38 protein-coding genes and 9 pseudogenes (1 of these 47 running past the window's edge) are annotated in these 57,671 nt (G+C 71.1%); 29 read left to right on the top strand and 18 right to left on the bottom strand.

The features are described from left to right. The 3 genes from ACWH4W_RS21755 to ACWH4W_RS21765 form a co-directional block, all read right to left on the bottom strand. Positions 1-3,357 (bottom strand): SDR family NAD(P)-dependent oxidoreductase (locus ACWH4W_RS21755; protein WP_473079226.1); only part of this gene is annotated, 3,357 nt, incomplete at its 3' end. After that, a complete protein-coding gene (locus tag ACWH4W_RS21760; protein WP_473077568.1) occupies positions 3,252-12,431 on the bottom strand; it encodes an SDR family NAD(P)-dependent oxidoreductase in 9,180 nt (3,059 codons plus the stop codon). The genes ACWH4W_RS21760 and ACWH4W_RS21755, both read right to left, overlap by 106 nt. Positions 12,432-12,455: 24 nt before the next feature. Then, positions 12,456-18,353: a beta-ketoacyl synthase N-terminal-like domain-containing protein gene (locus ACWH4W_RS21765; protein ID WP_473077569.1), complete on the bottom strand. Its 5,898-nt coding sequence runs from the start codon at positions 18,351-18,353 to the stop codon at positions 12,456-12,458. Positions 18,354-18,746: 393 nt separating this feature from the next. Here ACWH4W_RS21765 and ACWH4W_RS21770 point away from each other — a divergent pair, with 393 nt between their 5' ends. Further along, positions 18,747-19,415, top strand: coding sequence for a 4'-phosphopantetheinyl transferase family protein (locus ACWH4W_RS21770; RefSeq protein ID WP_030587758.1), 669 nt, complete (start codon positions 18,747-18,749; stop codon positions 19,413-19,415). An 85-nt stretch (positions 19,416-19,500) separates the two neighbouring features. Here ACWH4W_RS21770 and ACWH4W_RS21775 read toward each other — a convergent pair. After that, positions 19,501-19,989, bottom strand: a pseudogene (locus tag ACWH4W_RS21775) (transposase); the annotation flags it as partial. Between the two features lie 264 nt (positions 19,990-20,253). On the opposite strand from ACWH4W_RS21775, the gene ACWH4W_RS21780 reads away from it, so the two are divergent. Then, the gene (locus tag ACWH4W_RS21780) at positions 20,254-21,045 is read left to right on the top strand and encodes an IS5 family transposase (RefSeq protein ID WP_473074984.1); all 792 of its coding nucleotides are present in this window, start codon (positions 20,254-20,256) and stop codon (positions 21,043-21,045) included. Here the strand turns inward: ACWH4W_RS21780 and ACWH4W_RS21785 are convergent. After that, positions 21,002-21,547 (bottom strand): hypothetical protein, encoded by a 546-nt coding sequence (locus ACWH4W_RS21785; RefSeq protein ID WP_473074983.1) that lies wholly within the window; start codon positions 21,545-21,547, stop codon positions 21,002-21,004. The genes ACWH4W_RS21780 and ACWH4W_RS21785 overlap by 44 nt on opposite strands. A 303-nt stretch (positions 21,548-21,850) precedes the next feature. Here ACWH4W_RS21785 and ACWH4W_RS21790 point away from each other — a divergent pair. The 3 genes and pseudogenes from ACWH4W_RS21790 (at position 21,851) to trxA (ending at position 25,286) form a co-directional block, all read left to right on the top strand. After that, positions 21,851-22,634: pseudogene (locus ACWH4W_RS21790) on the top strand (transposase). Between the two features lie 44 nt (positions 22,635-22,678). Then, positions 22,679-24,244, top strand: a pseudogene (locus tag ACWH4W_RS21795) (ISL3 family transposase). 667 nt (positions 24,245-24,911) lie between these two features. Further along, a complete protein-coding gene (gene trxA / locus ACWH4W_RS21800) occupies positions 24,912-25,286 on the top strand; it encodes a thioredoxin (RefSeq protein ID WP_365423527.1) in 375 nt (124 codons plus the stop codon). 89 nt (positions 25,287-25,375) lie between these two features. Here trxA and ACWH4W_RS21805 read toward each other — a convergent pair whose 3' ends face one another. Then, positions 25,376-26,020, bottom strand: coding sequence for a LuxR C-terminal-related transcriptional regulator (locus tag ACWH4W_RS21805; protein WP_290010296.1), 645 nt, complete (start codon positions 26,018-26,020; stop codon positions 25,376-25,378). A gap of 382 nt (positions 26,021-26,402) precedes the next feature. On the opposite strand from ACWH4W_RS21805, the gene ACWH4W_RS21810 reads away from it, so the two are divergent. The 10 genes and pseudogenes from ACWH4W_RS21810 to ACWH4W_RS21855 form a co-directional block, all read left to right on the top strand. After that, positions 26,403-27,626 (top strand): IS701 family transposase, encoded by a 1,224-nt coding sequence (locus tag ACWH4W_RS21810; protein ID WP_387760327.1) that lies wholly within the window; start codon positions 26,403-26,405, stop codon positions 27,624-27,626. 256 nt (positions 27,627-27,882) lie between these two features. Next, the gene (locus ACWH4W_RS21815; RefSeq protein ID WP_359751172.1) at positions 27,883-28,140 is read left to right on the top strand and encodes an acyl carrier protein; all 258 of its coding nucleotides are present in this window, start codon (positions 27,883-27,885) and stop codon (positions 28,138-28,140) included. After that, a complete protein-coding gene (locus tag ACWH4W_RS21820; protein ID WP_473077570.1) occupies positions 28,137-29,306 on the top strand; it encodes an acyl-CoA dehydrogenase family protein in 1,170 nt (389 codons plus the stop codon). The genes ACWH4W_RS21815 and ACWH4W_RS21820 overlap by 4 nt, the downstream gene beginning before the upstream one ends. Then, positions 29,299-30,249: a 4'-phosphopantetheinyl transferase family protein gene (locus ACWH4W_RS21825; protein ID WP_473077571.1), complete on the top strand. Its 951-nt coding sequence runs from the start codon at positions 29,299-29,301 to the stop codon at positions 30,247-30,249. Before ACWH4W_RS21820 ends, ACWH4W_RS21825 begins: the two co-directional genes overlap by 8 nt. After that, positions 30,239-31,252: a hypothetical protein gene (locus ACWH4W_RS21830; protein WP_473077572.1), complete on the top strand. Its 1,014-nt coding sequence runs from the start codon at positions 30,239-30,241 to the stop codon at positions 31,250-31,252. The genes ACWH4W_RS21825 and ACWH4W_RS21830 overlap by 11 nt, the downstream gene beginning before the upstream one ends. 5 nt (positions 31,253-31,257) lie before the next feature. Continuing rightward, on the top strand, positions 31,258-32,880 hold the full coding sequence (locus ACWH4W_RS21835) for an amino acid adenylation domain-containing protein (protein ID WP_473077573.1): 1,623 nt from the start codon (positions 31,258-31,260) through the stop codon (positions 32,878-32,880). A gap of 1 nt (position 32,881) precedes the next feature. Continuing rightward, positions 32,882-33,385, top strand: coding sequence for a flavin reductase family protein (locus tag ACWH4W_RS21840; protein WP_473077574.1), 504 nt, complete (start codon positions 32,882-32,884; stop codon positions 33,383-33,385). A gap of 106 nt (positions 33,386-33,491) precedes the next feature. Further along, a complete protein-coding gene (locus ACWH4W_RS21845; protein WP_473077575.1) occupies positions 33,492-34,751 on the top strand; it encodes an aspartate aminotransferase family protein in 1,260 nt (419 codons plus the stop codon). Between the two features lie 77 nt (positions 34,752-34,828). Then, on the top strand, positions 34,829-35,503 hold the full coding sequence (locus tag ACWH4W_RS21850; RefSeq protein WP_473077576.1) for a LysE family translocator: 675 nt from the start codon (positions 34,829-34,831) through the stop codon (positions 35,501-35,503). 69 nt (positions 35,504-35,572) lie between these two features. Beyond that, positions 35,573-35,995 (top strand): annotated as a pseudogene (locus tag ACWH4W_RS21855) (ISAzo13-like element transposase-related protein); the annotation flags it as partial. 98 nt (positions 35,996-36,093) lie between these two features. Here ACWH4W_RS21855 and ACWH4W_RS21860 read toward each other — a convergent pair. Then, positions 36,094-36,321: pseudogene (locus ACWH4W_RS21860) on the bottom strand (DUF6207 family protein). A 96-nt stretch (positions 36,322-36,417) separates the two neighbouring features. After that, positions 36,418-36,564 carry a hypothetical protein gene (locus ACWH4W_RS21865; RefSeq protein ID WP_473077577.1) on the bottom strand — a complete coding sequence of 49 codons (147 nt, stop codon included), beginning with the start codon at positions 36,562-36,564 and terminating at the stop codon, positions 36,418-36,420. Between the two features lie 343 nt (positions 36,565-36,907). Here ACWH4W_RS21865 and ACWH4W_RS21870 point away from each other — a divergent pair, with 343 nt between their 5' ends. Together ACWH4W_RS21870 and ACWH4W_RS21875 are read left to right on the top strand one after the other, a co-directional pair. Further along, positions 36,908-37,288 (top strand): recombinase family protein, encoded by a 381-nt coding sequence (locus tag ACWH4W_RS21870; protein ID WP_473077578.1) that lies wholly within the window; start codon positions 36,908-36,910, stop codon positions 37,286-37,288. A 659-nt stretch (positions 37,289-37,947) separates the two neighbouring features. After that, positions 37,948-39,222, top strand: coding sequence for a ricin-type beta-trefoil lectin domain protein (locus tag ACWH4W_RS21875; protein ID WP_473077579.1), 1,275 nt, complete (start codon positions 37,948-37,950; stop codon positions 39,220-39,222). A gap of 302 nt (positions 39,223-39,524) precedes the next feature. On the opposite strand, the pseudogene ACWH4W_RS21880 reads toward ACWH4W_RS21875, so the two are convergent. Further along, positions 39,525-40,776 (bottom strand): annotated as a pseudogene (locus ACWH4W_RS21880) (IS3 family transposase). Positions 40,777-40,865: 89 nt separating this feature from the next. Between ACWH4W_RS21880 and ACWH4W_RS21885 the strand changes: the two are divergent. Together ACWH4W_RS21885 and ACWH4W_RS21890 are read left to right on the top strand one after the other, a co-directional pair. After that, complete coding sequence (locus ACWH4W_RS21885; RefSeq protein WP_473077580.1) at positions 40,866-41,204, top strand: NucA/NucB deoxyribonuclease domain-containing protein; 339 nt, start codon at positions 40,866-40,868, stop codon at positions 41,202-41,204. 61 nt (positions 41,205-41,265) lie between these two features. Beyond that, on the top strand, positions 41,266-41,820 hold the full coding sequence (locus ACWH4W_RS21890) for a hypothetical protein (RefSeq protein WP_473077581.1): 555 nt from the start codon (positions 41,266-41,268) through the stop codon (positions 41,818-41,820). A 357-nt stretch (positions 41,821-42,177) separates the two neighbouring features. Here ACWH4W_RS21890 and ACWH4W_RS21895 read toward each other — a convergent pair whose 3' ends face one another. Together ACWH4W_RS21895 and ACWH4W_RS21900 are read right to left on the bottom strand one after the other, a co-directional pair. Beyond that, the gene (locus ACWH4W_RS21895) at positions 42,178-42,318 is read right to left on the bottom strand and encodes a hypothetical protein (protein ID WP_473077582.1); all 141 of its coding nucleotides are present in this window, start codon (positions 42,316-42,318) and stop codon (positions 42,178-42,180) included. Between the two features lie 594 nt (positions 42,319-42,912). Then, positions 42,913-43,836, bottom strand: a complete 924-nt coding sequence (locus tag ACWH4W_RS21900) for a transposase (RefSeq protein WP_473077583.1) — start codon at positions 43,834-43,836, stop codon at positions 42,913-42,915. 224 nt (positions 43,837-44,060) lie between these two features. Here ACWH4W_RS21900 and ACWH4W_RS21905 point away from each other — a divergent pair, with 224 nt between their 5' ends. The 3 genes from ACWH4W_RS21905 (at position 44,061) to ACWH4W_RS21915 (ending at position 45,255) form a co-directional block, all read left to right on the top strand. Next, positions 44,061-44,363: a transposase gene (locus ACWH4W_RS21905; protein ID WP_473077584.1), complete on the top strand. Its 303-nt coding sequence runs from the start codon at positions 44,061-44,063 to the stop codon at positions 44,361-44,363. After that, positions 44,360-44,965 carry an IS3 family transposase gene (locus ACWH4W_RS21910; protein WP_473077585.1) on the top strand — a complete coding sequence of 202 codons (606 nt, stop codon included), beginning with the start codon at positions 44,360-44,362 and terminating at the stop codon, positions 44,963-44,965. The genes ACWH4W_RS21905 and ACWH4W_RS21910 overlap by 4 nt, the downstream gene beginning before the upstream one ends. Before the next feature lie 92 nt (positions 44,966-45,057). After that, entirely contained in the window at positions 45,058-45,255 is a 198-nt protein-coding gene (locus ACWH4W_RS21915) for an IS3 family transposase (RefSeq protein WP_473079227.1), read from the top strand. On the opposite strand, the gene ACWH4W_RS21920 is transcribed toward ACWH4W_RS21915, so the two are convergent. Then, positions 45,164-46,798: an IS1182 family transposase gene (locus ACWH4W_RS21920; protein WP_473077586.1), complete on the bottom strand. Its 1,635-nt coding sequence runs from the start codon at positions 46,796-46,798 to the stop codon at positions 45,164-45,166. The two genes, ACWH4W_RS21915 and ACWH4W_RS21920, sit on opposite strands and share 92 nt — an antisense overlap. 157 nt (positions 46,799-46,955) lie before the next feature. On the opposite strand from ACWH4W_RS21920, the gene ACWH4W_RS21925 reads away from it, so the two are divergent. Beyond that, positions 46,956-47,114, top strand: coding sequence for a hypothetical protein (locus tag ACWH4W_RS21925; RefSeq protein WP_473077587.1), 159 nt, complete (start codon positions 46,956-46,958; stop codon positions 47,112-47,114). 112 nt (positions 47,115-47,226) lie between these two features. Then, positions 47,227-47,412, top strand: a pseudogene (locus tag ACWH4W_RS21930) (DUF6207 family protein); the annotation flags it as partial. Between the two features lie 106 nt (positions 47,413-47,518). Here the strand turns inward: ACWH4W_RS21930 and ACWH4W_RS21935 are convergent. Together ACWH4W_RS21935 and ACWH4W_RS21940 are read right to left on the bottom strand one after the other, a co-directional pair. Beyond that, positions 47,519-48,064 (bottom strand): annotated as a pseudogene (locus ACWH4W_RS21935) (transposase family protein); the annotation flags it as partial. Further along, a complete protein-coding gene (locus ACWH4W_RS21940; RefSeq protein ID WP_473077588.1) occupies positions 48,027-48,215 on the bottom strand; it encodes a hypothetical protein in 189 nt (62 codons plus the stop codon). The gene ACWH4W_RS21940 and the pseudogene ACWH4W_RS21935, both read right to left, overlap by 38 nt. A 748-nt stretch (positions 48,216-48,963) precedes the next feature. Here ACWH4W_RS21940 and ACWH4W_RS21945 point away from each other — a divergent pair. The 3 genes and pseudogenes from ACWH4W_RS21945 to ACWH4W_RS21955 all read left to right on the top strand — a co-directional run bounded on the left by ACWH4W_RS21945 (position 48,964) and on the right by ACWH4W_RS21955 (position 53,265). Continuing rightward, a complete protein-coding gene (locus tag ACWH4W_RS21945; RefSeq protein WP_473077589.1) occupies positions 48,964-52,188 on the top strand; it encodes an RHS repeat-associated core domain-containing protein in 3,225 nt (1,074 codons plus the stop codon). A gap of 388 nt (positions 52,189-52,576) precedes the next feature. Next, positions 52,577-52,663, top strand: a pseudogene (locus tag ACWH4W_RS21950) (IS5/IS1182 family transposase); the annotation flags it as partial. A 350-nt stretch (positions 52,664-53,013) separates the two neighbouring features. Continuing rightward, entirely contained in the window at positions 53,014-53,265 is a 252-nt protein-coding gene (locus ACWH4W_RS21955; protein WP_473077590.1) for a hypothetical protein, read from the top strand. A gap of 257 nt (positions 53,266-53,522) precedes the next feature. Here ACWH4W_RS21955 and ACWH4W_RS21960 read toward each other — a convergent pair whose 3' ends face one another. After that, the gene (locus ACWH4W_RS21960; protein ID WP_473077591.1) at positions 53,523-54,770 is read right to left on the bottom strand and encodes a hypothetical protein; all 1,248 of its coding nucleotides are present in this window, start codon (positions 54,768-54,770) and stop codon (positions 53,523-53,525) included. Positions 54,771-54,783: 13 nt separating this feature from the next. After that, on the bottom strand, positions 54,784-55,542 hold the full coding sequence (locus ACWH4W_RS21965) for an alpha/beta fold hydrolase (protein WP_473077592.1): 759 nt from the start codon (positions 55,540-55,542) through the stop codon (positions 54,784-54,786). A 486-nt stretch (positions 55,543-56,028) separates the two neighbouring features. Here ACWH4W_RS21965 and ACWH4W_RS21970 point away from each other — a divergent pair, with 486 nt between their 5' ends. Together ACWH4W_RS21970 and ACWH4W_RS21975 are read left to right on the top strand one after the other, a co-directional pair. Then, positions 56,029-56,451, top strand: a complete 423-nt coding sequence (locus tag ACWH4W_RS21970) for a hypothetical protein (protein ID WP_473077593.1) — start codon at positions 56,029-56,031, stop codon at positions 56,449-56,451. 214 nt (positions 56,452-56,665) lie between these two features. Then, complete coding sequence (locus ACWH4W_RS21975; RefSeq protein WP_473077594.1) at positions 56,666-56,932, top strand: acyl carrier protein; 267 nt, start codon at positions 56,666-56,668, stop codon at positions 56,930-56,932. A 388-nt stretch (positions 56,933-57,320) separates the two neighbouring features. On the opposite strand, the gene ACWH4W_RS21980 is transcribed toward ACWH4W_RS21975, so the two are convergent. After that, entirely contained in the window at positions 57,321-57,458 is a 138-nt protein-coding gene (locus ACWH4W_RS21980; RefSeq protein WP_473077595.1) for a hypothetical protein, read from the bottom strand. Positions 57,459-57,581: 123 nt separating this feature from the next. Continuing rightward, a protein-coding gene (locus tag ACWH4W_RS21985; RefSeq protein WP_473077596.1) for a hypothetical protein crosses the window boundary here: on the bottom strand, positions 57,582-57,671 show its end. 312 nt of this gene lie beyond the right edge of the window; only the last 90 of its 402 coding nucleotides appear in the window; its start codon lies off the right edge, out of view — the gene reads right to left on this strand; its stop codon occupies positions 57,582-57,584.

Below are 57,671 nucleotides of genomic sequence, written 5' to 3' on the forward strand. Positions count from 1 at the left end.
CCACAGCTCGGCCCAGTCGATCGCGACGCCGTCCACCCACAGCCGGGCGATCTTGTCGAGCTTGCCGGCCGCCACCACGGTGCGCAGGTACTGGCGTCCCTCGGGGCCGTCCAGCAGCAGCGCCGTGCCGGTCCCTTGCCCGTCGCCCGCGCTGACGCCGTCGGCGGTCACACCGGCCAGCCACTCCTCCAGGCGTTTCACCAGCCCGGCGAGGTCGTCCGCGACCACGGCGAGCCGCTCGGTGAAGACCTCCCGGCCGGTCTGCAGCGTGTAGGCCAGGGCGGCCGGGTCCACCTCGTCGGTGTCCCGCGCCCAGCGGACCAGGTTCTCGGCGTTGCCACGCAGCCGTTCGGCGTCGCGGGCGGACAGCACGAACAGGTACGGCCCGGTACGACCGGCGCTCGGCCGGGTGCGGAACTCCTCCAGCACAAGGTGCGCGTTGACACCGCCGAGACCGAACGAGCTCAGCCCGGCGCGCAGGGGCGCCTCGGTGCCGTCCGGGCCGGTGACGCGCCGCCACGGCTCACGGTCGCGCAGCACGTGCAGCGGGCTGCCGTCGAGACGCAGGTACGGGTTGAGCGTCTCCAGGTGGGGATTGCCGGGCAGCTCGTGGTGCCGCATGGCGAGCAGCACCTTGATCAGCCCGGTCACGCCGGCGGCCGCCTCCAGGTGGCCGGTGTTGCTCTTCACCGCGCCGAGCGCGACCCGGTGCCCGGTGCCGTCGGTGCCGTGATCGGCGTACAGCCGCCGGAAGGCGGTCTTGAGGCCTTCGATCTCGACCGGATCGCCCAACTCGGTGCCGGTCCCGTGGGTCTCCACGTAGGTCACCGTGCGCGGGTCGGTCCCGGCGCGGTGGTGCGCCGCCACGATGCAGGCGGCCTGGGCGGCCGGGTTCGGCGCGGTGAGCGAGTTGCTGCGCCCACCGTGGTTGATCGCGCTGCCGCGCAGCACGCCGTGGATGACGTCTCCGTCCGCGAGGGCCGCGCTGAGCCGCTTGAGCACCACGACACCCACTCCCTCGGCGCGGGCGATGCCGTTGGCGCGGGCGTCGAAGGCGCGGCAGCGGCCGTCCGGGCTGAGCATGTCGGCCTGGCTCATGTCGACGAACAGCGTCGGCGACGCGATCACGTTGACGCCGCCGGCCAGCGCGACCGTGCACTCCCCCCGCTGGATCGCCTCCGCCGCGTGGTGCACGGCGACCAGCGACGACGAGCAGGCGGTGTCGATCGTCTCGGACGGGCCGTGGAGGTCCAGCAGGTACGACACCCGGTTGGACAGGATGGCGTGCGCCCGGCCGACGGTGTTGTACCCGTCGAGCGGCACCCCCAGCGCGTGCTGGAGCTCGAAGTAGTCGTAGGTGCTGCTGCCGACGAAGACGCCGGTGTCGGTGCCGGCCAGGTCGGAGGGCCGGATACCGGCGTCCTCGATGGCCGTCCAGGTCGCTTCGAGCACCAGCCGGTGTTGCGGGTCCATCGCGACCGCCTCGGTGGGCGAGATGCCGAAGAAGTCCGCGTCGAACAGGTCCACTCGGCGCAAGAACCCGCCCCAGCGGGCGGTGGTGCGGAATTCCCCCGGCTCGGGGTCGCCGTGGATGCGCCGCCAGTCCCAGCGGTCCGCGGGGATCTCGGTGACCAGGTCGTCGCCGGCGGCCAGGTGGGCCCAGAACTCGTCCAGGTCGTCCGAGCCGGGCAGCAGACCGGCCATGCCGACGATGGCGACGCCGTCCGCACCGGCGGGCTCCGCCACCCCGGCGGCTCCGGTGTCCGCGACCGGCCCGGAAGACGGGACGGGCCGGGAGGCAGGGAGAAGCCCGGAAGACGGGACGGGCGCGGAAGACGGGAGGAGCCCGGAAGAAGAAGAGACGGCCCCGGGTGGCACAGCCGAAGCCGGAGCGGCGGCCGGAGTGGTGGGTGCCGCAGGAAGGTAGTGGCGGGCCAGCTCTTCCCCGTACTCCTCGATGATCTTCGCCACCAGCTCGCCTGCGGTGGCCACCCCGAAGAACGCCGCCGGGGTCGCGTCCAGGTCCCAGCGCACGTTCACCTGGTGGCTGAGCTTGGTGTACATGATGGAGTCGAAGCCGAACCGGCTGAGCTGGTCGTTCTCGGTCAGCTCGGCAGCGCTCAGCCCGGCCACGCCGCACACCAGAGCCAGCAGGTCGGCGGCCACCGCCGTACGCCACGGTTCGGCGCCCGGCGAAACGGGCTGCGGAACGGCCGACGTAACTGCCGGCGGAGCCGGCTCCGGGTCGGGCGTCCGCACGCCGATTCCGGCCAGCGCCTTCTCGGTACCCGACACGACCACCACCTGAACCTCCTGTCGGCCGAGCACGCCGGCCAGTGCCTCGATGCCCGTGCGGGGCGGGAGCGGATGAAGACCGGCTGCGGCCAGGCGGTCCCGGTGGCGCTCGGTGAGCGCCGAGCCCGACCACGGCCCCCAGTTCAGGACGCGGACGGGGAACGGCAGCCGGGCGGCGAGTGTCTGCCCGATCGCGTCCTGGGCCGTGCAGGCGGCGGCGTACGCGGCCTGGCCCGGATTGCCCAGGAACGACTGCAGCGAGGAAAAGATCGCGTAGAAGTCCAGGTCGCGGCCGTCGATCGCCTCGGCGACCGCCAGCGTGGTGCGGGTCTTGGCGTTCAGCCCCTCGGCGAACCAGTCCTCGTCCAGCGCCGCCAGTGACCGGTCCCGCGCCACCGTTGCCGCGTTCACCACGCCGTGGATCACGCCGACCCGGTCGAACACCGCCCGCATCCGTTCCGCGTCGCGAGCGTCCGCCTGGTGGAACTCCACGGACGTGCCGGTCGGGTCGAACGCGGCGATCCGGGCGGCCCGGGCGCCCTCCGGGCGGGTCCGGCCGATCAGCATCACCCTCGCGCGGTGTTCCCGGACCAGGTGCTCGGCCAGGTCCAGGCCGACGTCCCCGGCGCCGCCGACCAGCGCGTAAGTCCCGCCGTCGCGGAACACCGGCCGGGCGCCGGTGTCGTCGAGCGGCCGGAGCACCCGCTGGTACCAGCGACCCGAGCGCAGCGCGTAGTCGCCCGGCGTGGCGGCGGCGACGGTTGTGGCGTCGCCGGGGCCGACGTCGATCGCGCTGATCCGCCACCTCTCGCACTCCCGGCGGGCCGACTTCACCAGTCCGTGCGCGGCCGCCGCGACCGGGTCGGTGATCGGCCCGTCCACCGCCGCGGCGGCGCGGGTGACCACGGTCAGCGTGAGCTCGCCCGCGCCGGCCGGCCGGGTCTGCAGATGCCGGATCACCCGGAACAGCTCCCGGACCGCGGGCTCGCCGCCGGTGACGACCGCGTGCACGACGGCGGGCGTGGGCAGCGACTCCAGCGATGTGGAGGTGACCCGGTGCACGTCGCTCGCCGGGTAGTCGTCGCCGCCGAGCAGCCAGACCGGTCCGTCGGCCGGCGGGCGGGTGCCCACGTCCGCGATGCGCTGCCAGCGCGGCGCGTAGGCGCCCACGGGCTCGCCGGGGCGCCAGGCTCCTCCGGCCGCGCGCCGATCCAGCACCGGCGTCGCTCGAACGGGTAGGTGGGCAGCGGGATCAGCGTGCCGCCGGTGTCCGGCCAGACGGCCTCGGCTCCGGCCACCCACCGGTCGGCCGGTGTGACGCCATCGGGGCGGGCCAGCGCGGGGTGGCCGGTGCCGTCGATCGCCGCACCGAGGGCGGCGACGAGCGTCAGCCGGTCGGCGGCGGTCACCGCCAGCCGCTCGGTCATCGCGTCCCGGCCATGCTGCAACGTGTGGGCTACGTCCACCAGTTCGACGTCCGAGTCCAGGGCGGCGCGCAGCGCGGTCGCGTAGCGGCGCAAAGCCTCGGGGGTCCGGGCCGAGAGCGGGAACACCAGCGGACCGGCCGGCGCCGCCGGGACCGCCGGATCGGCCGGCTCCTCCACCACGACGTGGGCGTTCACCCCGCCGTAGCCGAAGGAGCTGACCCCGGCGCGGCGCCTGCCACCACCCGGCGGGCGGTGCCAGGGTGTCGCCTGCCGGATCAGATGGAACGGGCTGCCCTCGAGCCGCAGGTGCGGGTTCGGCTCCCCGAGCCCGGCCACCGGCGGCAGGATGCCGTGGCGCATCGCCAGCAGGACCTTGAGCAGCCCGGCGATGCCCGCGGCGGACTCCAGGTGCCCGATGTTCGCCTTGACCGCGCCCAGCCCGCAGAACGGCTCGCCGGGCAGCCCGCCGTGACGGCGCGCCAGCTCGTCGAAGGCCAGCCGCAACCCGTTGATCTCGACCGGGTCGCCCAGCTCGGTGCCCGTGCCGTGGGTCTCCAGGTATCCCACGGTGGCCGGGTCGACGCCGGCCGCCGTGTAGGCGCGCACGATCATCGCGGCCTGCCCGGCGGGGTTGGGCGCGGTCAGCGACCGGGCCCGGCCGCCGTGGTTGACCGCGGAGCCGCGCAGCAGCCCCCGAACCCGGTGCCGACCCGCCGCGCCGGCCCGGGTCAGTACGACCAGGCCCAGTCCTTCTCCCCGGACGAATCCGTCCGCGCGGGCGTCGAACGCCTGGCACCGCCCGGACGGGCTGAGCATGCCGGTGCGGCTGAGCAGCAGGTGGTTGTGCGGCGACAGGATCAGGTTGATGCCTCCGGCGACCGCGACGTCGCACTCCCCGGAGCGGATCGCGGCGGCGGCGCGGTGGATCGCGACCAGGGAGCTGGAGCAGCCGGTGTTGACCGGCTCGCTCGGCCCGCGCAGATCCAGCAGGTAGGACACCCGGTTGACCAGGATGGAGTGCGCGGTCGCGGTGGCCGCGTGCGCATCGACGGGCACGTCCGAGCGGCGCCGGATCTCGTCGTAGTCGCTGGACCCCGCGCCGACGAACAGCCCGACCGGCCGGCCGGCGAGCGTGCCGGGCGGCAGGCCGGCGTCCTCCAGCGCGGTCCACACGCCCTCCAGCAGCAGCCGCTGCTGGGGGTCCATGCCGGCGGCTTCCTGCGGCGAGATCCCGAAGAACAGCGGATCGAACATGTCGGCGTCGCTGATGAAGCCGCCGCGCCGGGCGGGTACGTCGGGGGGCAGGGATCGCCAGTCCCACCGGTCCGCGGGCACGTCGGTGACCAGGTCGTCCCCGGCGACCAGATGGTTCCAGAAGTCGTCCAGGTCGCGGCTGCCGGGCAGCCGCGCGGCCATCCCGATCACCGCGATCAGGTCGTCGGTTCCGGTCCGCGGCGCGGGGCGCAGCGGCGCCTCGGCTTCCGTCGTCTCCGGTACGACCTGCGCATACCGTTCCCGCAGGGTGGCGCCGTAGTCCCGGTCGAGCCGGGCGACCAGTGCGCGCAGGGTGGCGGTCTCGTAGAACAGGGTGGGCGTCACGTCGAAACCGAAGGTGTCGTTGAGCCGCCCGGCGAGCAGGCTGTAGCTGACCGAGTCGAACCCGTAGTCGCCGATCTCGGTGTCCAGGTCGAGATCCTCGACGGGGATGCCGGAGGCCTCCGAGGTCAGTGCCAGCAGCTCGGCGGTGAACGAGGCGCCGTCGTGTGCCAGGGCCTGCTGCGCCGTGACCCGCCCGGGTGCCGGCGCCGGTGCCGGTTCGGTGGCTCGTGCCGCGGCGGCGGCCACGACGACGTGCTGGAAGTTGCGGCTGGTCTCGCCGTCCGTGGGCAGGGCCCGGAACCCGTCGTAGCCGGCGCCGGTCAGCACCGCGTTCCAGCCGGCCACGTCCAGCAGCGGTGATCCGGGCAGCCGCAGGTGTGTGTCGGTGTGTGCCCACCAGCCGTCGAACAGTCCGTACGTGACGGTGGCAGCCAGGGTGACCGTGGTCAGCTCGTTGAGCAGCAGTTGCCCGCCGGTGCGCAGCACGGTGCGCAGGTGCCGCACGGCGCGGCTCACGTCCGAGGTGGCGTGCAGGACGTTCGCGCCGACAGCGAGGTCGAAGGCGTCCGCGGGGAAGCCCTGGGTGACCGGGTCGGTGTCGAGGTCCAGGCGCTTGAACCGCACGAAGGGGTACCGCGCGCCGAACTCTCGGCGGCCGTGGGCCAGGAACGCCGCCGACAGGTCGGTGTACCAGTACTCCAGGTGCTCGCCGTGGGGAGCCAGGGCGCGCAGCAGACCGGCGGTGGTGCCGCCGGTGCCCGAGCCGACCTCGACGATCCGGATCCGCTCGCCGGGGCGCAGCTGCTCCCGGCGGCGGCCGACGTGCTCCAGCAGCCTCGCGGTGAGCACGTCGTTGTACAGGTCGCTGATCGGGTTGTCCCGGTAGATCCGCTCCATCGCGGAGGTGCCCGAGGCGGGGAACAGCAGGTCGGTGGCGAGCAACTCGCCGCGGAGCAGCATCGGGTAGCGGTCGAGGCAGCGGCGCAGCAGCTCGACGAAGACCGCGGACGCCGGATTGGCCGCGGCCAGTTCGCCGAGGCGCTCGGCGTGCCCACCGGCGAGGGCCTCGGTCAGCGCGCCCCGATCCGGCCGGAACCGGTTCTGGTGGACGGTGAGCACGCCGTCGTCGGCGAGCATGGTCAGCAGGGTGTGCAGCAGGCGGTCGTAGCGGGGGGTGACACCCACCCGGCGGGCGACCTCAGCCGCGTCCGGGTCGGGTCCGTCCCAGGCGCCCATCTCGTGCAGCACGGCCAGCAGTGCACCGCGGGCGAGGGCGGTCATTTTCTCGTCGACGGCGTGGAAGTCGTCGACGACCCGCAGGTCGGCGCTGGTCAACAGCCCGTCGGCAGGTGTCACGGCCGGTGTCGTCCCTTCGCTGGGGGTCATCCGCTCCCGCAGTGCGGCGGTGCCGGGCACCACCAGGAGCTGCGGAGCCGGCCGGCGCAGCGCCTCGGCCAGCGCGGTGAAGCCGGTGTCGGGGGTGATGGAGTGGAATCCGGCGGCGGTCAGTTCGGCGCGGTGCTTCTCGGTGGCGACTGAGCCGACCGTGCCCCAGAAGCCCCAGTCGACGGTCCGGACCGGGTACGGCAGGCGTTCGTCGAGGGTGTGCGCGTAGGCGTCCAGGAAGGTTGATCCGGCCGCGTAGTTGCCCAGGCCGGGCTCGCCGAGGAAGGACTGGGCGGAGGAGAAGAAGAGCAGGAAGTCGAGTTCCGATGCGCCGATCGTGTCCACCAGAGCGGCGGCGACACCGGACTTGGCCGCCAGGCTCTCGGTGAGGTCGTCGTCGGAGAGGTCGCGGACCAGACGGGAGCGCTGCGCCATCGCCGCATGCATGATCCCGTGCACCTGGCCAGCCTGCTGCAGTACCGCGGCGAGCTGCCCGGCGTCGGAGGCGTCGGCGCGGAGGTAGCGGATCCGGTGCTCGGCCGCGAGGTCAGGACGCTCCCGGCGGCCGACCAGCACCACCTCCGCGTCCCACTCCACGACCAGCTTGCGGGCCAGGGCCAGGCCGATACCGCCGCCGCCACCGACGATCAGGTAGCGGCCGCCTTGGCGCAGCAGCTCGGGGCCGTGCGGGGCGGGGGCCTCGCCCAGCACCTGCCGGTGCGCGGTCGTCCCGGTGTAGGCGATCCGGGTTCCGCGCCGCGCCGGGGCCGGCAGGTCCGCGGTCAGGTGGGCCGGGTCGAGGTCGACGACGGCGACGGACCACCTGCGGTGTTCGTTCTCCAGGACCCGGGCGAAGCCGTGGACCCCGGCCGCGTACGGGTCGGTGAGCCGCCGTCCGGGCGGGGCGGCCGCCCCTGCGGTGACCACGATCCAGTCGATCTCGGGCAGCCGGGCCCAGCGGCGGGCGTACGCGGCCAGCGCCCGGACGCCGGCCGCTTCCCCGCCGGCGACCCGCGCGGCTTCGGATCCGGCCGTGAGCGCCGGGCCGGTGAGCAGGTAGACCACCCGCGGGTCCGCGGTCACCGGGCCGCCGATCTCGACGAGCTGCGCGCCGGGATGCCGGGCGGCCAGTTCGGCGGCCAGTCTCGTCCGTTCCGGTGCGTAGAGCACCACGACCGGGCCGTCCGGCGTCACCGGCTCGGGGGCGGGACAGGGCTCCCACCGCGGAACGTCGGCGCCCAGCGACACCGGCTCCGGGTGCGGCGCCGCCGCGCCGGGCGCATCAGCGGTGCCCTGGCCGGTGGCGCCGGTTCCGTCAGTGCCCGTCCCGACCCAGCAGCGCACCCGCTCGAACGGGTAGCCGGGCAGGGAGATCTTGCGGGCCCGCCGCTCGCGGTGCAGCACGCCCCAGTCCGGGGCGGCGCCCTTCACCCAGGCCGCGGCCAGCGTGTCCGGGTCGGCCGACGCGGGCGTGTCGACCGGCTCCGTGGCGCGTCCCCGGTGGACGCGCGACTCGTCACCGTTCAGGAAGCCCCGCAGCGCCGCGCGGAGTTCCTCGACGTCGGCGGCCACCACGGCCAGCCGCTCGGTCATCGCGTCGCGCCCGACCTGCGTGGTGTGGGCGATGTCCGCCAGCGAGACGCCGCCGCCCAGTGCCGCGGCCAGGGCGGACAGGCTCGACTGGGCGTCCACCCGGGGCGGCTGTCCTTCGCTTCGGGCGGCCACGGCCTGCATCAGCCGGCGCAGATCGTCCGCGTCCAGGCCCAGCTCCTCGAAGGAGGCGTCCCGGTCGGCGCCGGCGAGCCCGGCCGCGTCGGCCAGGTCCGCCAGTTGGTCCCCGGCGGGCAGCTCGGCGTAGCGCTCGGCGAGCAGGCGCAGGGCCCGCGGGGTGCGCGCGGACAGCAGCACCACCTGCGGGCCGTCTCCGGTGCCCGGTGCCGGTGTCGGGTACTCCTCGACGACGAGGTGGGCGTTGCTGCCCCCGGCGCCGAACGCGCTGATGCCGGCGCGCCGGGGCACGTCGCCGGTGGTGTGCCACGGGCCGACGTCCTGCTGGACGCTGAGCGGGGAGTGCTCCCAGTCGATCGCCTCGTTCGCCGGTCGCGCGTGCAGCGAGGGCACCAGGGTGCGGTGCCTCAGTTGCAGCAGCACCTTGGTCAGCCCGGCGATGCCGGCCGCGGACTCCAGGTGCCCGATGCCAGACTTCACCGAGCCGAGCTGAGTGCCGCCGGTTCCGAAGACCTGGCTGAGCGCGGAGATCTCCACCGGATCACCGAGGGCGGTGCCGGTGCCGTGCGCCTCCAGGTAGCTCACCGTGGCCGGGTCCACGCCGGCGCGGTGCAGCGCCTGCCGGATCACGTCCGCCTGCGCCGTCGGGTTCGGGACGTAGAAGCCGCTGGCGCGCCCGCCGTGGTTGACCGCGCTGCCTTTGATCACCGCGAGCACGCGGTCGCCGTCCGCCACGGCGGCTGCCAGGGGTTTGAGGACGACGACACCGACGCCCTCACCGGGAACGTACCCGTCGCCGCCGGCGCCGAAGGCCCGGCACCGCCCGTCCGTCGAGACGAACCCGACCTGGCTCAGGTGCAGATATTTGTACGGGTGGACGATCAGGTTCACGCCGCCGGCCAGCGCCAGTTCGCTCTCTCCGGAGCGCAGGCTCTCGCAGGCCAGGTGCAGCGCTGTCAGCGACGACGAGCACATGGTGTCCAGCGCGAGGCTGGGACCGCGCGCGTCGAGGAAGTAGGAGACCCGGTTCGCGACCGCCGAGGTGAACGACGTCGGCAGCACCGGCAGCCGGTCCTCGGCGCCGAGGCCGAGCATCTGGTACTGGGTGAACATGACGCCGGCGAACACGCCCACGGGCCGGCCGGCGACCGCGGCGCGGGGGATGCTGGCGTCCTCCAACGCGTGCCACGCGGTCTGGAGGAATAACCGTTCCTGCGGGTCCATGCCCTCGGCCTCGCGCGGGGTGATCCGGAAGAACGCGGGGTCGAACTCGTCGATCCCTTCCAGGAAGGCGCCCCATTTGCTGTACGAGCGCCCGGCGGCCCGCTCCGATTCGAAGAAGCCGGCCAGCCGCCAGCGCTGTTCCGGGATCTCGGTGACGCAGTCGCGTCCGTCGAGCAGGTTCGCCCAGAACCGGTCCAGGTCGGGAGCCATCGGATAGCGGCCCGCCACGCCGATCACGGCGATGTCCCGGCCGGACGGCTGCGGATCGCCCGCGGTTGCCGCGAGGCGTTCCCGAACGGTCGTCGCGGAGGCGTCGCGAATTGCGGCCACGGATGGTTCTGGGATCGTGGCCACGGAACTGGTCTCCGGCTCGCGCAGCTCCAGAGCCCGGCGGGCGTGGTCGGGTCGTCCGTGCAGTACGACGACCTCGCTGCCCCGGTGGTCCCGGATCGCGTCGAGGATCGCAAGGCCCTCGTCGGTGGGCAGCGGTACCTGGCCCTGCCGCCGGAACACCGCCTCGGTCGCCGCGTCGGTGCGCATGCCCCCGTCCGCCCACAGCGGCCAGGCGACCGAGGTGAATCCGTACTCACGTGCGCAGGCGTCGACGAAGGCGTTCGCCGCGGCGTAGTCCGCCTGCCCGACGTTGCCCGCGACACCGGTCACCGACGAGAAGGCGACGAAGAAGTCCAGGCCGAGATGGCGGGTCGCGTCGTGCAGCAGCAAGGTGCCGCGCACCTTGGGCGCCAGCACCGCCGACAGGTCGTCCGGTGACTTCCCGGCCAGCAGGCCGTCCCTGAGGACCCCGGCGGCGTGCACCACCCCGTCGAGGCGGCCGTGCCGGGCGACGATCCCGTCGACCAGGGCCCGCACGTCGGCGGCCACGGTGACGTCGGCGCGTACGAACTCGGCGTTCGGCACCTCCCTCGGCGGGGTGCGCCCGGCGAGTACCACCGTGGCGCCCTGTGCGGTGAAGGACGCGGCGAGCGCCCGGCCCAGGCCGCCCGCGCCACCGGTGATCAGGTAGACACCACCGGGCCGGAGCGGCCGCGTGCCGCCGGGCGCCGCGTCGCGGTAGCGACGCACGAGCCGGCCGCCGTCGTGCCGGACCCAGGTCTCGCCGTGGCCGGACAGTTCGGCGAGAACGGCCCGGGGATCGGGGTCGCCGGCGCATTCCACCGCGGTCACGGCCAGGCGCGGCTGCTCCAGACGGATGGTGCGGGCCATTCCGGCCACCGCCGCGGCGACCAGCGGCTGGGCGACGTGCACCACCGGCACCGGGGCGTCCAGCAGCACCTGGGCGAGCGCCAGCATCTCCCGGCAGGCGGTCTCCACCCCCTCCGGCAGGTCGTCGCCGGCCCGCGGGCCGAGGTGCACGACCGAGTCCGGGGCGCCGGGCAGGTCGGCCAGCAGGGCTCGCAGGTCGTCCGGCGCGCCGGGGCGCAGCTCGTACTCTCGCTCCCCCAGCCGCCGGAAAGCCGGGCCGCGCCGGGCGGTGATCTGATCCGGCCGCAGCCGGGCGTCGCCGATGACCAGCAGGGACCCGGTCGACGGCGGGTCCGGCCAGGCCGCCGACTGCCATGTGCCGGTCAGGCAGGCGGTGGTCGCCGGGGTGTTGTCGGGCGGCCGTGCCTCGGTGCGCGGCCGGTCCGGGATCAGGCCGGCCAGGTGGTCCGTGACCGCGTCGACGGTGGGGTACTCGAACAGCAGCGTCGGGTAGAGCGTGATGTTCCACCGCTCCTCGAAGGAGCGCACCAGGGCGAGCAGGTCCGTCGACTCCAGACCGAGGTCGTAGAAGCCGCGGTCACCCTCCACCTCCAGCAGGTCCGGGTCGGCCGCGACCTGCCGGACCAGCTCGACGATCTCGGCGCGCAGCGAGGCGCCCGCCGCGGGCGTGGGAGCGGCCGCGGGCGCGGGTGCCGCGGTCGCCGAGGCGGTGAGCCGGGTGATCGCCTCGGTGGAGCGGACCCGCTTGAGGACCAGGCCGGTGAATCGGGCGGCCGGGGCGCCCGAGGCGTCGTACAGGTCGATGTCGGCCTTGACGATGTCGGCGGCCGGGCCCGCCGAAGTGAGCCGCATCTCCACCGTGCAGGTGTCGCCGAGCGGCCGCACCGCGCGGAACTCTCCGATGTGCAGGGGAATCAGCGGCCGCTCGTCGGCTCCGGCCCCGGCGAACGCCAGCGCGTACGCCTGCATGGTCGACCCGTCGAGCAGGGCCGGGTGCAGCATGAAGTCGTCCGCCGTGGCCCGCGCCTCGGCGCCGAGCGCGAGCTGCGCCCGTACCGCGCCGGTCTCGACCCGCATCGTGCCGTGACAGCGCATGAAGTCACGGTGTTCGATCCCGACCGACCTGCCGATCGTGTAGACCTCGCCGATGTCGCGCGGCGGTGCGGCTCCCGCCGGACTCGGCGCTCCGGTCAGGGCCGGCAGGCCGACGCGGAGGATGGCCCGTAAGTGCGTGGTCTGCCCGTCGTCGGCCGGAGCGCCGTCGTGAACGCGCCGGCTGGTCGCCGTGACACGTGTTACGTCGCCGTCCGGTTCGAGCAGGACCGTGACCTCCCGGTCGAAGTCCTCGGTGGTGGTGAGCGGCTCGACGAAGAGAACGTCGCTGAGCCCGGCGCCGCCCGGCTCGATACCGCGCTCGCCGAGCAGGCGGTACACGATGTCGAGGAAGGTCACCCCGGGCAGCGTGCGCACCCCGTGCACGCGGTGATCGTCGACGATCGGGTTGTCCCCGGTCAGCCGAAGAAGGCAGCGAACAGCCAGACGGTCCACGTGTTCTCTCCCCGTGGTCGCAGCTCAGCGGTGGGAACGGTCGAGCGCGGGGGCCGCGACCGGCGTGACGGTGAGATCGAGGCGCGCCGACCGGACCGGTCTCGCGGCGGGGCGGACGGGACTCGTACGGATCTCGGCACGGCGAGGCCAGTACCGGCGACGCCGGTACCCCGGTGGCGGGAGCGGAGCCCGGCCGGTCCCCTCGGGCGCGCCGGGGCCGAGTACGACGTGGGCGTTGGTGCCGCCGAATCCGAAGGCGCTGACCGCGACGCGGCTGCCGGCGGGCAGTTCGGTCGTGGTGCGCGCGGGGAAGAACGGTGACTCGGCGAACGCGAACCGCGGATTGGGCCGCTCGCAGTGCAGGGTCGGGACGATCAGCCCGTGCCGGAGCGTCTGCACGGCCTTGATGAATCCGGCGATCCCGGCCGCGCTGAGTAGGTGGCCCATCGAGCTCTTGACGCTGCCGATCCCGCAGTACTCCCGGTCGCCGGTGTGCTGCCGGTAGACGGCGGTCAGCGCCTGCAACTCGATCGGGTCGCCGATCATCGTGCCGGTGCCGTGCGCCTCGACATATCCGATGGTGCGCGCGTCGATGCCGCCGCGGGCGAGCACATCGGTGATCAGCGCCCGCTGGGCGTGCCCGTTCGGGGTGGTGTGGCCCATCGTGCGGCCGTCGTTGTTGACACCGGACGCTTCGATGACCGCGAGGATGCGGTCGCCGTCGCGTTCGGCGTCGTCGAGACGCTTCAGCATCACCAGCCCGGCGCCCTCTCCCGGGACGAAGCCGTCGGCGGACTCGTCGAAGGTGCGGCAGCGTCCGGTGGGTGACAGCGCCTTGCCGGCGCTGAGCATCAGATACGGCTCCTCGTCCAGGAGCAGGTCCACGCCGCCGGCCAGCGCCATCTCGGACTCGCCCAGCATCAGGCTCTGCGCCGCCAGGTGCACGCTGACCAGCGCCGACGAGCACGCGCTGTCGACCACGAGGTTCGGCCCGGCGAGGTCGAGGAAGTGCGACACGTGCGCCGCGATGTAGTTCTGGTTGATCCCGACGATGGACTCGCGGGTCAGCGGCCGCAGGTATTCGCGGTGGTTGCCGGTCCGGCCGCCGACGAAGACGCCGACCCGGCGGCCGCGCAACTCCTCGTCGGTGTACCCGGCGTCGTGGACGCATTCGACGGCGACCTCCAGCGTCTTGCGCACCAGGGGGTCGAGCTGCCGTGCCGTCTCGTCGTCGAAGCCGAAGTAGCCCGGGTCGAACAGGGCGGCGTCGTCGAGGAAGCCGCCCCACCGGCTCTGGCTGAACCCGGGGCCGCCGTCCGGCCGGTAGAGCGCCGTGGTGTCCCACCGGTCCGCCGGCACGTCGCCGACCATGTCCCGCCCGGCGAGCAGTGCCTGCCACAGCTGTCCCGGGTCGGCGGCGCCGGGTAGCCGGCAGCCCATCCCGATGACCGCGATCCGCATCGGCACGCCGTCCGCGGCGGGCGTCCGCGCCGGCGCCGCGGACGCCACCGGGCCGGTGGCCGGGGCGCGCACTCCTCCGTCGGTGAGCGCGGCGGCGAGCCGGGCCAGTGTCGGATGCTCCTGGAGCAGGCTGGGATCCACAACGTCGCCGAGCGCCGCCTCGAGATCGCGGACCAGCTCTGCCATCAGCAACGAGTCCACGCCGAGGTCGACGAGGTTGGTGTCGGGCCGCAGCAGGGACCGATCGGTGCGAGTGGTCCGAGCCACCACGTCGGCCAGCCAGTCGATGGTGTCCGGCTCCGGCCCGTCCGCCGGAGCGGTGACCGGCGCCGGGGCCGCCTCGGGGGCACGCCGGGGCGCCCGGAACAGGTCGTCGGCCGGCGCCGTCGTCCGGCGAGTCAGGCAGGGAAGCAGAACCGGCTCGCCCGGCACCCGCAGCGCCAGGTCGAGCAGTCGCAGCGCGTCGGTCTCCGCCAGGTCGGGGATGCCCAGCTCGGTCCCGGCGCTGGTACGCCGCTCGCCCATCCCGACGTCCCGCCAGAGCGGCCACCGCAGCGACCGGACCACGCACCCGGGCTCTTCCGCGTGCGCCTCGGCGAAGTCGTCGAGGACGTTGTTGGCCGCGGCGTAGTCCAGATAGCCCCCGGCCAGCCGCGGCGACCCGGCCGCGATCGAGGAGAACAACACCATGAGCCGCGGCAAACGGCTGCCGAACGCCGCCCACAGTGTCTCGACGGCGAGTTTGGGCCGCAGCACGTCACCGATCTCGCTGGCCGTCTTGGCCAGGAATGACCGGGGCTGGTGCATGACCCCCGCGCAGTGGAAGACCGCCGCGATCCCGCCGGCGCGGCTTCGATGTCGGTTGATCAGTCGGCGCAGCGTGCCCACGTCGTTCAGCGCATGTGTGTGGACGGAAAGCTTCACGTCCCGGTCGGCGAGGGCCAGCAGAGCGGTGAGGCGCGCGCGCAGCAGCGGGTCGGTCGACGGCTCGGCGACCAGGGACGCCCAACGGTTGCGGGCGGGCAGCGCGGAGCGGCCGATCAGGACGAGGTGCCGCGCACCCCGGTCGACCAGGTGCTCGGCGAGGCGCAGGCCGATTCCGCCGACGCCCCCGGTGATCAGAACGGCGCCCCGGTCCAGACCGGTCAGCGGGTCGAAGTCGCCGGGCTGGGCGGACCCGACCACGCGGCGCCGCCGCCGGGAGCCGGCGTACCCGATCTCGGTCTCCTGGTCGTCGGCCGTGCTCTCGGCCGCGACCGCGGCGGCCAGGTCCGCAAAGTCACCGTCGACCCGGACGGTGCGGGAGACCACCGTGGGCAGTTCTCCGGAGACGGCGCGGTAGAAGCCAGCCAGCGCCGAGCGGCGGGCGCCGCTGACGTGCAGGCAGCGCAGGCCGGTACGCGGATGCCGGCCGAGCACTTCGCGCAGCACCTCGATCCGCTCGGTGACCAGCGCGCCCGGTTCGCTCCAGTCGACCAGATCGGCGACGCCGACCAGGCCCGGCACGGCGGGCAGCGGATCGCCGGGGCGATGCGCGAGGGCGTCGTCGCCGAACAGCGTCGGCGCCAGGTTCGGGTCCGTCGTGAGGACCAGGAAGCGGCCGCGCTGAGCCGGCGCGGGTGGCGGCGCGTCCTGCCAGGCCGCGGTGAGGAACTGAGGGGCGGCAGTGGGCGCCGCCCAGTGCTGGTCCCGGCGGAACGGGTAGGTCGGCAGCGACACAATGGGGGCGGCTGGCACCGGGCCCTCGATCCCGGCGTCGCCGGTGAGCGGCTCGGCGTCGACGGCGGCGGCCAGCGCGTCCGCGAGCTCGCCGAGGTCGGCCGCCGTGACGGTGACGCGGCAGGCCAGCGTGGCCCGGCCGGTGCTCATCGTCCGAGCGATCGAGGCGAGCGGGGGCGCTTGCGGTGACCGCACCACGTTCAGCAGCGCGACGAGCGCGTCCCGCAGGGCCTGCGGGGTGCGGGCCGACACCGGCACCGCCACCCGGCCGGCCGGCAGCGCCTCGGCGGCGGGCGGTGCCTCCTCCAGGACCGCGTGCGCGTTCGTGCCGCCCATGCCGAACGAGCTGACCCCGGCCCGGCGGGGGCCGCCGCCGGGCGGCGGCTCCCATGCGGCCTGTTCCAGCTGGAGCCGCAACGGCGACCCGGACAGGTTGATCATGCGGTTCGTCCGGCGCACGTTGCGGGTGGCCGGCAGGGTCCGGTGGCGCATCGCGAGAATGACTTTCATCATTCCGGCGATACCGGCGGCGGCCTCCAGATGACCGATGTTGGTCTTGATGGATCCGATGCCGCAGTGCGGCGCGTCCGGCATCGGGTGCTGACTGCGGGCGTACAGCCGGCGGAACGCCACCACCATGGCCGACACCTCGATCGGGTCGCCCAGCCGGGTACCGGTGCCGTGCGCCTCGATGTAGCCGATGGTGGTGGGGTCGACGCCCGCCGTGGTGTATGCGCTGACCAACAGGTCGGCCTGGGCCTCCGGGTTGGGCGCGGTGAACGACTGCGCCTGCCCGCCGTGGTTGACCGCCACCTCGCGGATCACCGCGTGCACCCGATCGCCGTCGGCGAGCGCCCGGTCGAGGGGTTTGAGCAGCAACGCGCACGCCCCCTCGCCGCGGACGTAGCCGTCGGCGCCGTCGTCGAACGTGTGGCAGCGTCCGCGTGGGCTCAGCACACCTGCCCGCTGGTACGCCGCGTGCTGTCCCGGGTCGCACAGCACGTTCACGCCGCCCGCGATGGCCTGGTCGCATTCGCCGGCCCGCAGCGCCGCGATGGCCTGGGCGACCGCGACCAGCGACGACGAGCAGAGGGTGTCCACGGTGACGCTCGGGCCGCGCAGGCCCAGGGCGTACGAGACCCGGTTGGCCACCAGCGACGGGGAGACCGCGACGCTCAAGTGCGGTTCGTCGCGACCGGCGTGCTCGGCCAGAACGGTGGCGTAGTCGGAGTGGCACACCCCGGTGTAGACGCCGGTCCGGCTGCCCGCCAGCGTGGTGGGATCCTGTCCGGCGTCCTCGGCCGTCGCCCACGCCACCTCGAGCATGAGTCGCTGCTGGGGATCCATCAGCGCAGCCTCGCGGGGACTGATGGCGAAGAATTCGTGGTCGAAGCGGCGGATGTCGTCGAGCAGCGCCGCCCGTCCCACCAGATCCGGGTGCGCGGCGGTGTCCCAGCGGTCGATCGGGATGTCGCCGACGGCGTCCTCGTCGCGACCGAGCAGGTCCCACAGCTCACCCACGTTGTCCGCCCCGGGGAAACGTCCGGCCATGCCGATCACCGCGATCGGCGCCGAGGCGTCCGGCTTCGGTGCGGCCGTGGCGGCGACCGGTTGGGGCTCGCGGTCTTCGCCGCGTATCACCCGTGCCATGGCGGCGGCGGTGAAGGCCTGGAACATGGCGCTGGGATCGATCTGCAGGCCGTGCTCGTCGTGGGCCAGCGCCACGACCTCGGCCAGCGCGACGCTGTCCAGGCCGTACCGCCGCAGGTCGTCGTCGGCGGTCAGGGAGCCGGCGGGCCGACCCAGCGCCTGTTCCAGCAGCGGCAGCAGCACCGCGTCCAGGTCGTCGGGCGTGGGCGCCGGGTCCGGCCGGGCCGTCGCGGCGCGGGTGGTGACGGTGTTACCCCAGAGGTCGCCGAACACGCTGGGCCCGCGCAGTGCTTTGACCGTCTCGATCCGGGCCAGCGGCCTGTTGTCGTCCTCGCGCAGCAGCGTCGAGGTCAGCACCGCCCGGTGGCCGTCCTCCAGGCGCAGGTCGTCGAGCCGGTATCGCACGGTGTCCTCGGCGCCGCAGTTCGCCAGATACACGATGTCGCGGCTGACGGTGGCGGCCGCGGTGGCCCACTCGCCGCCTGGCGCCAGCGAGTGCAGGTACCGACGCTCGCCGTGGTCGTTGATGTGCGGGTAAGAGGCGAAGTAGAGCAGGCCGAGGGCGTTGACGTCGACGACCGGGTTGAGTTCGTAACGCTCGGTGTGCAGCCCGGGACCGTCCAGGTGGCGCCCGCTCTGCGCCTGGAAGTCGTGCAGGAAGGCAAGCTGGTCGGCGTCCGGTTCACGGGCCGGCAGGCAGCCGGGGAGCTGTGGGACTCCGGGGACCAGCCAGTTGCGGTCCGAGCGGCGGACGAAGACGGTGAGCAGCCGGACGTCGACGTGTGCCGTACCGGTGGCGAACCGGATGTCGGACAGGAACCGCCGGTCGTCCAGTCTGGTCAGTTCACCGCTCATCTCGCCTTCGTCAAGCTCGGCGAAAGAGGCGAGCGAGGCGCTCGCAGTGTGCCGGACCCGGACGAAGGCCGGAAGTAACCGGGTGCCGTCGGCATCGGCGAGTTTGTTGACCGAGGTGCCGAAGTACTCACCGATCAACGACCAGTGCAGGTCGCCGGACTCGCGTAACAGCCAGTTCTCGGAGAGGCCACCGGTGGCGAGCGTCGGCAGGCCCAGAACGACATGCCGGGCGGTCACGAGGCAGAACCGGAGGGGTGGTGACCGGGGAGCTGTGCGTAGCCGTGCTGCCACCTGCCTGGCCCCCATATTCGGTGATATAACGGGCCAGAACCCACACTCATCTGCATCAGAAAACTCCCCTGTGTCATCCGCTGCATGCAGAACGTAGTCCAGTGGATCACTCCCGTCTACAGCGCCTTGCGGTTACTTTTCGCCTTACCGAGCGTGACCAACCGCCGATCAAGGAACGGGCAAGACGGTCATTCGTGCAGCACACACCGAAGAATGCCGGGGCCCCCACCACCCGCCTCGTGAGTCGAATTTGGAGGATGCAGTGGACAAGATTTGCGATATTCGTCACACTGAGCAAGCGGGTGGTCACCCGTGACCACCGGAGCCGACGACACCGGATTGCTGAACGCCCTCCTTCCATCCGGTGTCGCCGTTTCCGAGCTGTTCACCGACCCACTGCACATCGACCTGCACCCGCAGGAGGCTGCCGTCGTGGCCCGCGCAGTCGACAAGCGCCGCCGCGAGTTCGCCGCCGTCCGTCTCTGCGCACGCACCGCGCTGAGACGGATTGGAGTGCCCCCCGGACCGATCCTGCCGGGCCCCAAGGGTGCACCGCAGTGGCCGAACGGAGTGATCGGCAGCATGACGCACTGTGACGGCTACCGAGCGGCGGCGGTAGCTCATCGCGCCACATTCGCCTCGATCGGGATTGACGCCGAGCCGCACGCCGCTCTGCCCGACGGCGTGGAAAAGCTGACCGCGCTCCCCGAGGAGCGAATAGCCCTGACCCGGCTGGCCGTCACCCACCCTCGCATACACTGGGACCGGCTGCTGTTCAGCGCGAAAGAGAGCGTTTACAAAGCGTGGTTCCCATTGACCGGCCGCTGGCTGGACTTCACGGAATGCATCATCACGCCCGATCCGGAACGTCACACCTTCACGGCCGACCTGACCGTGCCCGGACCAATTGTCGCCGGAGACCGGATCAGCCGGTTCACCGGACGCTGGCACGCCGGGGGTGACGCTCGACACGTCGTCACCGCCGTCACCGTGCCGTGGCCCGCATGACGAACCCCACCAGCCACGCCGGAAAACCCCCGGCGTGATCACTCGCGGCCCTCAGTCGTGTCAGCCAGGGCGGGCATGTGCTCGGCCGGTTGATCCGCTCCAGCGGGTTCGTCGACTGGATCAGCCAAGGCGGTCAGGTCGTCCTTGGCTTCCAGCAGCATCTGTTTGCCCGTGGGAACTGGCTGCCGAGCATGTCGGTGACGGTATCGACCTGGGCCCTCACCACGCTCTGGCTGGGCTGGGCGAAGATCGTGCGGATCGTCGCGGCGACCATCTCGCCGGCGTCCTTCAGGACCACGCCGAGGACCTCCCGGCCGCCGTCCTCGGTGATGCCGGTCGCGATGGCCACGGCCCGGGAGGCGATCTGGTGGTGGCCCCAAGCCTTGCAGTAGGTGACGTCGAGGTAGATGTAGGGGAAGCGGGCGCGGTCCAGCAGCCTGGTGCGGAACGCGGTCAACGGCTCGTCCAGGGCAGCGCAGATCCGGGAGACCTCGCACTTGGACGTCCCCGTGTCCACCCCCAGGGCTTTGACCAGGTCGTTGACCGACCGAGTGGAGACACCCTCGATGTAAGAAGCTGTTGTCGTTCCGATCTTGAGGGGTGGGCGTCGAACGGGAGTCTCGATCGGGTGATCGCGACTGGCCGTGGGCATGAAGGCAGGGCCTCTTGGTAGCTCGGGGTTGCGAAGCCAACCGAGATCCAGGAGACCCTGTTGCCGCAGTTGTACGTGCTCACGCCGGTGGAGTTCAAGTCGGCTGCTCCGTCCTGTGATTGTGTCGCTCACCGGTTCGGGAATGCGGCCGATCACCCGGAACGTGTTCGGCGGTATCCCTCGGACATGGCGGACGCGGAGTGGGCTGTGGTCCGGCCGCTGCTGCCGGTGCCGGGCTGGATGCGGGGCCGGGGCGGACAGCCGGAGGCGTACTGCCACCGGGCGATACTGGACGCGATCCGCTATCTCGTGGACAACGGCGTCAAGTGGCGGGCGATGCCGGCCGACTTCCCGCCGTGGGACCGGGTCTACGCGTTCTTCCGCCGCTGGCGCGACCACGTGCTGGTCAGGGAGTTCCACGACCGGCTGCGCGACCGGGTCCGCCAGAAGGCGGGCAGGGATGTGGAGCCGACGGCCGGTGTGATCGACTCGCAGTCCATCAAGGCGGACGCCGTCGTCGGCGCCGACAGCCGTGGCTTCGACGGCGGCAAGCTGATCAACGGACGCAAGCGGCACGTCATGGTCGACACCCTCGGCCTGCTGCTGGGCGTCATGGTCACGAGCGCGGACATCGGAGACCGTGCCGCCGGGAAGGCGCTGCTCGCCCAGGTGGCCGACGCCCGCCACCGGCTGGAGCTGGTCTGGGCCGACGGCGGCTACACCGGCAGCCTCGTCGAGCACTGCCTGGCCGTGTTCGCCCTGGTCTTGGCGATCGTCAAACGCAGCGACGACATACGCGGTTTCGTGGTGCTGCCCAAGCGGTGGATCGTCGAGCGGCTCTTCGCCCATCTGATGCGAAGCCGTCGCCTGGTCCGCGACTACGAACGCCGCACGACCAGCGCCGAGGCGATGGTCTACTGGTCGATGACCATGATCATGACCCGCCGTCTGACCCGCTCACGTTCCGCGCAAGCGTGAACCGGCCCGGCTGACGCTCGGCCAGCCAGCCCCGCGCGACCAGGCGTTTCGCCTTCGACCTGAGCGCCTCCACCTTCGACGGCACCGCGTCCAGGCCGAACAAGACGGCCATTTCCTGGCAGGTAAGCGGCCCTTGACGGAGGCGATGCCGGTCCGCGAGGGCCTGCAGGATGCGCTGGTAGTCCATCGACAGCACGGTCGCGTCCAGCCCCTCGCGCCACACCGGCACCTGCGCCTTCGGCTTTGCTGCCGTCGACGCTGGCGATGCCTCCTCTGCCTGCCCTTGCGCCGGCATCACCCGTTCGGTCCGTGCGTGATCTGCGGTTTCGTCCACCGGACCCAGCACCTCGCCGACCCGCGAGCGGGCGATGACCCACTCCTTCCATTCCCGCTCCGCCACGGCCAGCTCGGCCTGGACGCGGTCGGCCTCCTCCCGCAGCTCGTCCACACGACGGCGAGCACCCAGCTCGCGCTGCTCGAGCAACCCCACGACCGACGGCATCCACGACCTCCCAGGAACGATGACACGACAGGCCACCCCTCCCACGGGAGCACCAAACCTATGCCTGACCAGCGAAAACACCGGTCTCAGGTTCGGTACGACAACACCTACTCAGGCTTCAGCGCCCCCCACTGCTTGAGGGCCCATATCTACGGCGGGCTCGATGCATGGGGCCTGGCCAGCGACTGAGCTCTTTCAGAGTGGCCACTGATCGGGTGACCGGTCGGCGTCCCGCAACGCACGAAGCTCCTGTGCCGTTGAGAGAGGTGTTCGGCGTCTCAACTCATCAGCGCAGGAGCCTCGTTGGTTCCCTGTCCTGCCTCACTCGACCTGCCTCACGCCCTGGTCGAGTGGGTCACCATGCTCATCGTCACCCGTGAGGGTGACCGCCGCTGCAAGCTCCCGCCTCACCAGCGTGCTCTCGTCGCCCTGATCTACCTCCGCCGACACGACCCGCTCACGCAGATCGCCGCCGGCTTCGGCATATCTGTCGGCACCGCCCACGCCTACGTCACCGCCGTCGTCGACCACCTCGCCCGCCGGGCGCCCGGACTGCTGCGGGTCCTGCGGGAAGCCGATCCCGATCACGTCCTGCTCGACGGAACGCTCGCCGAGTGCGACCGGGTCGGCGACAGCCGGGCCGACTTCTCCCACAAGCACCGCCGCCACGGCGTGAACGTGCAGGTCATCACCGATCCCGCGGGCAACCTGCTGTGGATCTCGCCCGCCCTGCCCGGCCGTACCCACGACCTGACCGCAGCCCGCACCCACCGCATCATCCGCATCTGCGAACGCCAAGGCGTGCCCGATCGTCGCCGACCGCGCCTACATCGGCGCCGGCCCATGGGTGACCACACCGATCAGACGACTTCCGCACCAGGACCTCAACCCGACCCAGCGGACGATCAACCGGGCCCTGGCAGCGGCACGAGCACCCGTCGAACGAAGCGTCGCGCGACTGAAGTCCTGGCGCATCTTCCGCAGAGCCCGCTGCAGTCCCAACCGGATGATGGCTCTGTTCATGAGAATGAGGATCAGGCACAAATTCCGTGAGGGCGATCAGCGGCGTTCGGTCTCGGTGACGTAGCGTCTTCTGGGACCGTAGGGCGGTGTGATGACTTCGTCGGTGACCTGTTTCCGCACCTCAGCGGGGTACAGCTGGAGAATGTGCTCTTCGACTGCGGGGTGATTCGCCTGAGGGCGCGAACCCGGGAGGCTGAGGTGGCCTGCCCTGGATGCGCGGTGATGTCCAACCGAGTGCACAGCACGTATGGAAGGCGCCTTGCCGACAGGCCGGTTGGAGATCGGCCGGTGCTGATCGAGTTGACGGTGCGACGGCTGTACTGCGAGAACACTCGTTGTCCGCGGCGTACGTTCGCCGAGCAGGTCGACGGGCTGACCGTTCGCTACGGCCGCCGCACACCTGCCGCCCAGCGAGTTCTGGAGGCTGTCGCCGTCGCGCTGGCCGGCCGGGCCGGGAGCCGTCTTGCCGCTGCCCTGCACGCACCGGTGAGTCGGGCGACACTACTTCGGGCGATCATGGCCATACCCGACCCGGCCTGGTCTGTTCCCAAGGTGCTGGGCGTCGATGACTTCGCCACCCGCCGCGGACAGCATTACGGCACCGTGCTCATCGACTGCGAGACCCGCCGACCACTCGATCTGCTGCCCGGTCGTGACGCTGCGACCCTGGCCGGCTGGCTGCGGGAACGTCCCGGCTCCGAGATCATCTGCCGCGACCGGGCCGGTTCTTACGCCGAGGGTGCCCGCACCGGTGCCCCGAACGCGATCCAGGTCGCCGACCGTTTCCACCTCTGGCAGAACCTCGGCACCGCCGTCGAACGCGACGTGCGCCGCCACGACAACTGCTTGAAGGCGACCGCCATCACCGAGGGCATGCCGAACGACACCGTTGTTGATCACGCGGGCGTCGAGAAGGAAATGTCGCCCATCGAGATCCGTATTCGCGAACGCCATGCAACCGTGCACGCACTGCTGGCCCAGGGGCACGGCATCCGCGAGATCGTCCGGGAACTGCACATGGGCGGCAACACCGTACGCCGCACCGCCCGCGCCGAGACCCCCGAAGAATTACTGACCGGACGGCGTTAGCCCCGGCCCAGCCAGCTCGATCCTTACAAAGCTCACCTGGACAAACGCTGGGCGGAAGGAGCCATCAACGCGATCCGTCTGCACGCCGAGCTCCAGGACCTCGGCTACCGCGGCGGCTATCAGACCATCAGCGACTACCTGCGGCCGCGGCGTCGCCGACGCATCCGGGTTGTCGCTCCCGCACCTCCAAGCGTCCGTCAGGTCACCGGCTGGATGATGCGGCACCCCGAGCACCTGGGCGACGAAGAACGCCGGCAGTTCACCGCTGTCCTTGTCCAGTGCCCGGAACTGACCGCCGTCCATGGGCATGTCCGCACCTTCGCCGAGATCCTCACCACACGCTCCGGCCAGCACCTCAAAGACTGGATCACCGCCACCCGCACCGAGGATCTTCCCGGCCTGCACACGTTCAGCCATGGCCTGGAGCAGGACTGGGACGCTGTCGTTCAGGGCCTGACCACCTGCTGGAACTCCGGCCCGGTGGAAGGTCGGGTCAATCACATCAAGATGATCAAACGCCAGATGTTCGGCCGAGCCAAGCTTCCACTACTCCGCAAGCGGGTACTTCTCACCGCCGTCCGATGACGAACCTGCTCAGGCAAGACGGTGCTCGCTGGAGTACGTACTCCGACGGCTGGCAGAGAGCCAAGACGAGCGAGTTATTTACCACGAAGTACCACGAACTCACCCAGCCTTGCTCTTTGTTCGCAAGTCCCGGCCCATCCTCGCGATAGAGATGACGCAGCAAACGATGGCGCACCGGAGCCCCAGCAACCAACAAGAGCGGTGCCACGGCGACCGCCCCAACTGTCGTCCCGAGCCGGACAGCTTGAATCCCGGCAACGTTTCCTACCTGCATGGCTTCAGTCTGCCGATCAGAAGAACCCCAGGCACCACTCGCTCACGGAATTTGTGCCTGATCCACGTTCGGCTCTGTCTCACATTCGGTGGTGACAGATTGTGAGCATGGGGCACCTCTGCCTTGCAGAGGGTGCGGTCGGTGCTCTGACCTCGATGTTTCGATGCGGCTGGCGGCGCATCGGAGTCGATGAGTCTGTCGCGCCACGCTCTCACGGACAGACGCCGAGCTGATCGGTCGGCCCCCCAGAGAGCGACTGCTGTGGTGCGCGGGCCTGCGGGTTCTTGATCGATGGTCTGCCCGTCACCGCCATTACTGTCCGTCACCACCGAATGTGAGACAGAGCCGTTCGTTTGACAGACCCCTCTCCGGACCCAACGGAAGGACCCACGCATGAGCACCGTCGCTCTGACCGCCACGGACTTCGAGAGGACGGTCAACGAGAACGACATCGTCCTCGTCGACTTCTGGGCCTCCTGGTGCGGTTCGTGCCGGATGTTCGCCCCCGTCTACGAGAAGGTCTCCGAGGCCCACTCCGACATCGTCTTCGGCAAGGTCGACACCGAGGCGGAGCAGGCCCTGGCCGCCGCCGCGGACGTCACCTCGATCCCCACGCCGATGGCCTTCCGCGAGGGTGTCCTCGTCTTCGCCCAGCCCGGCGCCCTGCCCGCCCAGGCCCTGGAGCAGGTGATCGACGCCGTCCGGGGGCTGGACATGGAGGAGGTGCACGCCTCCGTCGCCGCCCAGCAGTCCGGCGACGAGGGCTGAGGGGGACTGAGGCGGGGGAAGCACCCGCCCGGCACCCGCCGGGCCCGTACGGACGGCCGGTGCGGTGCCCCACCGGCCGGACCGGACGCTCACCGGTTGTTCAGGTAGGCCAGTACCGCGAGCACCCGGCGGTGGCCGCTGTCGCTCTGGGGCAGGCCGAGCTTCAGGAAGACGTTGCCGATGTGCTTGCTGACCGAGCGCTCCGTGATGACGAGCGTCCTGGCGATGGTGGCGTTGTCGTGCCCCTCGGCCATGAGCTTCAGGACCTCCCTCTCGCGCGGGGTCAGGGAGTCCAGCGGCGAGCCGCGCCGGCGCGTCAGCAACTCGCCGACCACCTCCGAATCCAGGGCCGTGCCGCCGCCCGCGACACGCTCCAGCGCCTCCAGGAACTCGTCCACGCGGCCCACCCGGTCCTTCAGCAGGTAGCCGACCCCGCCGGCGCCGCCCTCCAGCAGCTCGGCGGCGTAGGTCTCCTCCACGTACTGCGAGAGCACCAGCACCGGCAGTCCGGGGATCCTGACCCTGGCCTCCAGAGCGGCCCGCAGCCCCTCGTCGCGGAAGCCCGGCGGCATCCGCACGTCGAGCACGGCCACGTCCGGGCGGTGCTCCAGCAGGGCCGGCAGGATTTCCGGCCCGGCACCGGCGACGGCCGCCACCTCGTGCCCAGCCGACGCCAGCAGCAGCACCAGCCCCTCCCGGAGCAGGGCGTTGTCCTCGGCTATCACCACGCGCACGGCAGCTCCCTCACGGTCGTGGCCGTCCCGGACGGAAGGTACGGCCGGAAACCGGAACAGGAGGTTACCCGGCCCCGGGCGGCCGGCCCGGGGACCCGCCGCACCGGGAAACCCGCGCGGTACCGGCGGGCGCCCCGCCAGGCAACCGGCCGCACCGCTGCCGGTGGAGCCCGCTCCACCACCGGCACGGGGGTGTGCTCCCCCGCGGCGGCGGGCCGGTCCCGCCTAGTACTCCAGCAGGACTTCGCTGTCTGACCTGGTCTTTCGCCGGGTGGCGGGAGTGTAGCGGGACTTCGGTCGTGCGGGGGTGGTCTCACGGAGACCGCCCCTCGATCGTGCGACAACGCCGCAGGTAGTGACAGCGGCGGGGCAGCCTCCGAGGGTGATCACCGAGTATGCCGCCGCGCAGTGGGACCTCGAACTGGACGATCTCTTCCTGACCATCGGGCACCGCTTCGGCCGAGTCGAGCTCCGCCGCCGCATGCGTGACTACGTGCGCGGGCTGCTCGCCCCGGTGGCCCGCAAGAACAGCTGGCAGTTGGCCGAACAGGCCGGCCATCGCACGCCCGACGGCCTGCAGCACCTCCTCGCCGGATCGAAGTGGGAGCCTGATGACATCCGCGATGACCTGCAGGAGTACGTCGCCGGCAAGCTCGGCGAGAACGACGGCGTGCTGATCATCGACGACACCGGGTTCATCAAGAAGGGCACCACTTCCGCCGGGGTTCAGCGCCAGTACTCCGGCACCGCCGGCCGGACCGAGAACTGCCAGATCGGCGTCTTCGCCGCCTATGCCTCTGCCCGCGGCCGGGCCCTGGTCGACCGCGAGCTCTACCTCCCGAAGTCCTGGACCGAGGACCGGGAACGCTGCCGCACCGCAAGGATCCCCGACGAGAGGGAGTTCGCCACCAAGGGCGAACTGGCCCGGCACATGGTGCTGCGGGCCCTCGCCTCGCCGCTGCCCATCGCCTGGGTCACCGCGGATTCCGCCTACGGTCAGGACAACCGATTCCGCCGGCTGCTGGAACAGTCGGGTGTCGGCTACGTGCTGGCCGTCCCCAAGTCCCAATTCAGCGTGGGCTGTTCACGGATTGAGGGTCTGTTCGCGCAAGCCCCCAACGAGGCATGGGAGAAGATCTCATGCGGCAATGGCGCGAAGGGGCCCCGCGTCTACCACTGGGCAGCAGTGCGGCTGCCGGCCGTCACCGAGTTCGACTACCAGGGCGAGGTCCCCCACCGGATGCGATGGGCACTGGCCCGGCGCAGCATCAGCAAACCCGACGAGATCGCCTACTACCTCGCCTACACGCCCCTGGAGACCACGGTCCAGGAGCTGGTGCGGGTCGCCGGGACACGCTGGGCGATCGAGGAGTGCTTCCAGGCCGCAAAGAACGAATGCGGCCTGGACCAGTACGAAGTCCGCCGCTACGTGGGCTGGTATCGGCACATCACTCTGGCCATGCTCGCGCACGCCTTCCTGGCCGCCACGGCACACCAGCCCTGGGAAAAAGGGGCGCAACCGGTGGGGCGGCCGGGGTCATTGAGCTCACAGTGGCGGAGGTTCGGCGACTCCTGGCAGCTTGTCGTGCCCGACCCCCGCACCTGAGGGGACACCGCGGACGACATCACGCGCTGAGCTGGTCGAACTGGCGCCGCCGACGCCAAGCAGTTGCCCGCCGCTGTCACTACCTGCGGCGTTGTCGCACGATCGAGGGGCGGTCTCCGTGAGACCACCCCCGCACGACCGGAGTCCCGCTACACTCCCGCCACCCGGCGAAAGACCAGGTCAGACAGCGAAGTCCTGCTGGAGTACTAGGACTCGCGCCCTCCGCGTACAACCCCCTCTGACAGGAGAGACCACCATGGACCAGGCCTTCACCGACACCCTCCGCCCCCACCTGCGCTACCTCGCCGCCGACCAGGAGCTGCGCTCCGACGACCGGCTGCGCGACCTGGGGCTGAACTCTATGCAGGCCATCGACCTCGTCTTCGACCTGGAGGACAACTGCGGGGTGACTCTCCCCGACGACCAGCTCACCGACGCCAACTTCGAGACCGCTGGCACCCTGTGGGCGGCCGTGGAGAGCGCGCGCTCCGCCGCCCTGGCGGACGCCCGGTGAGGGCCCTTGACCCCGCGCTGGCCGAGCGCCTGGCGCCGGTACTCGCCACGGTCGAGCGGCACGCGGCCGAGACCGACGAGAAGGCGTCCTTCCCGCTGGAGGGCCTCACCGCGATGCGGGCCTCGGGACTCCTCGGCCTACTGGTTCCGGCCCGCTATGGCGGGCTGGACGGTACCGTCCCCGACCTGCTGGCCGTCTCCCAGCTGATGTCCCGTCAGGACATGTCGGCCGCCATGGTGTTCGCCATGCACGGCCAGCAGGTGGCGGCGCTGGTGCACCACGCCTCCGAGGATCTGCGCGAGCGGGTGCTGCCGAAGGTGGCCCGGGGCGATCTGTACCTGGGGTCGGTCACCACCGAGGCCGGCAAGGGCGGGCACCTGCTCAGCTCACAGACCGGCACACGGCGTGCGGGCGACCTCGTCGAGCTGGACCGGATGGCACCGATCGTCACCGGCGGCGCGCACGCCGACGCCTACCTGATCACCGCCCTCGCCCCCGGCGCCACCTCGGACGGGCAGGTGTCGCTGGTCTACGCCGAACGGGACCAGCTCGACGTGCAGGTCCTCGGCGGCTGGGACCCGATGGGCATGCGGGGCACCCACAGCGTGCCGATGCGCTTCACCGGGGCGGTGCCCCACGACCAGGTCGTCGGCGCGCACGGCGACTTCCGCCGGGTCACCGTCGACGTCTTCGCCCCGCTGGCCCACCTCGGCTGGAGCGCCTGCTGGCTGGGGACGGCGGCCGGTGCGCTCTCCCGCACGCTGCGGTTCCTGCGCAGCCCCGAGGAGCGGCGCCGCCGGGACCTCAAGAGCGAACTGCTGCTGGTCCGGCTGTCCCGGGCACGCCAACGCCTCGACACCGTGCAGGCCATGCTGAGTCACGCCGCCGACGTCTACGGCACGCTCTCCGAACGGGAGCGCGGCGGCGCGCCCTGGCAGTTGCTGGTCAACGCCCTGAAGGTAACGGCCTCCGAGCTGTGCCCGGCCGCCGTGGAAGAGCTGATCGAGCTGGTGGGTCTGCGCCACGGCTATCTGCGCAACCAGCCGCTCGCGCTGGAACGCGCCCTGCGCGACCTGCGGTCCGCGTCGCTGAACTACGGCAACGACCGGCTGCACCTGGCCAACGGCTCGTTGAGCCTGCTGGACCAGGAGACGACCCTTGTCTGACGCCCTGTCGGCCGAGCCCGAGACCGGCTCCGGCTCCGCGACCCCCCGCGCGACGGTCACCCGGCCCGTCGGTCGTCCGGCCAGCAGGCGGCCCGGCAGCCGTCCGACCCTCACATCGCCCACCGGCGGTTCGGCCGGTGCACGGCCCTCGGCGACCGCGCCGGGGCCCCTCCCGGTCGTCGGCCTGTGGGCGCCCGCGCCGGGCGTCACCGTCGTCCTGGACCGCGTGGACCGGGTGCTGGCGACACCCGCGGCCCTGGACCGGTTGCGGCCCGAGGAGCACCGGGCGGCCGCCGCGATGGCGCACTGGCGGGCCCGGGAGCACCTGGCCGGCCGGGCGTTGCTGCGGATGCTCCTCGCCGCGCCTGCGGGTGAGACGGTCGCCCGCGGGCCGGTGGTCCCCGAACCGGCCGGCCGGCCCCGGCTGCCCGGCTCGCCCCGCCTGGGGGTGAGCGTCTCCCACAGCGGCCCGTACGTGGCGGCCGCCGTCGGCGTCGGGCTGGACATCGGCGTCGACGTCCAGGTGCCCGTGCCGCCCTCCCCCGGCATGCTGCGGCGCTGCTGCCCGGCGCGGACGGCGGCACGGCTGGCGGGCCTACCGTCCGACCGGTCCGCCGACGCCTTCGCCCGCGTGTGGACCGTGCAGGAGGCGTGCGTGAAGGCGCGCGGCACCGGTCTGTCCGGCGCGCCCTGGCGGGTACGCGCCAACCCGGACGAGGCGGCCGGCTCCTGGAAAGGACTGCGCTGGCGCCGGTTGCCCTGGCCGCCCTCGGCGGGCGCCGGAGCGGGCGCCCTCGCCTGCGCGTACGGCCCGGCGCGGGCCGGTTCCGGCGCCGCGTGCGGACCCGACGGGCGCCGACCGCCCGCCGCCCCGTTCCCCCCGGCGGGAACGCGGACCCGCCGCGGACACCCCCTTCTCGTGGAGGACATCGATGCCCACTGATCCCGTCGCCCCCGCCAGTGCGGGCCTGAGCTGCTACACGGAGAACCTCGCCGCCTACCTGTGCGCCCGCAGCGCCGGCTCCACCGCCCTGCTGGCCCGCTCCGTGCGGCTCGCGGTGGACCCGGTCACCGGCGCCTTCTCCCACCACGACCGGGCCCTGAACAACCTGCCCGGCGGGCGGCGGCTCGGCTACCGGGGCGCCCCCGACGCCGGCACGGCCCTCACCGGCATCGCGGCCGAACTGGCCCGGCGCGGCAGGGTCCTGGTGGTCGCCGACAGCGGCGCACTGCCGTGGCTGTCCGGCGCGGCCGACGACCACGCACCACATCTCGTCGTGGTGGACGGCCGCACACCGGACGGCGACTGGCACCTGACGGACGCCTTCACCGCCCTGTTCAGCAGCGGCGGCTCCCAGGAGCCGTTCTCCGGAGAGCTGTCCGCGGCGGAGTTCACCGCGCTGCTGGCCTTCCCGCACGGGCTGTCGGAGGTGCACCGCACCCGCAACGCCCTGGCCTTCGGTTTCCCGGTCGCGGCGCCGCCGCACGAGACGTACCAGTGGCTGGCCGAGGAGGAGGGGACCACCGAGGAGCGGCTGCCCGGCGGGCCCTGGCTGACCGGATCCGCCGCCCTGGAGGAGAGCGCGCGGCTCCTGCTGGCCGACTTGGCCGCCGACGCCTCGCGGGGCGTGCTGCAGGACGTGTGGGCGGCAGCTCAGCACCACGTGTTCCGCGACGCCCACCTGACGGCCGCTGCGGGAACCGCGCTCGCCCCGGAGGAACGGCGGGCCCTCGACGCCACCACCGCCAAATGGCGGGAGCTGCCCCGGATACTCCGCTTCGCCGCCAACTCGGCGCGCCGCGGCCGACCGCGGCCCTCGCTGGTCAGCGGCGCGTTCACCGCGCTGGCGGACCTCGAGGAGGCGGCCTCGCCGATCCGCGCGGCCCACGGCTACGGCGTCCCCACCCGGCCGGCCGCCCGGTCCTACGCGCGGCAGGGAGGATGAGCCCGATGCCGACGTCCGCGCTCACCCTGTGGGACCGCTTCGCCCGTACGGCCGACCGCCATCCCGACCGGCCGGCACTCACCGCCGGATCCACCACGCTGACCTACGCCGAGTTGCGCGCCCGCGCCGAGGCGCTCGCCGGCCGGCTGTGCGCCGACGGACCGCCGCCCCGCCGGGTCGCTCTGCTGGCGGTGCGCACCCCCGTCACGTACGCCTCCTACCTGGCCGTGCAGCGGCTGGGGGCCGCGGTGGTGCCCCTGAATCCGGCCGCCCCGCCGGGCCGCAACGAGACCGTCGTACGGCAGGCCGGCGCGACGCTGGTGCTGACCGACGCGCGGAGCGACGCCGACCCGGCGGGCCGGGCCGCGCCGCTCGTCCCGGTGGCCCTCACCGACCCCGCCGACGGCCCCGGCCCGCGGAATCTTGCCGGCCCGGGCCCGCAGGACACCGCGTACATCCTGTTCACGTCGGGTTCCACCGGCCGGCCCAAGGGCGTGGTGATCCGGCACGCCAACACCGACGCCTACCTGGACCACGCCGTCGAGCGGACCGGGGCCGGGCCGGAGAGCCGGCTGTCGCAGAGCTTCGACCTGACCTTCGACCCGTCGGTCTTCGACATGTTCGTGGCCTGGAGCACCGGGGCGGCCCTCGTCGTACCCACCCGGGACGAACTGATGGACCCGGCCGGCTTCGTGGCGCGGCACGGGCTGACCCACTGGTTCTCCGTGCCGTCGGTGGTCTCGCTCGCCGCCCGGTTGCGGCGGTTGGCGCCGGACTCGGTGCCGACCCTGCGCTACGCCGCCTTCGCTGGTGAGCCGCTCACCGCTCGGCAGGCCGGGGCCTTCGCCGCGGCCGCTCCGGGCGCCCGCCTGGAGAACCTCTACGGCCCCACCGAGCTGACCGTCACCTGCACCGGCTACCGCCTTCCCGCCGACCCGGCCCACTGGCCGCGCACCGCGAACGGCACCGTTCCCATCGGGACCGCCCACCCGGGCGCCGAGACGCTGGTGGTGGACGAGCGGCTGCGCCCCGCCGAGGAGGGCGAACTCCTGGTGCGCGGCGCACAGCGCTTCCCCGGCTACCTGGACCCGGCGGACGACCCGGGCCGGTTCGCCGCGGGCGAGCCCGGCACGGGCCTGATCCCCTACGAGGGCGGGCCGCTGGCCGACGCCAACTGGTACCGGACCGGAGACCGGGTGGCCCGGGACGGCGACGGCCTGGTGCACCTGGGCCGCCTCGACAGCCAGGTCAAGATCAGTGGCTACCGTGTCGAGCTGGGCGAGGTCGAGGAGGCCCTGCGCGCACGTCCCGGTGTCACCGACGCGGTCGTGGTGGCCCGTACCGACCGGTCCACGCCCGTCCTGCAGGCGGTCTACACCGGGGACGCCCCCGATCCGGCGCCCCTGTTGGATGCGTTGCAGGAACGGCTGCCCACCCACATGGTGCCGCGCACCCTGCTGCGTCTGCCGGAGCTGCCGCTCAACCTCAACGGCAAGACCGACCGCGGGGCCGTCGTCGCCGCCCTGGACACGGCACGGCGGGCCGCGCTCCGCACTCCCCTGCGCACCCCCGCGGACCGGACCGCCGCCGGCGTCCCCCGCACCCCCTCCCCGGAAGGAACCCGGTGACGTGACCGTGACCACCGCCACCCGCACCCCGCTGCCCTGCCGTGAGGAGTTCTGCACCGCCATGGCGCAGCTCGCCACCGGCGTCGCCGTGATCACGACCAACGGCTCCGAAGGGCCCGTCGGCTGCACCGCGAGCGCTGTGCTCTCGCTGTCCACCGAGCCGCCCTCGCTGCTCGTCTCCCTCGCCAGCGGCGGCCGCACCGTACGGCAGGCACTCGACCACGGCCTCTTCGCCGTCAACATCCTGAGCTGGCAGCAGCGGGACCTGATCGACCGCTTCGCCCGACGGCCGGCGGCGGAGCGCTTCGAGGGCGTCGCCCACCGGGACGAGGAGGGCTGCCCGGTGCTGGAGGGTACGGCCGCCACTGTGGTGTGCCGACTCGACCAGGCGCCCACCGCGTTCGACCACACCCTGCTGATCGGCCGGGCCCTGTGGACCGCGCACGACCTCGCCGCCCAGGCCGCGGTGCTCTACCAGCGCCACCCGCACGCCGTGGCCCGCTGACCTTGCGTCCCCGGCAGCCGCACCGGCCCCGGTCCCACCGCGTCATGGCCGACCGCGGTGGACCGCCCCGCACGCCCCCCCGCACCCACGTCTGACAGGGATGAACATGAGCGTCTTCGGCACCATGGAATCAGAGGTCCGCAGCTACAGCCGGGCCTGGCCCACCGTGTTCACCACCGGACACGGCGCCCTGCTGCGCGATGAGTCCGGACGGTCCTACCTCGACTTCTTCGCCGGGGCAGGCGCGCTCAACTACGGGCACAACCCGCCCGAGCTGAAGGCGTCGCTGCTGGAGTACCTGTCCGGCGACGGCGTCACCCACGGCCTCGACATGAACACCACAGCCAAGCGCGCCTTCCTTGAGCGGTTCCGGGACCTGGTCCTCGTGCCGCGCGGCCTGGACTACCGCGTCCAGTTCCCCGGGCCGGGCGGCACCAACGCGGTCGAGGCCGCGCTCAAGCTCGCCCGGAAGGTCACCGGGCGGCACGCCGTCGCCTACTTCGACCGCGGCTTCCACGGGATGACCCTCGGGTCGCTGGCGGTCACCGCCAATCCGACCAAGCGCGCCGGGGCGGGCGTCCCGCTGCCCCACACCGTGCCGCTGCCCTTCGACGACCCTGCGCAGGACGAGGAGCGCGCGGTGGCCGTGCTCGTCCGGTCGCTGGACACCGCCGCCGCACACGCACCGATGGCGGCCGTGGTGGTGGAGACCGTCCAGGGCGAGGGCGGAGTCAACCCGGCCCGCCCCGTATGGCTGCGCACGCTCGCGTCCTGGGCTCAGGACCACGGCGCACTGCTGATCGTGGACGACATCCAGATGGGTTGCGGGCGCACCGGCCCGTTCTTCTCCTTCGAGCGGGCCGGGATCGTCCCCGACCTCGTCTGCCTGTCCAAGTCCCTCAGCGGGTACGGGATGCCCATGGCCCTGACGCTGCTGCGCCCCGAGTACGACGTGTGGAAGCCCGGCGAGCACAACGGCACCTTCCGCGGCTACAACCCGGCGTTCGTCACCGCCGCCCGGACGCTGGAGCTGTTCTGGTCCGACGGCGCACTGGAGGCCAGGACCGCCGCCCTGGGCGAGCGGGTGGGCGGCGCCCTCGCGCGGACCGCCCACCGGTACGGACTGCCCGCGCCGCGCGGCCTGGGGCTGGCCTGGGCGCTGCCCTTCGACCGTCCGGGCGCGGCCCGCGAGGTGTGCGACGCTGCCTACCGGAGCGGTCTGCTGCTCGAGACGGCCGGGCCGCACGACGAGGTGGCCAAGCTCCTGCCGCCGCTGACCGTGACCGACGAGCAACTCGCCCACGGCCTCGACACACTCGACGCGGCCGTCGCCTCGGTGGCCGGCGTGCGGACGCTGGCGGCCTGACAGGGCGGGGACGCTTCGGCTCCCGGACCAATTCCCCGGCGGCGCACCGGCCGACGGGCCCGATGAACGGAGAGCGGATGTCGGTCGACCTCGTCGGCTTCCTCGGCGTCGTCCTGGTGGCGTACGTGGTGCCCGGGCCGGACTTCCTCGTGGTGGTGCGGTCGGCGACCGAGCACCCGGCGAAGGGACGGGCGGCGGCGCTCGGCGCGCAGGCCGGGCTGTGCGTGCACATGCTCGCCGCGGCGGCCGGACTGTCGGTGATCGCCGCCCGCTCCCCCCTGGTGTACGACGCCATCAAGCTCCTGGGCGCCGCCTACCTGGTCTACCTGGGGGTGCGGGCGGTCTTGGCGACCCGGCGGTCCGCCCGCGAGCGGACGCACGGACGGGAGACGGGTAGCGATCCCCAGGACGGTCCGGCCCCGTCCCCCTCACCTCGGGGCGAGCCGGAACCGCACCGGTGGCGGGCCGGCTTCACCCAGGGGTTCCTCACCAACGTGCTCAACCCCAAGGCGGCACTGTTCTTCCTCAGCATCCTGCCCCAGTTCGTGGACGGCGGGGGCTCGATGACCCGGCAGATCTTCTTCCTCGGCATCCTCGACGTCGTCATCGGCGTCGTCTACTGGTTCGCCCTCGTCACCGTCGCCGCACGTCTGGGTGCCCTTCTCGCCCGTCCGAAGGTCCGCCACCGCTGGGAGCTGACCACCGGCTGGCTGTTCATCGCCATCGGCATCGGCGTCGCCGCGACCACCTGACACGACCCAGCCGCATCGACCGACACCCTCCATGGCCGCTGCCGGCTCCCGGACCTGTACCGGGGATACACCCCGACGCGAGCGGCGACGTCGACCCGCACGCTGGCGGCCGCGCTGACCCGTCAGGGACACCGGGTCGGTGCCGACGCCGTCGCCGGTCTGTTGCGCCAGGAGGGCTTCCGGCTGCAGACCAACGCCAAGACGCTCGAGGGAAGTCAGCATGCCGACAGGGATGCCCAGTTCCGGTATCTCAACGAGCAAGCACGCAAACACCGGGACGCCGACCAGCCGGTGATCAGCGTGGACACCAAGAGAAAGGAGCTGGTCGGCGACTTCCACTATCCGGGCCGTTCCTGGCGGCCGACGGGCGACCCGGTGCCGGTACGTGTCCATGACCTCGCCGACCCGTAGCTGGGCAAAGCCATCCCTTATGACATCTACGACCTGGCGGCCAACACCGGCTGGATCAACGTCGGCACCGACCACGACACCACGACGCCGAACGCAACACCCTGACCCAGGCCACCACGAGCTGTCCCAACCTCCCGGTCGAAGTCACCCTCGCGCGGTAGCCACCCACCAGCGCACCATCAGGCCCCTCCCCCGCCGGGCCCGGACAGCGGCTGCCGCAGGTCGAGGTAACAGCGCAGCCTCACACCCGTCTGACCGGCATCCCAGGTGGTGCGCTCCACCGACGTCGTCGCCCATCACGCCTCCAGCGCCGCGTGAAACGCGAGGGCGGTCTCATCACCCGCAGCGGCGACATCAACCACGACCAGACCGGGCTCGGACACATGCGCATCGTTGATCGCTTCCATGACCAGCACGACGCCTTCAGGCTGGGGGGTTCTCGTCAGGGACCGGATTCACCCGAGCGAGACCCGCCTCGGGGTAGCGGATGGGTGCGCGCTGCGTCACGCGGCCTGGACGGCTCCGCGGGCGCGGACCAGCTGGCGCAGCTCGGAGCGCGCCGCCGGGACGTAGGTGCGGGGCGACGCCTCACGGCAGGCCGTTGTCGTCCTGGTCCGCGCCGTCACCGCGCCGCGCACCAGTTTGCGCATGATGCGCGTCCCTAGCCACCGAGGCGTAGGTGCCGGCCCCCGTACGCGATCCGGACTGGGTCGCCCACCGCCCCCCGGAGAGAGCACAAGTAGGTCGGGCCCGTGGTCGGAACGGGCGCGCCGGGCGCCTGCCGGGGGTCGGTGCGTGGTCATCGCAGTGGCTCCTTCACTTCGGGCCGCCCTGGTGGGCGGGGACTCGAGGGAGCAGCGTGCAACCGACCCCCTTGTCCGCGGTCTGACCGTGGCTGGTAGCGGACCCGGTCAAGGAGAAACACGGCCGTGGTCGGGGCGGTAGCAGAGGTGGACAAGGGGTCAAGGTCGGGCTGAAGTTTCCCCGAGGCCGGTGACCCTCGGCGCGGACCTGCGCGAGCGCAGCATCGGGCTGCACGTCATCGAGCAGGGCATCGGCACTGCCACCGTGGAGGGACGGGCGATGTTCGGCATGCTGTCGGTGCTCGCCGAGCTTCAGCGCGAGCTGATCGTGGCGAACACCAATGACGGGTTCGCCTCCGCCCGGGCCCGCGGCCGGGTCGGCGGCCGCCGACCGAGGCTCACCGAGGACCAGGCCGCGCTCGCCCAGCGGCTCTACGACGAGCGGGAGAAGACCGTCCAGCAGATCGCCGACATGTTCGGCGTGCCCCGCTCCACGGTGTATGGACACCTCAACAAGACCAAGACCGTCCCACGCCAACCGAAGAAGAGCGCGGCCATGAAGCCGAGATAGCTACCGGTGGGTTACTTGTTCCCTGGTGTCCGGGCTAGGACTCCGGCGCCAAGCAGTGACGGAGTCGGCTCACGACGAGTCGCCCGTTCCCAAGGAGATCCCGTGCAGTCAGGACACCGGTACGGCACCGCCGCCCGGCCCTTCCCCACCGCCGTCCTCGTGCTGGTCGTCGCCAGTGCCGCCCGGTGGGCGCCGAGGCCGTCGCGGCCCCGGTCACGCCACCGGCGGGACCCGTCGGCGTGCCGTGCGACGGCGAGAAGATGACCAGGAGGAGACACGCGGGGGCCGGTGGGGTGACGTCCCGGACGCCTTGCCGGTCATCTGACCCCACTATGGTGCCGCAGTGGCCGTGAACCGATCCGATTCCGTCGTCGTGGAGGCGAGGACGCGGCGCCCCGCGCGCTGTGGTGCTCGGCGGGAACGGGGCCGGCACGGGGCCGGCCCATCCGTTCCCCTGCGGCCCGGAGCCGTACCTCCCCGGCCGGGCGGACAGCCGACCGCCGGGCGCTGAGGGGGCGATCGCCCCGGACCGTGTCGTGCCCGTCCCGCCGGGAGAGGCCCGGGGCGGTCCGCACCCGGCACCGCGCCCCGGCCGCAGGGCGCCGCGAGTGTGCGGCCGCCATGCGGCAGACAACCGTGAGACCGAAGGAGAACGAGCAATGTCACGGCAGAACAGGCCGGCCGGCGGCGAGTCCGCCCGTCCGGCCGGCACCGACGGCGGGTCACCGGTCCGTCGCGCGGTGGTGCTGTCCCCGGTGGGCGACGACGTGGAGCAGGCCGTGCTGCGGCCCGCCCCGCGCCGCGGCGCGGCCACCGCGAGCGCCACCGCCGCCGCCACCGAAGGCGCCGCGAGGGCCGACGGGACCGGCCGGGGCGGGACGGAAACCCCCTCCACCGCCACGGCCGGGGCCGGGACGGCCTCGGCCGCGAACGGGCCGAAGGCGCGGGAAGGGGCCGCGGAACCGGGCACGGACCGCGGGGAACGGCCGGAGACGGCGGCGAGCACCGCCACGTCGGCCCGTACCGCAGCCTCCTCGTCCGGACTGGCTGCCGCACTCGGCGGCGCCCGCGGGGCCGGGAGGGAAAGCGGCGACGGCGACGGCGCGCCGGGACGGCCGAAGGCCCCCGTGCTGGCCGCCGCAGGGATCGCCGGGGTGATCCTGCTCGCCGTACCGCTGCTGGTCATGGCCGGTGACGACCGCGACGAGCGACCCGGGGGACGAGCCGACGCGGCTGCCGACTCCCGGGCGCTGCTCGACGGTCAGGAGGAACAGCAGCAGCCGGGCGTCTATGCCGCGGAGCCCTCGAAGGACGACGCTCCGGCGGACTCGTCGAAGGGCGGGGAAGGCGGCGACGAGAAGGACGGGAGGAGGGCGGAGGACGGCAAGGAGGAGGCGAAGGACGACGGCAAGGCGTCCCCGGAGGGCTCCGGCTCCGTCACCGGCGCAAGCCCGCAGGCCGTCACGGAGGGGAGGAAGGAGGAGGACGCGGCGAAGGAGCCGGTCCGGCAGGCCGAGAGGAAGGCGGACACGACGGTCACCGTCGCCACCGCCCGGATCGTCAGCGCCGACACCGGCAAGTGCCTCACCGCGAGCTCCCGCAGGGCCGGGGCGGAGCTGGCCATCCAGCCCTGTGGAGCCTCGGCAGGCACCCAGACCTGGTCCTTCCACGACACCGACAGGACCCTGCGCATCGGTGAGGACCTGTGCATGGGGCTGGACGGCGGGTCGGTGGAGAAGGAAACGGCCGTCCTGCTGCAGCGGTGCGACGGGTCGAGCGGACAGAAGTTTAAGATCAACAGCACCGAGGACCTGGTGTCGCTCAAGGCCGGCGACAAGTGCGTCGACGTGTGGTGGGGCAAGGAGGCCGACGGCACGCCGGTCAAGCTGTGGCCCTGCACCGGCACCGCCAACCAGACCTGGCGGCGCGGCTGATCCCGTCCCCCGGGCGCTCCCGCGCCGGTGACTCCTCACCGCCGCGGACCGGCGCCGTACGGGGTGCCGTGAGGCACCCTCCGGCTGTGGGGAGACGGATGCACGTCCGTGGCGCGACCGGGTCGTTCCGGACGGGGGCACCCGGAAGCGCCGGTCGAACCACCAGGAACGAACAGAGTCCGACGAGGTCATTGCTTCGTTTGTGTCCGAGTCCTAGTAGGGCTTGGTCAGGTTCGTATGGGTGTGGGTATGTCACGGTGGCAGGTGGGGCAGGCTGAACCGTTCCGGGTTCGGTAGAAATCTCAGTTGTTGGGTGTGACCTGGGGTTTCGTGGTTGCGAGGTAGTGGGTGGTCTCGTATTCGACGGGCGGGATGTGGCCTGTCTCACCGTGGAGTCGTCGGTGGTTGTACCAGTCGATGTACTCGGCGGTGGCGAGCTCGATGTCGGACAGCGTCTTCCACGGCCGTCGGGGCTTGATCAGTTCGGTCTTGAACAGCCCGATCGTGCTCTCCGTCAGGGCGTTGTCGTAGGCGTCGCCGGCCGATCCGATGGAGGCGGCGATGCCGACGGCCTCCAGGTGGCCGGCGAGCCGGAAACTCGTGTACTGCGACCCGGCATCGGAGTGATGGATCAACTCGCCTGGCTGAAGGGGATGTTGGTCACGGTCGCGCTGCCAGATCGCCATCTCCAGGGCACCCAGCACGAAGACCGTTTCCTTCACGGTGGCCGCCGACCAGCCGACGATCCGGCGGGAGAAGGTGTCCACGACGAAGGCGACGTGGACGACACCTGCCCAGGCCTTCACGTGGGTGAAGTCCGCGACCCAGCAGCGGTTCGGGGCGCCGGCGACGAAGTCGCGGTCGACGAGGTCGGGAGCCCGCCCGGCCTGGCCGCCGGGAAGCGTGGTGATCACGCGCCGGCCGCGGACGGCACCGGTGATGCCGAGCTCGCGCATCAGGCGTTCGACGGTGCAGCGGGCCACGGCCTGGCCCTGCCGGTTCAGCTCCCGTCAGATCTTCCTGGCCCCGTAGACGCGGTAGTTGACCTCGAAGACCTCGCTGATGTGCTCCTTCAGCTCGGCGTCCCGCACGGTCCTGGCGGACGGCGCGGTCCGGCGTTTGTGGTGGGCGTAATAGGTGGCAGGGGCGATCTTGCAGTCGTGGTCGGTGAGGACCCGGCAGATCGGCTCGACACCGCCGAAGCGGTCCTTGTGCTCGTTGATGAAGGCTACGAGCGTGTGTGTGGCCGGTCGAGCTCGGCCGCGAAGAAAGACGCCGCGGCTTTGAGGATCTCGTTCGCCCGCTTGAGCTCGGCGTTCTCCTTCTTCAGCCGCTTCAGCTCGGCGGATTCCTCCGTCGTGGTGCCCGGCCGGGTGCCGGCGTCGATCTGGTCCTGCCGTACCCACTGCGCAGGGTCTCGGTCGTGCCGATGCCCAGCTTCTGGGCGACCGCTTTCATCGCGGCCCACTCGGTGTCGTAGTCGGGCCGCACCTCGGCGACCATGCGCACCGCACGACGGCACAGCTCAAGCGGGTACTGGGAAGGACGTGCCATGACTCGATCCTCTCAACGATCGAGTCCCTACCGAACCCGGAACGGTTCAGGTGTCCGGGCTGCCTGGCGCGTACCCGGATGGTCAGCCGTTGACGCGGCTGACCGATGACAGTGCAATCAGAGCCAACCGCAGCACAGCATGCCCCTGGGCAGACAGGCCCGGCGGCTATCCGCGACCTGCCGGATACACCTGCGACGAGTACCCCTTCGCCTCGACCAATGAGGGCGCCACCAGCAACCCTCAGCTCAGGCGAACGTTCGGCTGGTGCCAGATCAATTCCCTCACCAGCCGCACCGGCCCCGGCTGGAGCGCATGCATGATCCCCGGTGATGAAAACACCGCCGCCGGGCGTGACGATCTACGCATCTTCTACAACGAGAACCGCGTCCTGAAGGATGACGAGTTTCACGTGTGGATCGTCCAGTAACAGCCCCTAACATGGGCGCATGACGGAGCCAGCGCCCACCACGGCCTCCAGCCTCGTCCGCGTGGACTACCACACGTTCGAACTGGCCGACTCCGACAAGCGCGTCCCGACCGGGTCCGACACGTCGAACGGGCTGGTCTTTTCTCTGCCCGGCCAGGTTGTGATCTGTACTGGCATCAGCGCAGGCTGGGTCAATATCAGTGTTGAGGTGCGTCGGTATCCACCCGAGCGGGTGGATACCGACGCATGGGACGAAGTCGTCGACCACAGCGTAGAGACGACCAATGGTGCCCTACGTGTCGCAAGCGTCATGAGCGATACCCCGGACCTGCCTGTACTTACACCGCAGGGTCCAGGGACCTACCGGGTCCGGGTGCATGCGCGAGGCCGCGACACCGTCCCCGATGGAGCTGTTGACGAACCCGTCGAGGAATACTTGCTCATGGTCTGGCCGACAGATCGTCAACCGGACCAGATCCACAGGCAATTCGACCACTACGGTGCCCAGCTCCGAGCCCAGCCGAGTAGGTCGGCGCCTCCGGTGCCAACCACTCAGGGCGATGACGACATACGACGGCGCATGCGAGAACGGCTCCAACGCCGACGTACGCCGTGATGAGGGTAGATGCGTACGCGACTATGCCGCAGGCGGCCTCGTGTGTGGGTGGTGTACGGACCCTCCCCCCAGCTGAGTACAGACGTGTGAGCTCAAGCACGGTAAGCGGTCAGGCGCCAGTAGCCCGGGTGCGCTTGCAGAAACGACAAGGACCGCGCCAGTGCAGCGACAGGGGGACGCTGCACTGGCGCGGCCTCGCCACGCGCGGCTGGGGGGGCGCAGTGGGGTACCGCACGGATGCCCTTGCCCCCGCCGCGCACACCGCGACCGGTCAGGTGACCTCCCGCTGGCGGGTAGCAGGCCAGCCGACGCACTCCACCGTGACCGGACCGGGCGCGGCGGGCAGCAGCTCGAACATTACCCGCCGGCCCGCACCGCGCAGCTCAGCTCGCGCGGTGCGCTGGCGACCACAGCCGTGGACGCCTGAACGAACGGCAGCAGGACCTCCAACACCGCGGCGACCTCGCCCTCGTCACCCATCAGTCGAATCCGCGCCATCACGTTCCTTTGGATGCCAGCTTGATGAGGTCGGCGAGGTGCTGTCGTCCCTCGGCCGCATGCTTCTTCGCGGCCTTCGCAGCTCTGAGAGGGCGGTCCGTGAGCTGATGTCCTTTCCCGGCTGAGGCCGGGACAGGCTGCTGTCGCTGAGCGCTTTGCTTGGCCAGTTGAGCGCCGACAACGGCGGCTCCAGCGCTTCCCTGCCGACAGCGTGATCAACTTGGTGCTACACGATGAGATCGCCTTGTCGGTGGGGCTGCATAGGGTGCACCCGAGGATCAATGAGCGACTCTGAACGTCGGTGTGGGTATCGATCCCGCCGATCACCTCGATGGGCTGTGACATGGTGGCCGGGTTCCTTCCGTGCGCGGCGAGTTGGCTCGCGCGCACCGGCCGGCGGACGGACACGACTGTGATGGGACCACGTGGGTCACGCTTCTATGAGGTCACGACCGCCGACCGGTACACGCGGGTGACACCGCCCGGAAGGTCGACGATTCAGAGTGAGGACAGCCGAAGCGTCAATCGGGGATCGGGTCAGGCCCTCGAGCGGTGCTGCCTCATCCTCACAGTCGGGGATCTTGAGGACCGAGCTCATTTGCCTTGTCGCCACCAGCACTCCCAGGTCAGGTCGCGTGAGTCGAGGTAGAGCTGAAACGCCGTGAGACCTCTGGGGCGGTGATGCGCTTGTGAGGCGAGACGTTCGATGTTGATGGCGATGCCGGTCAGGACGTGTTGGACGTGGGTCTTTCGGTGGCCGTGGTAGCGGCTGCGGCGGGCTCGGTGGGTGTTGACGAGTTCGCAGATGGTGCCTTCGATGTTGGACCGGGTGGCGTAGAGCCGTCTCCAGTGGAGGTCCTGCTGATCGGTGCGGTCGCGGTCCTGTAGTTCGTGCAGGTGGCGTGGGAGGAAGTTCACGGTACGGGCGGACTTTCCCCGCGTGCAGACAGGCCGGTCGGGGCAAGGGTCGCACTGACGGGAGGTGAACCGGGCGGCTGTGTAGGGCGCCATGGCGGGGGCCTCGACCCAGGTGGTGCTGGTCTGGCCGTTCGGGCAGGTGACCTTGCGCCGGTCGAAGTCGATGGTGAAGTCGTCTCGGGTGAAGCCGGTCTGTTCCTTCTGCCACCCTCCGCTCGCCTTGACCGGTCCGACGAGCTGGATGCGGTCATCGCGTGCGGAGTTGTCCAGCAAGACGGTGGAGGTGTAGCCGCCGTCGACCAGGTGCTGTGCGGGCAGCAGTCGGCGATCGCGGAGTCGGGCGTGGACGCCGGGCAGGGCCTGGGTGTCCCGGATGGGGCTGGTGGTGGCGATGTCCGTGATCAGGTTGACGCGGGCGTCAGCGTCGCAGGTCTCGGTGACGTGGAGCAGGTAGCCATTCCAGCGGGTGTTGCCGCGGATGGCCCGGCGTGCGTCCGGGTCGTAGGGCGAGATGATCCGGCCGGCTCCTTTGGGCCGGCCGTCCTTCTCGGTGCGGGGACGCAGGGTCCCGCGGGCGTCGACGAGGAAGTTCTGCACCATGATCTGCCGCAGGGCATCTGCCAGGGAGCCGCGCCGGTGGGACGGCAGGCTCTCGAGGAGCCGGCAGGCATCCGCCCCGGCCTGCTTGAGACGGGTGACGGGGTGACTGGGCTGGCCGGGCAGGCGGACCGGCCTGCCGTAACGGGTGGCCCATTGAGGTTCCCCCGAGATACGGGAAGCGGTGACAGTAGGTCAGATGGGACTCACAGAGAGGAGCCCTGTTGATGCCTGCGCCGAGGAAGTACCCGCTGGAGTTGCGTGAGCGTGCGGTGCGGATGTACCGCGCCGCGGAGCCGAAGCCCGTGATCCGCCGTATGGCCGAGGAGATCGGTGTCCATCACGAGGCTCTGCGCGGCTGGATCCGCCAGGCCGACGCCGGCGAACGCGACGATCTGCTGACCAGCGACGAACGCGCCGAGCTGACCGCGCTGCGCAAGGAGAACACCCAGCTCAAGCGGTCGAACGAGATCCTGCGGACGGCCTCGGCTTTTTTCGCGGCACAGCTCGACCCGACCCGGTCCAGGTGACGGCGCTCTTCGACGAGCACCCTCACCTGGAGGTCGACCCCACTCTCCGGGAACTGCACATCCCTTCCTCCACCTACTACCGTTGGCGCCAGGCCGAGACCGAGCCGTGCGAACGCCGCCGCCAGGATGCCGCGCTGACCAGCAGGATCCGGCAGGTCCACGAGGAGTCCGGCGGCATCTACGGCTCACCGCGCGTGCACGCCGTTCTCAAGCGCGAGGGCGTTCACGTCGGTCGCAAGCGCGTCGAACGGCTCATGCGCCAGGCCGGCCTGGCCGGGATCAGCCCCAGGCGAGGCAAGAGTTTCACTCGACGGGACCCGGATGCAGATTTGGCTCCTGACCTGGTGCAACGTGACTTCACCGCGAACGGGCCGAACCGGCTGTGGGTCACCGACCTCACTATAATCCCGACACTGGAGGGGCCGCTGTGGCTGTCGGCGATCCGCGACGCGTTCTCCCGCCGGGTGGTGGCCTGGGAAACCTCCGCCCGCGCAGACGCCGACCTGATCCTCACCTCGCTGGAATACGCCCTGGCCAGCCGCGAACCCGTCCCGGCCAAATCATTCACCACGCCGACCACGGCTGCCAATACACGTCCGTGAAACTCACAACACGCCTGGTCAGGGCCGAGATTCAGGCGTCCATGGGCTCGGTCAGCGACTCGTTCGACAACGCCCTCGCGGAGAACCTGTGGATGCTCATCAAGACCGAGTGCATCCGCGGACGGACCTTCGCCACCCGCGCCGAGGCGAACCTCGCGCTCTTCGAGTACATCGACGGACCCTGTTGCCCAATTGATCTCATGCTGCGAGGTCGAGGGCGGCCAGTCGCGAAGTACGGGTGCAAGCGAGTGGGATTTCGTTCCACCAGGCATCGAGGCGGATCAGGTTGACAGCGGTAGCTGTGAGTACGTGCGCGAGGTGGGTCTTGGCCAAGCCCCCGTAGCGGGTCCGGCGGACTCCGGCAGTCGCGGCGGCCTGGTGGATGGTGCCTTCCACCCCTGCTCGGGCTGCGTAGCGTTGCTTCCACTCGTCCGTGGACTGCTCGGCGCGAACGCGTTCGAGCACCGCGTCCTGGTCCTGTGGGCGGACGGTCAACTGCCGTCCGTACTGGGTGGAGCGGGTGCACTGATCACGTACGGGACAGGGTGCGCAGGTGGCGGTCGCAAAGCGGATGCGGATCGCGTCCCGGCCGTTGTTGTCCACGCCTTCTGTCCAGTACCTGCTCGTGGCACCGGCCGGGCAGACGGCTTGCTCGGCCTGCCAGTTGATGGCGAAGGCGGTCTTGCCGAAGCCGCCACCCCGGACCGCCTGTCGGGTGTTGTTCGACCGCACCGGCCCAGTGACGGTGACACCATGGGAGACCGGTGCGGTCAGCAGCAGCTCGGCGGAGGTGTACCCGGCATCCAGCAGGTGCTCCGCCGGCAGGAGACCCCTACTGGTGAGACGGTCGTGGACTTCATCGACGACCATCGCGTCGTTGACCGTGGCATCGGTCGTGACGACGTGGGTGATCAGGTGCGGGCGCTGTGACTGTTTGGGGTCGTCACAGCTCTCGCTGACGTGGATCTTGTAGCCGACCCAGGCGGATCCGCGTTTCTTCGCGTACCGGGCATCGGGGTCATGGGGCGAGGCGATCAGCACTCTGCTCGGCGGGAGATCGTCCTTCCCCCGCCAGGCCACCTCCTCTTCACCGTCGGCGACCGTGCGGGTGAACTGCTGTACCCACACGGTGCGTAGGACTGTCACGGCGGGCACCTGACGCAGCCATGTCGGCGCCTTCGGCGTGAAGACGGCTTCGAGCAGGCGGTAACCGTCGGCAGCGATCTGCCGGGCGAGTTCGCGCCGCCCCCGCTCCTCCGTCGGCAACCGGTAGGCATCGACCCTGGTCCCGTACCGTTCCTGCCAGGCGGGGTCCATCGACGTGCGCATCCAGTCCGGCGCCGCGGCGGCGAGCGCTTCCAGCGCGGATCGCAGCGTCTCCCCGACGAACTCCAAGCGGTTGAGGGACCGAACTGCGGCCAGGACGTGTGTCGAGTCGGTGCGCTGCCGTCCGCCGGAGGCGACCAGTCCCATCCCGGTGAGCCGCTCCAGCAGCAGGTCCAGGATCTTCTCCTCAAGACCGTGTGCGAGGAGCCGGTCCCGGAATCCGGTCAGCACGGTGTGGTCGAAGCCGGGATCGGTCAACTCCAGGCCCAGCAGGTACTTCACGTCGATCCTGGCCCGTACCGCGTGTGCTGCCTGGCGATCGGTCAGGTTCTCGGCGAACTGCAGGATGCTGATCAGCGCCAGCTGGCCAGGCGAGACGCCAGGGCGCCCTCGGACCCCGAATGCCTTCTTGAACTCCTCGTCCGCGAACAGCGGGCCGAGGCGTTCACGGATCCTCATCGCCAGACACCCCTTGGGGAAGGCAGCACGCGCCACGTCCCGCGTCACTGCGGGCACCTCCGCCCTTGAGTCCGGCCGCATAGACACCGCACCACCCCCAGTCCTCGCGGCCGGGCGCCCCGGTTTCACACCCTCGAACCGCTCTGCACCACACACTTCAGGAGGGGCATGTCACGCGACTGATGATTACGTCAGAGTCACCCAATTGGGCAACAGGGTCATCGACGGCTTCCACAATCCCCGCCGCATCCAGAAACGCCTCGGCTACCTCAGCCCGATCGAGTACGAAGAAAAGCACTACTCCGATCAGGCAGCGACCGAACAAGCGAACCTGGAACCACGTCAACCCACCTTGACCAGCTAGTCAGCCACACCCGCGCAGCGGGGGAACCTCAATGCTCGGTCTGCCGTACCCGGTCCGGGTGGCACTGCCCGGACCGGAGAACTCCAGCAGGCAGCCAAGCGTCGTGCCGGATATGAAGCCGATCAACGACGCGCACGTGGCGGAACCGGGACTCGCGGTGGTGGAAGTAGCGGCCGCCGACGACCAGACCGCCTTCGCCATCCAGGAACTGCCCGCCACCCGATGGGCAACCGCGCCGGCGGACCGCACGGTCCGTGAACCGGGCGAGGCGGGCGTACGGCTGCGCTGCTACCTGAACCTGCGCCAGCGGAGCCGCTGCCGCGTGCGCCCCGGACCGTCTTGCCGTCGATGGCGATCACCCTGCGGCCCGCGACACGTGCGGTCCTGGTCAGGGCCCAGACTCCCAGCACCGCATCGAGACGGTCCGCGTCGAGGCGGACGAACAGGCGCCGCAGCGTTGATTCGTCCACCCCGCCCCGCTCCAGGCCCGGCCGTTCCAGCGCGGCACTTCCCGCGTCCCGGGCCCACTCCCCGATCGCGGTGAACACCCGGGCTCCGGCCACCACCGCGCACACCGCCACCGCGATCAGAGCACCCACCGGGTGCCGGACCCCGCGCCGACAGCGCGGATCAGGTATCCCTGCAAGCAGCTGGACGAGGAGCTCATGATCCGGGGTAGGCGTGCGAACAGGCGCAGGGATGAGGGACGATGGCATGGCGCGGGCGTGATCCCCTGGTCGGACGGTAAGGCGTAGGAACCTCCATCCAACCGGACTGGACCACGCCCGCACACCTCTTCCACCCGCAAAATCCCACGTCACAGGGCTACAGGGCGACTTTGCCGGGGGGCCTGGGCGGGGAGCGTCATTCAGAACATGCGATATGCCTGGAGCCAGAGTGAAGTGCCGGGTCCTACGCTGCTTGGTCCCACTGATCCGGGAGGGCGTCATCGTCCGGCGGGTGCTGCTCGGCCTTCTCGTGGGCTCGCAGGGCGGCCCAGGTGAGGGCGGCGAGGGGGGTGAGGTACCAGGGCGCCGGCCACAGGGCCTGCCACCAGTCGGCCTGGGGGGTGAGGAGCAGCTCGGTGGCGGCGGTGGTCATGCCGGCGGCGAGGCTCCAGCACAGCAGGCGTCCAGCCCGTTGCGCGGAGCGCGTGAGCCGAGGCGCGGAGACGCGGTGGTGACGGGTGGGGTGGGGGCAGGGCGTGCGTCCGCCCGGTGTGCTCATCGGAGGGATGTCCTTCACGACAGAGGTGGTTGCCGCGGGCCGGGGGACCACGCATGCAGGACGGGCCCAGTGTGCATTTGGTGGAGCGGGGCCGCAGATGCCCTCTGTGTGCACCGCGTCCTCTGAGCCAACTTCTCCGCCCGGTGCTTTCACGCCGTGACCGGCAGGGACACTCGATGAGTGCTGTCCGGTAGTGAAGCGGACAGGTTTGAACATGGCCGAAAGAATGCGGTCGCTGACCTCGACTTCCATGAGGAACCTGCAGGTCAGCAGGTTTCGGTCAAGATAGCTCCCGGAGTCAGTAACGGAATCATCAATTCCGCCCGTTGTTCGCGATAATTGGGGACTTTAAGTCCCGTTTTGTCCTACCGAAGCGGTGGGGCTGGTTCCGGCCCGCATGCATATGACCTCCGAGGGCACGGTGCGTCGCTTTGTGTGTGTCTTGTGACAGCTTGTGGGGCGCCGGTGACCGTGTTGGATCACCGGTTTTGACCGTCTGTCTGGCGCACTTCTGACTTCCTGTGGGGGGAAGCCGATGCATCCGCGCGTTGCGCACACGCCGTTCCGGCGTGCCCGGAGAACACACCGAACCGCTTTCGTCTCCGCGATCACCACGGCCGCCGTGGTGATCGCCGCCGCTCCCGGTCTGGCGGCGACTGCGAAGCCGCAACTGCCCGAGCCGGAGAGCCCGTGGACGAAGCCGACGAAGGTCGAGGCTCCCGCCACGCCGGCCGGACCGACCCGGGCCCCCGGCTCGCAGCCGGAGGCCGAGCCGTCGGCCGAGGTCGCGGCCTGGCGAGAAGACCAGAAGGCCCGCACCACCGGTGCGGAACCCGCCAAGGGTTCGACGTCCCGTTCTGCGGCTGCCGCGGGCGTCGCTGCGTCCGGCCATCTGCCCGAGGGGCAGGGCGAGGTGCCCTGGCACCAGATCGTCGACACCCGCCTGAACGACGCCCTGGTGGCGCGGGTGAACGTCTCCAACGGCAACCTGATGCTGGCGGCCACGGACTTCGACATCGCCGGCGTCGGCCAGAAACTCCAGCTCACCCGCACCTACAACTCCCTGGAAGCCCCGTGGGGGAAGGTCTCCCAGCGCTGGTGGCAGGGATACGAGCGCTACCTGCAGATCAACGACGGAGAAGTCGACGTCTTCGACGCCACCGGCGAGCTGCTGCGCTTCACCGCCAACGCGGACGGCACCTACACCACGCCGGCCGGCTACTCGAAGGACCTGAAGAAGAATGCGGACGGCACCTACACCCTCACCGACCGCAAGTCCGGCACCAAGGACACCTACAACGAGCACGGCACCCTCACGAGGGTGACGGACAGGAACGACGGCACGATCACCGTCGACCAGCACGACGAGGGCGCCGAGCACAAGGGCTTCAAGCTCACCGAGACCCGCTCCGGCCGCTGGATCGACCTGGTCAAGACCTACCCGAACCAGTGGCAGGCCAAGGACCACACCGGCCGCACCGCCGTCCTCGACCTCGACGGATCCGGCAACCTGACCAAGGTGGCAGACACGGCCGGCAAGTCGACGGTGTACGCGTACGACGGCTCGCGCCGCGTGACGAAGGTGACCACTCCCGAGGGCACCGTCACCCTCTTCACCTACGACAGCCACAACCGCGTCACCTCCATGCAACGCGCCACCGCGTCCACGTCGAGCGGCCACACGGGTCCGACCTGGCGCTACGACTACACCGCCCCCACCCCGTCGGATGCGGGCACGACCACGGTCACGGACCCGGACGGCGACGCCACGAAGTACGTCCACACCGCCGACGGTGAGGTCACCAAGGTCACCGACCCGCTCGGTCACTCCCGCCACGCCACGTACAAGAACCACCTGCCCCAGACCGCGACCGACGCGATGGGCACGGGTGCGGACGGCACGGGCGGCAACACGACCACGTACGGCTGGGACGGCCGCAACAACGCCGTCTCCCAGAAGCTGCCGCTCGGCGCCACGGCGTCCGTGTCCGCGTACCAGACGGTCGCGGGCACCGACCTGCCCAACGACTTCACCACCGCGGACGGCCGCAAGGACAGCTTCACGTACGACGCCAACGGCAACACGCTGTCGGTGACCACCACGGGCACCGCGGGCGCCACCCGCGAGTACACGTACAACAAGGACACCCCGACCTGCGGCGGGTTCGAGGGTCAGCGCTGCACGGCGAAGGACGGCAACGGCAAGGTCACCTCCTTCACGTACGACGGCAAGGGCAACCTGATCAAGGTCAAGCCCCCGGTGCCGCTGGGCGAGACGACCTATACGTACGACGCGCTGGGCCGGGTGGAGACGGTCAAGGACGGCCGCGGCGTCACCACCGTCTACGCCTACGACACCCGTGACCGCGTCCGTGAGGTCTCCTCCACCAACGCCACCGTTACGTTCACCTACGACGGTGACGGCAACGTCAGGACCCGCACGGACGCCTCGGGCACGACCACGTGGGAGTACGACAAGCTCAACCGGGAGAAGCGCCGCACCCTGCAGAACGGCGCGCAGACGGCGCTGGCCTACACCCCGGGCGGTGACGTCGACTACTACACCGACCCGACCGGGAAGACGGACTACACCTGGGACGAGGCCGGCCGCCTGGACTACCTGACGGCGCCGGACGGCCAGAAGACCGACTTCGACTACGACAACAACGGCAAGCGCACCAAGACCGTCTACCCCGGCGGCACCACCCAGTCGGTCACCCTCGACGACAACGGCCGACCGGAGAAGATCAGGACCACGTCGGGCACGCAGACGTTCATCGACCTCGCCTACAGCTACAAGAACACCGCGGGCAAGGACACCACCAAGATCCGCACCCGCACGGACAACCTCACCCAGTACACGACCACCTACACCTACGACTCCCAGGACCGCCTCACCTACGCTCTCGAGGCCGACGCGTCGGGCGCGCGGAAGGCGTCGTGGCTGTACTGCTGGGACAAGGCGGGCAACCTCACCTCCCGGGACGGCAGCAAGGGCTCCTGCCCGGGCGGCACCACCTACACCTACAACGACGCATCGCAGCTGACCGCCAAGAACGGCTCCACCACCGGCTGGTCCTACGACAAGCTCGGCAACGAAACCGCCGCAGCCGACAACACCCCCCGCACGAACGAGACCTGGACCGACCACAGCCAGCTGGCCGGCATCACCGCAGCCGGCACGACCTACGACCTGGTCCACGCCGGCACCACCAACCACGAGCGCACCAAGCTCGGCTCGACCTGGTTCCACCACACCGCCCTCGGCCTGGCCTCCACGAGCACGAACGGCATCGACACCGGATTCATCCGCGAACCGGCGGGCACGCTGAACTCCATGACGACTGGGGGGAAGTCCTACTACTACCTCACCGACGCCACCGGCAACGTCCTCGGCCTCGCCGACGACACCGGCAAGCGCACCCACACCTACGCCTACGGCCCCACCGGCCTGCCCCGCGGCACCACCACCGAGGCCGTCCCCCAGCCCTACCGCTACGCGGGCGCCTACCTGGACCCGACCGGCCTGTACAAGATGGGCCACCGCTACTACGACCCCACCCTCGGCCGCTTCACCCAGCCCGACCCCTCCGGCCAGGAAACCAACCCCTACCTCTACGCCGCCGGCGACCCCATCAACAACACCGACCCCACCGGCCTGTACAGCATCGACGACCTGGTGACCGATATCGGCATCATCGGTGGATCTGCCGGTGCCGGGGCTGGTCTCGGAGGAGGCGCGTGCTTCTTCGGTCCCCAGGCCTGCGGAGTCGGAGTCGGCATCGGCGGCTTCGTCGGCGGTGCCTTCGGGGTCGGGGTGGTAGTCGGGCGGCACATCGCAGACTGAAACCGTGGGGTGGGGGCGACGCACGATCGCCTCCACCCTGCTCAGCTGCAGTCCATATCGTAAGAGCGAGAGGAAGTATGTATGCGAAGCTCAGGGGACTTGCGAGAGAGCCGTATCTGGAAGACCTGCGTGTGGACGGTACTCGTTCTGTGCGTGCTCTCTTCAGGAACCTCCCTTGCGGCTGGGCGTTGGGGCTTCCTCATCCTTAGTGGCGTAGGCGTGGTCGCAACGGCTTCGGTGCTGGTCCAGTTTCGGCGCGGAAAATAGACCAGTGAGCTTCTTCGAGGTGGCCACCGATCAGGTGACGGCCCGCGAGCCGCAACGAGCGAGGCCCCCAGGCAGTTGATCGAGATGGCTGACGTCTCAACCACGCTGCTCGGGGGCCTCGTTGGTCATCTACCCTGCCGCACTCGACCTGCCCCACGCCCTGGTCGAGTGGGTCACCATGCTCATCGTCACCCGTGAAGCGCTCCGTGAGCCGGTGCGATGAGGCGGGAACGGCTTGGGGACGAAGGTGCGCAGGTGGACCGCGTTCCTGAATGAGAACTCGAGGGAGCCGTGGACGACGCGGTGACCGGTCTCGACCACCACCAGGCACGGCGCGTAGTCGCGGGACCGCTGGATGTCCCGAATGATCTCGGGGACCGGGGGTGAGGTACGGGTCAGGTCGAGACCCTCCGGGGTGAAGGCCGGACCCCAGGAGGGCTCCACGAGGTAGACGTCGCGCTCGCTGCGCGCGGGAAGCGCGCCGAGCAGGTCACGGTAGTCCGCCAGACGGAGATCGACAGTGGAGCCGACACGGTCGAGATTGCGTCGGCAGGCCTCGTGGACGACCGGGTCGAGTTCGGAGGCGTGTACGGGACGGTCCAGGCACCGGCCGAGGTGGTGACCGAAGTTTCCGGAACCGCAGAACAGGTCGACGATCATCGCCTCGCCGCCGGTCCCGGGGGCGGTGGCCTCGATCTCGGCGATGACGCCGGCGATGGCTACGGGGTGGGGGTCCTTGGTGCACTCGACGGCGGTGCGGCCCAGGAGGCGGATCCCCGGGCCTCCATCTCGGGGGCGGGGATGCCGTAGAGGGACAGATCCTCGGAGCGACCGCACATGAGGCGGCCTGCCTCGCACAGCTGGCCCGGGGTCAGAAACCGGTTGCGCAGGGGGCCGAGCAGCCGGTTCCTGAAAGCGAAGTAGGCCGCACGACCGGGTTCTTCAGAGGCGTTCAATCCGTCTCCAGGTGGCGGGAAGGTTCCGCTGCCGGTCGCGCGACAGATGCGGTACGGGCCGCAGCGGTTGGCCGGTCCGGCCGTTTCCGCGGGGCTGGGCACCCCGGACTGTTACTCACTGCGCCGAGGGGGGAGGATCCTGGCCAGCACCGCGTGGACCGGCTCGCCGCCGAGCAGTCTCCGCAGTTCCTCGACGCCGTGCCGCCGCCGCACCGGGGTGAGCGAGACATGGTGTTCGATCCGCTCGTTGAACGTTCTGCGGAACACGCTGTAGAGCTCGTCGTCCTCCTGTACGCGGCCGGCGATCCCCACGAGGGCCGCGGTTCCGGTGAAGTCGTCCTCGGGTACCCGGTGGTGCGGCAGGACGTCCGCGAACCGGCCGGCGGTCCGGCCGAAGATCGTGCCGTCGAGACGGCGCAGGGTGTAGACGTGCGCGTAGTGCTGCTCGTGGATCCCCAGCGGCAACCGTCCCAGGGCCATCGACTCGTGGAGTGCCGTGAGCCCTGGGGTGAGCAGATAGCCGGGCGTGCTCGCCACCGCTCGCAGCAGGTCGCGCTGCCGCAGGAGACGGCAGTCGGCCCGTCGGCCGGCGACCGAGACATTCCGCTCGCGGTGTCCGCCGAAGGGGCCGCCGCAAACCAAGACGCGCGGAAACCGGGGCCAGTCTCGCAGCAGGTCGGGGATCCAGCGGTGGAGCAGGCGCAGGTAGTCGTTGTTGGCGTCGAAGTCCAGGAGGAAGTTCTTGAACCCGCCGACGTTGACCAGCAGGTCGTACTCCGGTTCGGCGTCGCGCGGGGTGTTCCTCAGTCCTTCGAGATCGATGATCGAGCCAGTCAGGTGGATCGTGGACCCGACGCCGAGAGCGGCGAACTCGGCCGCGCGCTCGGGGACACCCGGGAAGTTCTGCACCACGCTGTGCGTGGCGAGCAGATGGGCCGCGACGACGCGCTCATGGGGTGAGAGAGCGGCCAGGTGCCGGTCTGCCGCGACGTAGGAGGAACGCGGCATGCTCGCACACAGGTCGCGGATCTGGGCCAACGGCCGTCTGAGCCGCCAGAAGCCGAACAGGCTGTCCACCATGACCACCGGACGCCGCGCCACGACGAACCGCAGGGCGAGGTCGGCGTCCATGACCGAGACCACCTGGTCGCCGGTCTTCAGCAGGTCGTCGACCGACTCCGCCCCGGCCCTTCCGCACGTCTTGTCGAGCTCGCGGACGGCGTCGAAGGCGTCCGGGTTGCGCCGCGCGAACGTCGCCGCCACGCCGCTGCCGACGAACACCCGCTCATGGCCGGAGAGCAACCGGGAGATCGCGACGAGTTCGGAGGCCGGGCCGAAGCCACAGTTCTGGGCCCCCATCACGATGCGCATGTCAGCGGCCCGCACCGGTGTGGGAGGGAGTCACCGCGCCGGACGAGGCCGCGAACACCCCGACGAGTCGCCTGGCGAACTCGACCGGGTACCTCGCGTAGCCGACGTGGCCGCCGGGGAACAGGATCTGTTCACAGCCGAGCCGCTCCGCGAGGACGACCGCGGGCCGGTGGACGGTGTGGGTGCGCGAGTCACGACCACCCGCCACGACGATCCGGTCCGCCATTGTCACGAGCTTGGCGAGGTCGGGTACGAAGCGCGTGACCGGCCTGACGGTGTGGGCCAGGAAGAACGCGGTGTTGTCGTGGGCCTCGGGCAGTGTCGGCGCGGGCCCGTCGCCGAACACGAGCTGGAGCTTGCGCAGGGCCGCCGCCACGCCTTCGCGGCGGAACGTCTCGTGGACGTCGTCGAAGAACGCCAGATGGCCCTCGGCATCCGGCAGCAGTCCCATCGCGGGCGGTTCGTGGGCGATCGTCAAGCGGATCCGGTCCTGGCCGCGGACGGCGAGTTCGAGTGCGACGAGCCCGCCCGAGCAACTTCCGAAGACGTGCGCGGATTCATCGGACCCGGTGAGGTGATCGAGCAGGCGGTACGCGTCGTCGGCGTGCTCCTCGATCCGCTGGTCCTTCGGCGGGCCGTCGAGGAGGCTGCGCGAATTGCCGCGCGGGTCGTACGTGATGACGCGGTGGTCCGCGGCCAGGACGTCGGCCAGGCGTTTGAAGACAGCCGCGTCGGAGTTGCCGCCCGCGATGAGCAGCACCGGTGATCCTTCTCCGCGCACTTCGAAATGAAGCCTCGCGCCCGGTACCGCGAGTGTGCCGTTCTTCTGGGGATCCATCACACTCCAGGATTCGAAGCGGCACGGCGTTCCGGGCGGTCGGGAAGACCGCCCGCGTGAGGGAACGGGCGGAAGACCGCGTTCCCGCTTGCCGCGCGCGTGATCCACTGACTCACACCCGTGTGCCGAGCGGCAAGGGGGTGAGCGGGAGGAACGGGGGCGTCGCCCAGCGCAGTCCTCACAGTGGCAGCGCGCGGGAGTTCGCGTACCTCCGTCACCGCTCCCGCGCGCTGGTCTCACGGACGGGCGGGCCGGGCACCATCCCCGTCACGCCGTCACTTCGAAGGAGGCCGCCTCATGTCCGTCATGAGATCATGGGTACGCTCGGCAGTCCTGACAACCGCCGCTACCGTACTTCTCACGGGCGCACTGGCCGCCGGGCCCGCCCGCGCGGAACCACTCGCGCTGTTGCAGTGCCAGGGAACCGAGTCCGTCGCCTACAGTCCGGGGATCACCTTCCAACCGCAGGACGTCGACGTCACCACCGACGGACGTCTCGGGCCGTGCGTCGACGGCGCGGGTGAGGTGACGAGCGGGGCGTACGGGGAACGGTTCACCCTCCACGCGGGCTGCAACGACCTCCTCGGCGGATTCCGGGGTCCTCGGACTTTCACGTGGAGCACCGGCGACACCAGCGTCATCGAAGCCGAGGGCAGCAGCACCGCGGTCGCCGGGCAGGTCGTCACCACGCTCACCGGGACCGTCGTCCAGGGCCGCTTCCACGGCCGCTCGGTGATCCAGGTCATCGTCCTTCCGCAGCCGGCACTGCCGCTGTGCCTGACCACCGGTGTCACGGGTGCGACCGGGGCGACGACGCTCACCATTGTCTGAGACTGCCCGCGGCCGGTCACCTGACGCGGCGGGCCCGGGCCGGACGGGGAAGGGCAGGCCGACTCCGCGGCTGACAGCGGGATCCGTGACCCCACGGTTCCGGACGCGGCGTTCGCCGTACACGTCAAGGACGCGAGCGGCCGCCGCCGGTGACACCCTCTGCCTGAGCCGTCCCCTCACCAGAACGTCCCCCCGACCCGACCAGGAGAGCCGGTTGCCGGACATCGACGACGTGCGAAGAATCCTCTCCGAACTGGGCATCGAACAGGAGCTCTTGCGCGAGGACGCGCTTTTGCGTGCCCATCTCGGGCTCGACTCCGTCGACATCACGCAATTGGAGATCGAGTTCTCCGAACGACTCGGCACCCGGGTCGACCTCTGGAGCGAACACGACTGCACCCTGCGACAGCTCGCCGACGCCTTGGGCGGGAACGGGCAGGCCCCTCAGGCGTCGGCGGACTACCGCAGCCGTGGCTGGTGACGCCCGGACCTGCTGGACGAACTGGTTCTGGACACCCGCGGGCATCGGGGCCGCCGTGAGGCACTCGTCCGCGACGGCCGGGTTCTCACCGGGGCCGAGCTGGACGTCGCGGTGTCGGGCTGCGCCGCCCGGTTGGCGTGCTGCGGAACCGCACCCAGGCGAGAACGTACTCGTACAACTCCCCAATCAGCCCCAGTTCGTCGTCCTCGTGCTCGTCCTGATTCGACTCGGCGCGCGCCCGGTCCTCGCTCCGCCGACGCTGCGCGAACACGAACTCGCCCCCGTGCTGTCTTCGGTACGGCCGGGAGCGATGGCCGTACCCGTTAGGCAAGCCCGTTTCGACCACCTCCGGTTCGCCGATCGGAGCGGCTGTCGCGCACGGCGACCGTCACGTCGTAACGGCGGCGCCGTTACGGACACGCCCCAGCTGGGGTGCCAACGCCTTCAGGACGTAGGTCAGCGGCTTGCCCAGCGGCGCCAGGCGCCCCGTCAGCGGTGCCACCACACCGACCGTCAGCTGCGCCAAGGAGGTACTCACTCTGTATTTCCCGTTCTCTCATCATTCGCCGGGAAGGGGACGGGGAACCGCGACGGTGGAAAACGCCACGGTTCCCCGACCCTGCCGGTGGTGTTCTGCCGGACTGCCTCGTCAGCGGCCGGACCGGTCCACGGTGACGCACGTGGTCCGGCTCATCACCGAAACCGTCTCGTTGCCGCAGTTGTTGCTGTGACCCGAGGC

It is taken from the genome of Streptomyces sp. DSM 120436 (assembly GCF_055778765.1).

Coding starts and splice junctions, on each gene's coding strand:
- ACWH4W_RS21830 (WP_473077572.1), top strand. CDS start 30,239: ATGCCCACTGATCCCGTCGCCCCCGCCAGTGCGGGCCTGAGCTGCTAC.
- ACWH4W_RS21960 (WP_473077591.1), bottom strand. CDS start 54,770: ATGGGGGCCCAGAACTGTGGCTTCGGCCCGGCCTCCGAACTCGTCGCG.
- ACWH4W_RS21780 (WP_473074984.1), top strand. CDS start 20,254: ATGGCGGACGCGGAGTGGGCTGTGGTCCGGCCGCTGCTGCCGGTGCCG.
- ACWH4W_RS21875 (WP_473077579.1), top strand. CDS start 37,948: ATGTCACGGCAGAACAGGCCGGCCGGCGGCGAGTCCGCCCGTCCGGCC.
- ACWH4W_RS21850 (WP_473077576.1), top strand. CDS start 34,829: ATGTCGGTCGACCTCGTCGGCTTCCTCGGCGTCGTCCTGGTGGCGTAC.
- trxA (WP_365423527.1), top strand. CDS start 24,912: ATGAGCACCGTCGCTCTGACCGCCACGGACTTCGAGAGGACGGTCAAC.
- ACWH4W_RS21835 (WP_473077573.1), top strand. CDS start 31,258: ATGCCGACGTCCGCGCTCACCCTGTGGGACCGCTTCGCCCGTACGGCC.
- ACWH4W_RS21895 (WP_473077582.1), bottom strand. CDS start 42,318: ATGGCGCGGATTCGACTGATGGGTGACGAGGGCGAGGTCGCCGCGGTG.
- ACWH4W_RS21905 (WP_473077584.1), top strand. CDS start 44,061: ATGCCTGCGCCGAGGAAGTACCCGCTGGAGTTGCGTGAGCGTGCGGTG.
- ACWH4W_RS21815 (WP_359751172.1), top strand. CDS start 27,883: ATGGACCAGGCCTTCACCGACACCCTCCGCCCCCACCTGCGCTACCTC.
- ACWH4W_RS21900 (WP_473077583.1), bottom strand. CDS start 43,836: ATGGTGCAGAACTTCCTCGTCGACGCCCGCGGGACCCTGCGTCCCCGC.
- ACWH4W_RS21940 (WP_473077588.1), bottom strand. CDS start 48,215: ATGACCACCGCCGCCACCGAGCTGCTCCTCACCCCCCAGGCCGACTGG.
- ACWH4W_RS21915 (WP_473079227.1), top strand. CDS start 45,058: ATGCTCATCAAGACCGAGTGCATCCGCGGACGGACCTTCGCCACCCGC.
- ACWH4W_RS21785 (WP_473074983.1), bottom strand. CDS start 21,547: ATGCCGTCGGTCGTGGGGTTGCTCGAGCAGCGCGAGCTGGGTGCTCGC.
- ACWH4W_RS21845 (WP_473077575.1), top strand. CDS start 33,492: ATGAGCGTCTTCGGCACCATGGAATCAGAGGTCCGCAGCTACAGCCGG.
- ACWH4W_RS21865 (WP_473077577.1), bottom strand. CDS start 36,564: ATGCGCAAACTGGTGCGCGGCGCGGTGACGGCGCGGACCAGGACGACA.